The sequence below is a fragment of the Paenibacillus sp. P2(2022) genome (assembly GCF_029522175.1).
Classification (GTDB): Bacteria; Bacillota; Bacilli; order Paenibacillales; family Paenibacillaceae; genus Paenibacillus; species Paenibacillus polymyxa.
This window is the reverse complement of sequence record NZ_JAKWFI010000007.1, coordinates 57,672-115,342: the sequence shown is the minus strand read 5'-3', so window position 1 is coordinate 115,342 and position 57,671 is coordinate 57,672. Positions and strand designations below refer to the sequence as shown.

42 protein-coding genes (2 of these 42 cut by a window edge) are annotated in these 57,671 nt (G+C 46.0%); 24 read left to right on the top strand and 18 right to left on the bottom strand.

Annotated elements, in window-relative coordinates; translation table 11 throughout:
- On the top strand, nucleotides 1–230 hold the 3' portion of the coding sequence (locus tag MMB75_RS20295) for a response regulator (protein ID WP_016820184.1). 700 nt of this gene lie to the left of the window's left edge; 230 of the gene's 930 nt are visible here — the last part of the coding sequence; the start codon falls outside the window, past its left edge; the stop codon is at nucleotides 228–230.
- A gap of 104 nt (nucleotides 231–334) precedes the next feature.
- On the opposite strand, the gene MMB75_RS20290 is transcribed toward MMB75_RS20295, so the two are convergent.
- Nucleotides 335–817 (bottom strand): MarR family transcriptional regulator, encoded by a 483-nt coding sequence (locus tag MMB75_RS20290; protein ID WP_016820183.1) that lies wholly within the window; start codon nucleotides 815–817, stop codon nucleotides 335–337.
- A 102-nt stretch (nucleotides 818–919) separates the two neighbouring features.
- A complete protein-coding gene (locus MMB75_RS20285) occupies nucleotides 920–2,419 on the bottom strand; it encodes a monooxygenase (protein ID WP_045244952.1) in 1,500 nt (499 codons plus the stop codon).
- A gap of 306 nt (nucleotides 2,420–2,725) precedes the next feature.
- Here MMB75_RS20285 and MMB75_RS20280 point away from each other — a divergent pair, with 306 nt between their 5' ends.
- Both MMB75_RS20280 and MMB75_RS20275 read left to right on the top strand, forming a co-directional pair.
- A complete protein-coding gene (locus MMB75_RS20280) occupies nucleotides 2,726–3,223 on the top strand; it encodes a DinB family protein (protein WP_016820181.1) in 498 nt (165 codons plus the stop codon).
- 229 nt (nucleotides 3,224–3,452) lie between these two features.
- Nucleotides 3,453–4,652, top strand: coding sequence for an MFS transporter (locus MMB75_RS20275; protein ID WP_045244951.1), 1,200 nt, complete (start codon nucleotides 3,453–3,455; stop codon nucleotides 4,650–4,652).
- A gap of 23 nt (nucleotides 4,653–4,675) precedes the next feature.
- On the opposite strand, the gene MMB75_RS20270 is transcribed toward MMB75_RS20275, so the two are convergent.
- Nucleotides 4,676–5,497 (bottom strand): endonuclease/exonuclease/phosphatase family protein, encoded by an 822-nt coding sequence (locus MMB75_RS20270; protein ID WP_045244950.1) that lies wholly within the window; start codon nucleotides 5,495–5,497, stop codon nucleotides 4,676–4,678.
- A gap of 5 nt (nucleotides 5,498–5,502) precedes the next feature.
- Nucleotides 5,503–7,167, bottom strand: a complete 1,665-nt coding sequence (locus MMB75_RS20265) for a PTS transporter subunit IIBC (RefSeq protein ID WP_016820178.1) — start codon at nucleotides 7,165–7,167, stop codon at nucleotides 5,503–5,505.
- A 245-nt stretch (nucleotides 7,168–7,412) separates the two neighbouring features.
- Here MMB75_RS20265 and MMB75_RS20260 point away from each other — a divergent pair, with 245 nt between their 5' ends.
- The 9 genes from MMB75_RS20260 (at nucleotide 7,413) to MMB75_RS20220 (ending at nucleotide 20,749) form a co-directional block, all read left to right on the top strand.
- Nucleotides 7,413–8,420, top strand: coding sequence for a LacI family DNA-binding transcriptional regulator (locus tag MMB75_RS20260; RefSeq protein ID WP_017425636.1), 1,008 nt, complete (start codon nucleotides 7,413–7,415; stop codon nucleotides 8,418–8,420).
- A gap of 154 nt (nucleotides 8,421–8,574) precedes the next feature.
- Nucleotides 8,575–10,857 carry a glycoside hydrolase family 65 protein gene (locus MMB75_RS20255; protein WP_045244949.1) on the top strand — a complete coding sequence of 761 codons (2,283 nt, stop codon included), beginning with the start codon at nucleotides 8,575–8,577 and terminating at the stop codon, nucleotides 10,855–10,857.
- Between the two features lie 24 nt (nucleotides 10,858–10,881).
- Complete coding sequence (pgmB, locus tag MMB75_RS20250; protein ID WP_016820175.1) at nucleotides 10,882–11,547, top strand: beta-phosphoglucomutase; 666 nt, start codon at nucleotides 10,882–10,884, stop codon at nucleotides 11,545–11,547.
- 165 nt (nucleotides 11,548–11,712) lie between these two features.
- Nucleotides 11,713–13,191 carry a spore germination protein gene (locus MMB75_RS20245; protein ID WP_016820174.1) on the top strand — a complete coding sequence of 493 codons (1,479 nt, stop codon included), beginning with the start codon at nucleotides 11,713–11,715 and terminating at the stop codon, nucleotides 13,189–13,191.
- A 4-nt stretch (nucleotides 13,192–13,195) separates the two neighbouring features.
- Nucleotides 13,196–14,350: a Ger(x)C family spore germination protein gene (locus MMB75_RS20240; RefSeq protein ID WP_045244948.1), complete on the top strand. Its 1,155-nt coding sequence runs from the start codon at nucleotides 13,196–13,198 to the stop codon at nucleotides 14,348–14,350.
- Nucleotides 14,350–15,468 carry a GerAB/ArcD/ProY family transporter gene (locus MMB75_RS20235; RefSeq protein ID WP_016820172.1) on the top strand — a complete coding sequence of 373 codons (1,119 nt, stop codon included), beginning with the start codon at nucleotides 14,350–14,352 and terminating at the stop codon, nucleotides 15,466–15,468. The genes MMB75_RS20240 and MMB75_RS20235 overlap by 1 nt, the downstream gene beginning before the upstream one ends.
- Nucleotides 15,469–15,676: 208 nt before the next feature.
- Nucleotides 15,677–17,332 (top strand): SWIM zinc finger family protein, encoded by a 1,656-nt coding sequence (locus MMB75_RS20230; RefSeq protein ID WP_045244947.1) that lies wholly within the window; start codon nucleotides 15,677–15,679, stop codon nucleotides 17,330–17,332.
- Nucleotides 17,329–20,292, top strand: a complete 2,964-nt coding sequence (locus MMB75_RS20225; protein WP_045244946.1) for a DEAD/DEAH box helicase — start codon at nucleotides 17,329–17,331, stop codon at nucleotides 20,290–20,292. Before MMB75_RS20230 ends, MMB75_RS20225 begins: the two co-directional genes overlap by 4 nt.
- Before the next feature lie 112 nt (nucleotides 20,293–20,404).
- Nucleotides 20,405–20,749 (top strand): hypothetical protein, encoded by a 345-nt coding sequence (locus tag MMB75_RS20220; protein ID WP_016820169.1) that lies wholly within the window; start codon nucleotides 20,405–20,407, stop codon nucleotides 20,747–20,749.
- Between the two features lie 92 nt (nucleotides 20,750–20,841).
- On the opposite strand, the gene MMB75_RS20215 is transcribed toward MMB75_RS20220, so the two are convergent.
- Nucleotides 20,842–22,935: a pectate lyase family protein gene (locus MMB75_RS20215; RefSeq protein ID WP_031462624.1), complete on the bottom strand. Its 2,094-nt coding sequence runs from the start codon at nucleotides 22,933–22,935 to the stop codon at nucleotides 20,842–20,844.
- A 340-nt stretch (nucleotides 22,936–23,275) separates the two neighbouring features.
- Here MMB75_RS20215 and MMB75_RS20210 point away from each other — a divergent pair, with 340 nt between their 5' ends.
- The 8 genes from MMB75_RS20210 (at nucleotide 23,276) to lacZ (ending at nucleotide 34,681) form a co-directional block, all read left to right on the top strand.
- Nucleotides 23,276–23,797, top strand: coding sequence for a ClbS/DfsB family four-helix bundle protein (locus MMB75_RS20210; protein ID WP_031462623.1), 522 nt, complete (start codon nucleotides 23,276–23,278; stop codon nucleotides 23,795–23,797).
- A gap of 75 nt (nucleotides 23,798–23,872) precedes the next feature.
- Complete coding sequence (gene udk, locus MMB75_RS20205) at nucleotides 23,873–24,508, top strand: uridine kinase (RefSeq protein ID WP_013368919.1); 636 nt, start codon at nucleotides 23,873–23,875, stop codon at nucleotides 24,506–24,508.
- Nucleotides 24,509–24,745: 237 nt separating this feature from the next.
- Complete coding sequence (locus tag MMB75_RS20200; protein WP_016820165.1) at nucleotides 24,746–26,311, top strand: response regulator transcription factor; 1,566 nt, start codon at nucleotides 24,746–24,748, stop codon at nucleotides 26,309–26,311.
- 39 nt (nucleotides 26,312–26,350) lie between these two features.
- Nucleotides 26,351–28,165, top strand: coding sequence for a cache domain-containing sensor histidine kinase (locus tag MMB75_RS20195; RefSeq protein WP_016820163.1), 1,815 nt, complete (start codon nucleotides 26,351–26,353; stop codon nucleotides 28,163–28,165).
- A 311-nt stretch (nucleotides 28,166–28,476) separates the two neighbouring features.
- The gene (locus MMB75_RS20190; protein ID WP_016820162.1) at nucleotides 28,477–29,766 is read left to right on the top strand and encodes an ABC transporter substrate-binding protein; all 1,290 of its coding nucleotides are present in this window, start codon (nucleotides 28,477–28,479) and stop codon (nucleotides 29,764–29,766) included.
- A 101-nt stretch (nucleotides 29,767–29,867) separates the two neighbouring features.
- Nucleotides 29,868–30,764 carry a carbohydrate ABC transporter permease gene (locus MMB75_RS20185; protein WP_016820161.1) on the top strand — a complete coding sequence of 299 codons (897 nt, stop codon included), beginning with the start codon at nucleotides 29,868–29,870 and terminating at the stop codon, nucleotides 30,762–30,764.
- Nucleotides 30,761–31,585, top strand: a complete 825-nt coding sequence (locus tag MMB75_RS20180; protein ID WP_013368914.1) for a carbohydrate ABC transporter permease — start codon at nucleotides 30,761–30,763, stop codon at nucleotides 31,583–31,585. Before MMB75_RS20185 ends, MMB75_RS20180 begins: the two co-directional genes overlap by 4 nt.
- Before the next feature lie 51 nt (nucleotides 31,586–31,636).
- Nucleotides 31,637–34,681 carry a beta-galactosidase, LacZ type gene (gene lacZ / locus MMB75_RS20175; RefSeq protein WP_019685818.1) on the top strand — a complete coding sequence of 1,015 codons (3,045 nt, stop codon included), beginning with the start codon at nucleotides 31,637–31,639 and terminating at the stop codon, nucleotides 34,679–34,681.
- A gap of 117 nt (nucleotides 34,682–34,798) precedes the next feature.
- Here the strand turns inward: lacZ and MMB75_RS20170 are convergent, their stop codons facing one another.
- The 3 genes from MMB75_RS20170 to MMB75_RS20160 all read right to left on the bottom strand — a co-directional run bounded on the left by MMB75_RS20170 (nucleotide 34,799) and on the right by MMB75_RS20160 (nucleotide 37,121).
- Nucleotides 34,799–35,215, bottom strand: a complete 417-nt coding sequence (locus MMB75_RS20170; RefSeq protein WP_226888813.1) for a hypothetical protein — start codon at nucleotides 35,213–35,215, stop codon at nucleotides 34,799–34,801.
- Complete coding sequence (locus tag MMB75_RS20165; protein ID WP_019685816.1) at nucleotides 35,175–36,113, bottom strand: YwqG family protein; 939 nt, start codon at nucleotides 36,111–36,113, stop codon at nucleotides 35,175–35,177. Before MMB75_RS20165 ends, MMB75_RS20170 begins: the two co-directional genes overlap by 41 nt.
- A gap of 114 nt (nucleotides 36,114–36,227) precedes the next feature.
- On the bottom strand, nucleotides 36,228–37,121 hold the full coding sequence (locus MMB75_RS20160; protein WP_016820157.1) for an AraC family transcriptional regulator: 894 nt from the start codon (nucleotides 37,119–37,121) through the stop codon (nucleotides 36,228–36,230).
- Between the two features lie 130 nt (nucleotides 37,122–37,251).
- Here MMB75_RS20160 and MMB75_RS20155 point away from each other — a divergent pair, with 130 nt between their 5' ends.
- A complete protein-coding gene (locus tag MMB75_RS20155) occupies nucleotides 37,252–39,510 on the top strand; it encodes a glycoside hydrolase family 127 protein (protein ID WP_019685815.1) in 2,259 nt (752 codons plus the stop codon).
- A 221-nt stretch (nucleotides 39,511–39,731) separates the two neighbouring features.
- On the opposite strand, the gene MMB75_RS20150 is transcribed toward MMB75_RS20155, so the two are convergent.
- Together MMB75_RS20150 and MMB75_RS20145 are read right to left on the bottom strand one after the other, a co-directional pair.
- Entirely contained in the window at nucleotides 39,732–40,880 is a 1,149-nt protein-coding gene (locus tag MMB75_RS20150) for an RDD family protein (RefSeq protein ID WP_019685814.1), read from the bottom strand.
- Nucleotides 40,864–41,730, bottom strand: a complete 867-nt coding sequence (locus tag MMB75_RS20145) for a LysR family transcriptional regulator (RefSeq protein WP_029515299.1) — start codon at nucleotides 41,728–41,730, stop codon at nucleotides 40,864–40,866. The genes MMB75_RS20150 and MMB75_RS20145 overlap by 17 nt, the downstream gene beginning before the upstream one ends.
- A 134-nt stretch (nucleotides 41,731–41,864) precedes the next feature.
- Here MMB75_RS20145 and MMB75_RS20140 point away from each other — a divergent pair, with 134 nt between their 5' ends.
- Entirely contained in the window at nucleotides 41,865–42,854 is a 990-nt protein-coding gene (locus MMB75_RS20140; protein ID WP_045244944.1) for a zinc-binding dehydrogenase, read from the top strand.
- Nucleotides 42,855–42,939: 85 nt separating this feature from the next.
- On the opposite strand, the gene MMB75_RS20135 is transcribed toward MMB75_RS20140, so the two are convergent.
- From MMB75_RS20135 to MMB75_RS20125, 3 genes are all read right to left on the bottom strand, one after another.
- A complete protein-coding gene (locus tag MMB75_RS20135; protein WP_016820153.1) occupies nucleotides 42,940–44,331 on the bottom strand; it encodes an MATE family efflux transporter in 1,392 nt (463 codons plus the stop codon).
- 277 nt (nucleotides 44,332–44,608) lie between these two features.
- Nucleotides 44,609–45,979 (bottom strand): glycoside-pentoside-hexuronide (GPH):cation symporter, encoded by a 1,371-nt coding sequence (locus MMB75_RS20130; protein WP_016820152.1) that lies wholly within the window; start codon nucleotides 45,977–45,979, stop codon nucleotides 44,609–44,611.
- Nucleotides 45,980–46,006: 27 nt separating this feature from the next.
- A complete protein-coding gene (locus tag MMB75_RS20125; RefSeq protein WP_016820151.1) occupies nucleotides 46,007–47,950 on the bottom strand; it encodes a glycoside hydrolase family 127 protein in 1,944 nt (647 codons plus the stop codon).
- A 193-nt stretch (nucleotides 47,951–48,143) separates the two neighbouring features.
- On the opposite strand from MMB75_RS20125, the gene MMB75_RS20120 reads away from it, so the two are divergent.
- Both MMB75_RS20120 and MMB75_RS20115 read left to right on the top strand, forming a co-directional pair.
- Complete coding sequence (locus MMB75_RS20120; protein ID WP_016820150.1) at nucleotides 48,144–49,022, top strand: helix-turn-helix transcriptional regulator; 879 nt, start codon at nucleotides 48,144–48,146, stop codon at nucleotides 49,020–49,022.
- A 110-nt stretch (nucleotides 49,023–49,132) separates the two neighbouring features.
- Nucleotides 49,133–50,530 (top strand): phytase, encoded by a 1,398-nt coding sequence (locus tag MMB75_RS20115; RefSeq protein WP_277510211.1) that lies wholly within the window; start codon nucleotides 49,133–49,135, stop codon nucleotides 50,528–50,530.
- A gap of 151 nt (nucleotides 50,531–50,681) precedes the next feature.
- Here MMB75_RS20115 and MMB75_RS20110 read toward each other — a convergent pair whose 3' ends face one another.
- The 5 genes from MMB75_RS20110 to MMB75_RS20090 form a co-directional block, all read right to left on the bottom strand.
- Complete coding sequence (locus tag MMB75_RS20110) at nucleotides 50,682–54,422, bottom strand: alpha-L-arabinofuranosidase C-terminal domain-containing protein (RefSeq protein WP_277510207.1); 3,741 nt, start codon at nucleotides 54,420–54,422, stop codon at nucleotides 50,682–50,684.
- 205 nt (nucleotides 54,423–54,627) lie between these two features.
- Nucleotides 54,628–55,620: an SPFH domain-containing protein gene (locus tag MMB75_RS20105; RefSeq protein WP_277510204.1), complete on the bottom strand. Its 993-nt coding sequence runs from the start codon at nucleotides 55,618–55,620 to the stop codon at nucleotides 54,628–54,630.
- Nucleotides 55,621–55,641: 21 nt separating this feature from the next.
- Nucleotides 55,642–56,436, bottom strand: coding sequence for a TPM domain-containing protein (locus MMB75_RS20100; protein ID WP_277510202.1), 795 nt, complete (start codon nucleotides 56,434–56,436; stop codon nucleotides 55,642–55,644).
- Nucleotides 56,433–57,467, bottom strand: coding sequence for a TFIIB-type zinc ribbon-containing protein (locus MMB75_RS20095; protein ID WP_277510198.1), 1,035 nt, complete (start codon nucleotides 57,465–57,467; stop codon nucleotides 56,433–56,435). Before MMB75_RS20095 ends, MMB75_RS20100 begins: the two co-directional genes overlap by 4 nt.
- Before the next feature lie 26 nt (nucleotides 57,468–57,493).
- On the bottom strand, nucleotides 57,494–57,671 hold the 3' end of the coding sequence (locus MMB75_RS20090; protein WP_277510196.1) for a PspA/IM30 family protein. Its footprint extends 482 nt past the window's final position; only the last 178 of its 660 coding nucleotides appear in the window; its start codon lies off the right edge, out of view — the gene reads right to left on this strand; the stop codon is at nucleotides 57,494–57,496.

The window sequence follows — 57,671 nt, the reverse complement described above, 5'->3', positions numbered from 1 at the left end:
TCCGCCGCGCTATTTTCCAGACATTAAGCCATATTGTATCGCTCGGGCTGACCGACTATACCCATCCTAAGTTTGAAAATTATGCATCCAAGTTTTTTGATTTTACAGAAATCCGCAAAAAAATGTTGGAACTGCAAAACAATGTGGAGCCTTCACTATCTCAAGCCCGCATTAATACGAAAAAGTTCGTGCAGGTGCTCTATATGGAAGCAAAACGGCTATTGCATTAAAAGAAAAAGCACCCGCATCTCTCCATGTAGCTATCACATGAAGAATAAACAGGTGCACATTGTCGATGATTTAAATGTCCTTTGGAATTGAGACTCATCTTCTGCTACTCCATAGCTTCCAAGAAACCTACGCCATCGGACAGCAGACGCTTCAAGACATTTAGTTCTTCCGAGCTGTAACGATCTAAAAATTGAAATAACTGATGCTGTGCCTTAGCATGCAGCCGCTCATGTACAAGAAAGAGCTTTTTCCCCAACGGGGTTAGCCGAAAATAAATCTCTTTTTTGTTGTCGTTCAGCTGGGTTCTGCGAATCCAGCCTTCCTTGAGCAGCTTGGTGCTAACTTTCGAAACGGTCCCCTTGCTCAGCTCCATTCGTTCCGCTAAGGTTGTAACATTGATCGGCTCATGCCTCCCAATACAATCCATAACGTGCACATCCGTCATATTGAGCGAAGTCATTCCGTCAAAGTGCTCGCGGATTTCCTCGAGAAAGATCATGCCCTCTCTCTGCTGATGCTGCTCCAGCTGGTGATTCATCTTAATAAGCAAATCATAGACATGCTGAACCGATGTCGCCTTCTCCATACGAACAAGTAGTCACTCCTTTGGCATACTCCTCCTTTCATTATAGCCCACATTTGTTTCGCAGGAAACAATATGGTCATGATCATACCTTTTTCCTTTATATTAACGTGATAATGCATCCTTAATAACACTCAATATATCCGTTTGTTTCACAGAAACAGCCCAAGCGATATACCCATCCGGACGGATGAGAACCGTATGCACATCTCTCCATCCAACGGGCAATTCTTCAGCTATGGCCTCCATATATGAAATATGTGAAAGTGAGATATGGCGAAACTCATTCGATACCTTAGTATCCTGTGCAAGATGGAGAAGTACAAATCGGCCTTCATGAAGAAGATCGTAAGCATACGATGTCACTCCGTTAGGCAACCGCAATTCAAAATCAGCAAACCGTTTCCCGTTCAGCGGATGCTGCGGTATATTGCCAGCCCCTGGATAACATACATCCAGTGCACTAATCTGCTCTGCCATAGACCGATTAATTTCCGGATGGCGGAACCATTCCTCATGTAATTGGCGGTGCGCCAAGACAGCAGGCGTAAAATCCATTAAGCGGGTCTGAACCTCGGTATTCCGTAAAAACTGCGTATTAACCGGATAGCGTTCGTCATGATAGCTATTCAGCAGCGTGTCTGGAGCCCAGCCACGAATCACTCCTGCTAGCTTCCATCCCAGATTCGCAGCCTCTTGCAAGCCAACATTCATTCCCTGTCCGCCTGCCGGGAAGTGGATATGCGCAGCATCACCTGCTAGCAGGATTCTCCCTTTACGATAGGTCTGCGCCTGCCGCGTTGCATTCCCAAATCGAGATAACCAGCGAGGATTGGATACGCCAAGATCCGTACCAAGCAGATCGTACAGCTCTGTGCGCACTTCTTCTAGCGTTACAGGTGCGTCTTTCGGGACATCCATCAATCGAAGTGTAGTCAAAATAACCCGATAAATACCTGGAGACACGGGGGCAATCATCACCCCGCCTCGTTCACTATATTCGGAATGTACGCCATTTTCAGGCGGATTGGCTAACTCTACATCCGCTAATACAGCAGTCAGAGTAGTATCCGTGCCCGGAAAAGCAATCCCCGCTTGTTTCCGCACGATGCTCCCGGCCCCATCCGCTCCTACGACATAGGCAGCAGTCATCACCGATACATTGGCTTGTGGTCCAGACGCGCGTACACTCACCACTTCTACGCCCTGCTCCTGCTCCTGCTCCCGTACAGATACCACTTCCATGCCACGATGGACGACAACTCCCAGCTTGAGCGCATGCTCCTCAATCAACTGCTCTGTAATCACCTGTGGGATAAACAATGTATAATTGGAGGAACTATCAAGCACAGAAAAATCCAAGCGGGTATCCAGCATTGCAAAGTGACCTGTACGTATAGGTCTGCCGTGCTTCATAAACCGCTCCTTCAATCCACGCATATCAAACATCTCAAGTGTCCGTGGATGTAGCGTAAGCGCACGCGACTGGCGAATAGGCTCCTCCAAACGTTCAATTACACATACGCTTACCCTCGCCAATGCCAACTCAGCAGCCAACCACATGCCAACGGGTCCGCCGCCTACAATAATCACTTCGTAATCCATGTTCACACCCCTATCTAAAAACTTTATTCCCACCACCTATTGTTTCAAAGGAAACAATATATATATACGGAAAGCTCCCCTTAACGTTTCCGTATATACTAAACAACACATATAAATGTCGTTTATTGTTTCTCTTGAAACAATACTATTGTAATTTAATTGAGAACAATTATCAACTGCTTTATTAAAATGATTTCTGCCCTTTACTTTAAACCACGTATTCATTTACATTTTGGAAAATATAATTGTATAATCGTAATATAAGACTAAGCTAGAAACAAGCTCTCATAGAAGGGATGATCCTACATGTCGGATGCCAACCAATTATTCGGTCAAGCGCTGGTTAAATCACTGGTCGGGGAACGTGGACATATTCGCGTGGCTCGGGCTTTGCCAGACATTAACGTCGAGCTAGCAGGGAAGAAAAACGCAGAAATGCCCTACAGCATTTATCAACTACTGAAACATATGATTTACTGGCAGCAATTTATGCTGGAGCATTTGGAAGGACGGAAGCCCCAGCTTCCGGGCAATGTCATGGAAAGCTGGCCCGAAGAAACTGGACCGCAAAGCGAAGAGGCATGGCAGGCTGTCATTAATGAATTTTTACAAGGCGTAGATCGGGCTGTGCAAATTGCCGAAACCGCGCAACTGGATGAATCACTGGCTCATTTCCCAGGTGAAACAAAAGCGGGATTGCTGCGAAATATCGCTTCCCACAATTCCTATCATTTGGGTGAAATTGTACTGCTGCGCCGTATTTATGGAGCTTGGCCACCACCAGGAGGCGGCTTCCCTGCTTAAAGGCTACACCACTCCCTTGTCATACGAACAGAGCATAAATTAAACAAAAGAATTCCTCTTATCCGCTGCTCATACCTCCATCAATGCATTGGGATTTGGGTACCGCGAGGAACTCACTTGCGTACTCTATATGGGAACCGACTAACTCGACTTGAAGCCGTTCATCCGTAATCAGGTGTAAACCAAATAACGGTTCCCACGATGCAAACCAAAGAGAGGCTCCGAGGATATGGTAAAACACTTATATTTAAATCGTAATATTGCCTGTATGATCGTGATCAGCCTTATTGCTAACATGAGTGGAAGCATGATCCTTCCACTCTTTGCTATTTATGTAGAGCAATTCGGGATATCTACACTTGGCATGAGCATTTTATTTTCTTTGTTTTATGTGGGAAGATTTCTTGGTGGAGGCATGGCAGGACAAATATATGAAAAGATCGGTGCAAAACGCTTGGGGTTGAGCTTACTCATCGCCGAAATTGTTTGTATGCTTCTGTTCCCGGTTGCAGGAAGCTTCATTGTTTTATCTATACTTAGACTTCTTCAAGGCTTGGTGGCTATAGGGCTAACCGTCTTCGTCAGAGTCACGATCAACCATATGAGCACCGCAGAGAATCGAGGCACGCTCAATGGATATATCAGCAGCAGTGAAGGTGCTGGTATGATTTTAGGCCCTCTTATAAGTGGAGTTATCGTTTCTTATTTTTCTTTATCCTTTCCATTCTATTTCGTTGCTTTTTTTGCCTGTATATCCTTCGTTGCCGTTTCAAGAATGACTTTCGCTAATTCTCTCTTAAAGCCACAGCCACAGCACCCCCCCTTTCAAAAATCGCAGAGAAGAATCAAATTAACGAAACAGTTGTTGCTTTATTCCACCGTTCATTTTCTTGAAATGAGTGCATTTGCTATATTTTTAACATACTTCTCAGTATATGCGACCTACAAGCTCCATTGGAGTCCAGCAGAAATCAGCGTAGCCTTTACAATCATCGGCATATCAACCTTTGTATCAGCACCCTTTATTGGCAAAATATCTGATATACTCAAGGATCGCTTGCTGCTATGTATCATCGGTCTATTGTTGATCATGATGGAAATCATCCTATTTCTGTGGTTCACAGAACCGTGGATCGTATACTTAGGGATGTTCATCGGAGGTATAGGAGGAGCCAGCTATCTGGATTCCTTTTACTCGCAGCTAGGAGATGTTATTCCTGAAGACAATAGAAGCTCATTTATCGGCAACGTCGTATCTTTGTCCGAAGTGGGGGCCATTGTGTCTCCAATCATTGCAGGCGCGCTCATGGACCGTTTTAGCCTCAATACCCCCTTTTATTACAATATGATGTTAGTATTGATTGCGATTGTTATTCAATATGTTATTCGATTAAAATCAAAATCCATAAGAAAAAGGCCACTTGCATAAGCAAATGGCCTCCTTTGTGTTCATCACAGTTCCAACTCGACTGCAACGCCGAAATGATCGGATACAACGGGTCCTGTTTTCCCGTTCAGTACGACCGTTGAAGATTGAACATGTGCGGCCTTATTGGAAAAGATGTAGTCAATACGGAGCGGCTCCGCATTACTTTCCCAGCCAGCAATAGCCTTGATGACCGTGTGTCCTGCATCATGTACTACTGCATTCGGATAGGTGTCTGACCAACCGGATTGCAATACATAGTCATATCCTTCTCCGCGCACTTCAGCCGCGTTGTTGAAATCCCCCATCACAAACATAGGAGCCGGAGCTAAAGGAGCGAGCACTTCGATTGTACGATCCCATAGTCCGCGGAAGGATTCTTCATCATTCCACCAGTTATAATGCCCACTGACAAACCAGGCCTGCACTCCGTCCACCACAGTCTGAATGCCCACAATTTTACGCGAGCGGTAGTTGTCATAGTCCTGTACCGAGGAAACATATTCGTTCACCGTAGCTGTAATCGGTGCTTTGGACAGAATCGCCAAACCCTCGTCATATTTGGCAAAACCCACATGCGCAGGAGCCCACGTCCAGTGATAGGCATCGGACAATAGCCCATTCAGCACATAAGCATAGTTATCACGTTTAATGACAACTTCAGGATCTGCACTATAGTACGCGCCCAAATCGTCCGCTGACAAAGGAGTCTCTTTCATGGACTGATTCACTTCCTGCAAAGCAATGACATCAAACTGCTGTTCATCAATAAAAGCAGCCAATTGCTTCAGCTTATCGTGTTGGTTTTCTTCCATCCAAGCATGTGCATTTAAGGTTAACAATTTCAAGCTAATCACCTATTGAGTATGTCTTGTATATCTGATTTAAGCACATCGGCCTTTGGTCCGTAAACCGCTTGTACTCCATTATCTACTTTAATTAAGCCCAAGGCGCCTAGCGCTTTCCACGTCTTTTCATCCCCGACAGCTTCTGTATCCTTCACCGTCACACGCAGACGGGTCATGCAAGCATCCACCTCGACAATGTTCTGCTCACCCCCAAGTGTCTTGATAATATCCGCAGCCAATTGATTTTGAGTTGAAACCGCTGCCACACCATCCGTTAATGTACTCTCTGCCTCGGAAGTCGCTTGAGGCTCCTCATCCGTATAGTTCCCCAGTCTTCCTGGCGTAGCCATTTTGAATTTACCGATCATAAAATACGCGATAAAGTAGGTTGCTACCGCAAACACAACACAAGTCAGCACGAAGTTGATTATATCCTGTACCAACCCCGCATTTATAGACAATGGCAATCGAGTCAGCAGTTCAATCATACCAAATGAATGTAAACGCAGATGTATGATATCAGCCATTCCGAACGCGATTCCGGTAAGAATAGCATAAACTACATACAACACGGGCGCTACGAACATAAACATGAACTCCAGCGGCTCCGTCACCCCTGTTAAAAAGACGGCTGCTGCTGCAGAGAAAATCATTGACTTGTACTTGCTGCGTTTATCTTTATCTACGCGGCGATACATAGCCACGGCCAGCCCCATAAGGATACCCGCTCCGCCGATCATCTGTCCTACCTTGAAGCGGGCAGGCGTTACGTCTCCCAGCAAGCTGTTGTAGGCTGCCGGATCCGTACCACGAAGCGCACTGAGATCACTAGCCCAAGCCAGCCACAGCGGGTCTTGCCCAGCAACAACGCTTCCTGCTCCAGAACCCGTGAGCACCGTGTAAACGCCACCAAGTTGAGTATAGTTAATAGGAACGGTCAACATATGATGAAGACCAAAAGGAATCAGCAGTCTTTCTAGTGTACCATAGACAAACGGCGCTACAAAAGGAGCCGACTCTCCCGAAGTCGCCAACCAGACGCCAAATTGGTTAATCCCTCCTTGGACAAATGGCCAGACAGCAGACATGATCAAACTAACGATTACAGACCATAAAATCACGACAAACGGGACAAAGCGCTTACCGTTAAAAAAAGCTAGAGCATCGGGGAGCTTGCGATAATTATAGTATTTATTAAACACCACGGCCCCGACAAAGCCGGAGATAATACCGACAAACACACCCATATTGAGTGCAGGAGCCCCCAAAATAGAGGTGAAATAACCACTAACCGGAATCGTTGCACCGAAGAGGGTATGAGTGGTTGCTCCTTCCTGGGTTAGCATCTTCGAGGATACGCCCAAAATCGTTCCTGTTGAAATATTGATGAGAACAAAGGCAATTAGAGCCGCAAAAGCCCCGCCCGCTCGTTCCTTAGCCCAGGAACCACCAATCGCCACGGCAAACAGGATGTGTAAGTTGTTGATAATGCCCCAGCCCAGATTCTCCATGACCCCGCCGACAGTCACCCAGAAATGAATATCGCCAGCCAACATCGCTACTACTTTACCAAGTGAAATCATAATCCCGGCTGCTGGCATGACAGCAACAACCACAAGAAGTGCCTTCCCAAGCTTTTGCCAAAAATCAAATGATAGAAGTTTTTTCATGCTCGTTCAGTCTCCATCCCTTATAGTATGTATAGCATGGGTAGTGCTCAATAAAAAATATTATGCAATCGGTTGCACGATTATTATAATGATATCGCTTTCTATTGGCAATACCCTAGTTATAAATATCTTGGTTAATGATGATAGAAATACTCGAAAAAGCCGCTAATTTGTTGAAATTGGAGCAATATCGTATGATAGAACATAATATTTTCTGCTTGAGATAGCAAAAGGAGACGAAGACGATGGCAGTAACCATCAAAGATGTCGCAAAACGTGCTAAAGTTGCTACTTCCACCGTATCCCGTGTCATTCAAGACAGCCCCAAAATCAGCGAAGCCACCAAGGCACGCGTTCGCAAAGAAATGAAGGCGCTTGGCTATGAACCCAACTATTCCGCTCAAAGCCTGGCTAACCGTGTCACACAGTCGATAGGCATTATTATGCCTGAATCGGACGTGGCGATCTTTCAGAATCCTTTCTTTCCGGAAAGCCTACGCGGGATCAGCGAATGGGTAAACGAGCACAACTATACACTGTCGATTGTCACAGGCAAGACGAGTGATGAATTGCTATCCCGCGTAAAGTTGATGACCCGGACCGGACGCGTTGACGGCTACATTGTCCTGTACTCCAAGCAAAAGGACAGCATCGTGGAGTATCTTCATAAAGAGAAAATCCCCTATACCGTCATCGGCAAGCCTCAGCAGTTTGTCAGTGAAACTACCCATGTAGACAACGATAACTACCAGGCTGCCAAAGATGTGGTCACTTATTTGACGGGGCTGAAGCATGAGCGCATTGCTTATGTTGGCGGTGATCAGGAACACATCGTAAATCTTGAAAGACTCCGAGGCTACCAAGATGCGCTACGAGAGGCTGGCTTGCCTCTACCAAAAGAATACGTGGTTAGGGAGCCCTTTAATCTGGAGGACATGCGCACGTTATTACAGGCTTCCCCGCCACCTACAGCGATGATCGTTAGCGATGACCTTGTAGCCATGGCCGTACAGAAAATGCTTGCTCAGTTAGGCGTATCCATGCCAGAGCAGCTGTCCATGGTGAGCTTTAATAACTTGATGCTGGCTGAGCTGATGAATCCCCCTCTTACTTCCGTGGATATTGATATCTTCAGCCTTGGTTATCAGGCTGCCAAAAGTCTGATCGAAAAAATTAAAGACCCGAAAGAATTGACCAAGCACATCATTGTTCCCCACCGAATTGTAGAGCGCAAATCAAGCCAGACACTATGAATCTCTAAGAAATGAACAAGAACTGATTTTGTGGATATTCATAAAATCAGTTTTTTTGCGTTGACAGGGCAAACGGTTGCACTATATACTGAACTCGCTCATATATTGGTTCCGTTAAAACAACGATCTCATTTTCCGAGAGGGGTACGCAATCATGGTTTACAACCGATTATTTGACGTAGATAGTTGGAAGCTGACAACACACACTCTACATAGCACACACATGCGATTACAGGAAAGCTTAACGTCCATAGGCAACGGTTATATGGGCATGCGCGGCAATTTTGAAGAAACTTATTCAGGGGATCATCATCAAGGGACGTATATCTCCGGTATATGGTTCCCTGACAAAACAAAGGTAGGCTGGTGGAAGAACGGCTATCCTGAATATTTCGGCAAGGTCATCAATGCCATGAATTTCATCGGCATCCGTCTGATTGTAAACCAAGAGGAAGTGGACTTATTTGCGGCACACATCAGCGATTTCGTGCAGGAACTGGACATGAAGCAGGGAATCCTGCGGCGCGCTTGTACTGTGAACGACCAGGTTCGTATCACTACAGAGCGTTTTCTGAGCATTACTACACGTGAATTATGCCTGATTGATTATCAGGTCGAAAATATAAGCGATCAGCCTTTAAGCATTGAGCTTGTTCCTTATTTGGACGGCAATACGAAAAATGAGGACACCAACTATGACGAGGTATTTTGGCTGGAAGAGGCCCGTGAGGTTCAAGAGCAATTCATCAGTCTGTCCACAACGACGATAGATAATCCCTTCGGTATTCCGCGCTTTACCGTAAACGCTACCATGGGTATTGTAACCGAGGGACAGGATGAGCAGACGACGGAAGAGAGCTTTTTGTATGCTGCACGCCACTATCAATATAACGTCTCGCCAGGGGACCGTATCCAACTGCAAAAAATTGTAGCCGTCACCACTTCACGCGATATGGAAAAGGATGCATTGATTCCGCAAGCTGAACGCATTGCCGTGGAAGCTGTGAACAAAGGCTACACCTCTCTAAAGCAAGAGCATATCGACGCTTGGGCCAGACGCTGGGACAAGGCAGATGTCGAAATCGAGGGGGATACGGAGGCCCAACAGGGAATACGCTTTAACATTTTCCAGCTATTCTCTACGTACTACGGTGAAGATGCCCGTCTGAATATCGGACCGAAGGGCTTTACGGGTGAAAAATATGGCGGTGCCACCTATTGGGATACAGAAGCATATGCCGTACCTATGTACCTGGCGCTTGCAGACCCGGACGTAACGCGAAATCTGTTGCTGTACCGTCACCAACAATTGGAAGGTGCCAAGCATAACGCAGCCCAGCAAGGGCTTCGAGGGGCATTGTACCCTATGGTCACTTTTACAGGCGTGGAATGCCATAACGAATGGGAAATTACCTTCGAGGAAATTCATCGTAACGGTGCGATTGCATATGCCATTTACAATTACACCAATTATACGGGTGACTTGACTTATCTGCATGAATACGGAATCGATGTACTGGTCGAAATTAGCCGCTTCTGGGCCGATCGGGTTCATTTTTCCAACAGTCGTCAGCAGTATATGATCCACGGGGTTACTGGGCCGAACGAATACGAAAATAACGTCAATAATAACTGGTATACCAATACGTTGGCTGCATGGGTTCTGAAATATACATTATCGGTCTTGCCTCAAATTTCGACTGAGAAAGCGCAGCGCCTGGCAGTTACAGCTGATGAGCTTGCACATTGGCAAGATATCATCAACAACATGTATTATCCGTATGATGAAGAGCGAGGCGTCTTCGTACAGCACGATACCTTTATGGATAAGGATTTGCAGCCTGTATCCACTTTGCATCCGAGCAATCTGCCACTTAATCAGAAATGGTCATGGGATAAAATCCTGCGTTCCTGCTTCATTAAGCAAGCAGATGTGCTGCAAGGGCTCTATTTCTTTGGAGACCAGTTCACGCTGGAGGAAAAAGCACGCAATTTTGCATTTTACGAGCCAATGACCGTTCATGAATCCAGTCTGTCTCCTTCGATTCATGCCGTGCTGGCCGCTGAACTCAAAATGGAGGATAAGGCAGTCGAAATGTATAAACGGACGGCCCGTCTGGATCTGGATAACTATAATAACGACACCGAAGACGGACTCCATATCACCTCTATGACAGGAAGCTGGCTGGCGATTGTACAGGGATTTGCCGGGATGAGAACCTATAATGAAACACTCAGCTTTTCCCCTTTTCTACCGAAGGACTGGAACAAATATACGTTTAAAATCAACTATCGCGGCCGCTTGCTAAGTATTCTCGTACAGGAGGGTGAAGTAGTCATTACCCTGCTGGACGGAGAACCGCTGACGCTGGAGCTGTATGGACAGCCAACGCACATTACCAGTGGGCAATCGTTAATGGCGAACAGTGCTTCATAAATGGACCAGACAGGGGGAAAGCATATGAAAGCAGTTATTTTTGATCTGGACGGAGTCATTACAGATACGGCTGAATATCATTTTCAGGCATGGGGCAGCTTGGCGGCAGCGCTCAGCATCCCTTTCGATCGGGAATTTAATGAACAGTTAAAAGGAATCAGCCGTACGGAATCACTCGAAAAAATACTAGTGCGTGGTAACCTGTCCGATACGTTATCAGAAGAAGGCAAGCAAGAACTGGCCATGCAAAAAAACACCGAGTATCAGCGGCTTATCTCAGCTTTAACTCCCGCAGACGTTCTTCCCGGTATTAAAGCGCTTCTGAAGGAGCTTCGTGAAGCCCGAATCGGCATCGCGCTCGCCTCTGCGAGCAAAAATGCAGCGTTTATACTGGATCGGCTGGAGCTAGCACACTATTTTGACAGTGTGGTGGATGTTACGTCCATTCGGAATGGCAAGCCTGACCCAGAAATTTTCCTCGCCGGAGCTGCGAATTTGGGCGTTCAGCCTGCCGATTGTATCGGCATAGAAGACGCACAGGCCGGCATTCAGGCGATCAAGGGCGCCGGGATGTTCGCAGTTGGTGTAGGAACGCCTTCGCAAATGCAAGGTGCGGATATCGTGGTAGCCACTACAGCCGAGCTTTCTTTGAGTATGCTGGAGGAACATTTTTACGAGTTCAAAAAATGATCTCATTCTGATTAAGTTCATATGACGTTATGTATGACTAGAGACGAACACCATTAGGTGTTCGTTTTTTTCTTGTACTGTACAAAAGGATTCATGAATATTTATCACTATTTTACACATATTACATGCATATCATGCTTAAGTTTTTTGAAGGGGGAAACGTCATTGGCAAGACCACTCGAGGCGAAATTGGACCATCTAAAAAAGACCCTGGGTCATCTTCCTGATGTCGTCTTCAAAAAAATGAATGTAGGCCAAACGGGAATTCATGTCATTATGATCTATCTCTCCGGTATTGCGGATACAAGTATGATTAACGAACAAATCGTCAAGCCGCTCATTTTAACTGGAGTCCGTGAAAACCACTCCCCAGTTAATCCTGAGAAAATAAAGGAGGAGTTGATACAGCAGACAGCATTTACGATCGATATGACAGAAGGGACAGACCTTGAGACGTGTGTAAGCAAAGTATTATCGGGATATACTTGTCTGCTGATCGAAGGAACGGATGATGTTTTTTTTGCTTCTACAGGCAAATTTCCTTCGCGAAGTGTTGATGAACCCAGCACCGAAACTTTGGTTAGAGGACCAAGGGAAGGTTTTATTGAGGATTTGGAAAGTAACCTGGCAATGGTTAGAAGGCACATCAAAGATATTAGTTTCAGAATAGACAAAATAACCATAGGAAGGAGATCCTCCCGTAAATTAGCAATCTTGTACATATCGGATATCGCAAATCCGGAGCTAGTTCAGGAAGTGAAGCGAAGAGTCGAGACGATTGATGTGGATGATGCTTCTGATACCGGGGTTATTGAGCAATGGATCGAGGAACATCCATGGTCTCCGTTTCCCCAGATTCAAGCCTCTGAACGCTCGGATAAAGCGATAACGGCCTTAATGTCAGGGAGGGTTGTCATTATGCTAGATGGCACCCCTTTTGTCCTAATTGCTCCCATGACCTTCTGGATGCTGGCTCAATCCCCAGAGGATTATTATGAGCGTTTTCCTTTAGGAACATTTTTCCGTATGCTTCGTTTAATGGCTTTGTTCATTGCAACATTCCTGCCTTCGTTGTACGTTGCACTCATTTCTTTCCATCCTGGATTAATCCCGCCTGAGCTGGTCATATCTATCGTTGCCTCAAGGGAAGGGATTCCCTTTCCCGTTTTTGTGGAGGCTTTGATTATGGAAGTGGCATTGGAAATATTACGTGAGGCAAGTCTGCGGCTACCCAAAGGGATAGGACAGGTTATTGGGATTGTAGGCGGCCTGGTTATTGGACAAGCAGCTGTCGAGGCGGCGGTTGTAAGTGCTTTTCTAATTATTGTTGTTGGTCTTACTGCCATTGCGTCCTTTGCAAGCCCGCAGTACAGCGGCAGTATCGGAATCCGGCTTCTTCGTTTTCCCATTATGATGATCGCGGGGGTTTATGGGCTGTATGGAGTAATTTTAGCCTTTATTTGTTTAGGCGTACACATGGTCCAGATCAAAAGCTTTGGAGTTCCTTACATGTCACCCCTAGCCCCTGTTCGGCTAAGAGATCAACAAGACACCTTGGTACGGGTTCCTTTTAAATACCTCAGAAAGCGTCCTATGATGCTAAAAACACAGGACGAAACACATTCTAACCGGAAAAGGAAGTAAACCTATGATTTCTTACGCCTTTCTGTTTCGTCGCACCCTCTGGGTGCAAAAATGCTTTGCCGCATGGATCGTGTGTGCTCTCCTCACCGGTTGTTGGGATAGCAGAGAGATCGATAACTTGAGTATTATTCAAGGTGTCGCCATTGATATGGATCAGCAGAATATGCTGGAACTTACCTATCAGCACTTAATCGCGCAGAAATCCAGAAAAAATATGTACAGCAACGTAACAACCTTTAACAAAGATTCCATCCAGTCTGCTTCCAGGGAACAGGCCAAGCAGGTATCCCGTGCTCCTTTATATAGTTTTATTCGCCTGATTTTGATTAGTGACCAAGCTATACAAAAAAGAAGAATCGACCAGTTGTTAGATACATTTACTCGCTCCTATAAACCAAGTCGAAAATCACTTGTTATGATCATAAAAGGCGATGCGAAAGAAGCGCTCAATAAGATCGGTAAACATCAAGAGATCCCTTCTATTGACCTTGAAGCAATGGCTAAAAACAGCAATTTAAATTCAAAAATACCTTATAGAATAACATTAGGGGAAATTTCTACGCATATCTCACAAGGAGCTGACTTCCTCGTTCAAGGCATAAAAACCAATGGAGGCAACCACTTCTCTGGCGCAGCTCTGATCAGCGGCAAAACGAAGAAATTTGCTTATTGGCTGGACGAAGAGGATGTCATCGGAATCAACTGGATGCTGGGAAAAACGAAGGGCTCAATTATTAGAATTGAGAGCTCAAAGTCAAATCAATCCGTGGTGTTTGAAGTTGAGGATGTCCACACTAAACTTATTCCTCACCTCAACGGGCAGGACCTCTCATTCACAGTTCGTATTAAAGCAGATATTAAACTAAACGAAAGCACGGTTAATTCTGAAGACTTCCTGAAGGAATCATTCATTCAAACCGCTAAACAAGAGGCGCAGGATGAAATCAAATATAACGTATCCCAATCGCTAAACACACTCCAGAAAGAAATGAGAGCAGATGTGGTCGGTTTTGGCACAAAAGTAAAAGTGAACTATCCCGCTTACTGGGATCGGGTAAAGGATAATTGGCAAGATACTTTCAGTCAAATACCGATCGATGTTAAGGCTAAAGTACAGATCGAGCGAACTGGTGCTTATACAAAAGGAGAGGGTGAATAATGTCTAATATACCTTCCATGAAACATGAAAAAATATCCACAATACAAGCCTTATTTACCGTCACTTCGACCGTGTATGCTGTGGGTATTGTCAGTTTACCAAGAACCATTGCAGAGAAGACGCAAACGCCCGACGTGTGGCAGGGACTTTTGCTGGCAACTCTGCTTGGAATCGTCGTCATTTTTATCCAGGTTAAATTGTGCCATAGATTTCCGGGGAAGACGTTCTATGAATTCAATCCTGTGATTGCAGGTAAATTCATCGGCCTTCTGATCAATATCGCATTTATTGTATTTTGCATGATGATCTGCTCTTTTGTATGTAGAATGATGGCGGAATTCCTCAAAGGTCTTGCACTGGAGAGGACCCCGATAAGCATGATTCTCTTGCCATTTCTTCTGCTTATCGGGTATCTGACCTGGGGCGGTCTCCATGCAATGGTTCGATTGATTGAGCTTTTTTTCCCTTTAACTTTTGTTGTTTTTTTATTGTTGATCGTTCTTAATGTCAACCATTTTAATCTTGATCATTTGCGGCCTGTTTTCCATAAAGGATGGCGTCCGATCTTTGAATCACTTAAAGTTATACCTTTCTCTACAATGGGTTTTGAATCCATTCTTATATTAACTAATGTGATGACGCACCCACAAAAAGCATGGAAGGCCGGGTGGATCGGCTACTCGATTGCAATGGGTTTGTATATTTTAATGGTAACGATGGTCGTTGGCTGTATGTCCGTTGAAGAAGTTTCCCGACTGCAATGGCCTGTCGTTTCTTTTGCACAGCAAATTGAATTCCCCGGCGCGTTTCTGGAACGATTTGAAATATTATTTATCATTTTGTGGACGATCAAAATTTTCATGACCGCCTCAAATTATTATTTCTATATTGTGGCTGGGATCAGCCAGCTCACCCAAAAGTGGAACAGGTATATCTGTTATCTCCCGTTAATTATGTTATTTTGCCTGAGCATGTATCCCCAAAATTTTATTGAAATAGGCAACTTCGATAAAATAATAGGTTACTTTGGAATAGTGGTATGCGCGGCAGTACCCTTGGTGCTTCTCGTCATCTCTATGGTCTTCCATCGAACAGAGAAGCCAAATGGGAAGAAGTAGGGGATACTTCCTCCTCGTTCTTGCCAATGAATGCCCCCCTTATGCTAAAGCGTAAGGGGTTTTTCACTTTTTACCCCAGCGGTTATTCTTCGGAATTTTCCAACTGCCCCCTCCACTCAATTACATTCGTGAACTGATATAATGGAAGAGTTAAGCTACTATTAGATCAATATCAGATCAACTATTCTCTCTTAGGAGACTATTGCATATGAAACCAACCTATCTTATGGATGATATACACTGGCAGCAGCTTATTCAAAACGTGGCTGACCATTTTAATGATGTGACGATCAAACGAGGTTTTCAGTACTTTAAGCAGGGAAAGGTCAAAGAATTCGCAATGCCTGATGCTGACCATATCGCGGCTGTCGTGGATGGGAATGAACTCTACGAAGTGGATCTCCACTTGAGTGCTTTTGCTGCCAGCAGATGTACATGCCCTGTTCGCACCAACTGCAAGCATATGATCGCCGTATTGCTGAATTACGCGAATGAACAGGAACGTTCCGTGCATGCATTAGTGAACGCTCATTCGGCAGGATTCACACGGCTGACTACACAAGCAGACACCCGTACCACATCTGCTTTCCGGTCGAACCCTTCGCCGGATCACAAGGAAGCAACAAGAGATGCTCTCCGTAAAAAAGCAAGCAACCTACCGGACATGCCCGTTTCCGAATGGCATGATCTGTTCGATCAGTGTATCGCCCTTAATCATGTGCACACTCAAAATTCCCAATATGTGCAAAGTGCTTTAGCTTCGATCTATGCTGTGAAGCCGCCGCTCTCACCCGGTATGCAGCAGCTATATGGACTGCATGCCCATCTGCGTATACTGGAGAAGCTGGTACCTCAGGCCCCCATGACGGGTTACCCCACTCATACCTATATGGGCTACTACACCCAAATCGCCGCAGATGAGCTGAAAGAGGCGATCGAACGTGATTTTGAGCGTCCACTGGAGCTGACTGATGAACCGATGCACGAAGCCCGTATGGCAGAAACTTTAGCTTATTTGCGCCAGAAAATGCTGACAGAGTCGCGGAACGGTACTTATTTTTCAGACGCATATTATCAGTTCTGGCTATACTGGGTGCATCCTGCAAGGCGGGACTCTAGCATATATACGGAAGAATTACAGCATTTACATGCAGCTGAAGAGGAGCGTAGTGCTACGTTGGCACGCCTTCCGTGGATGCTGGCTCGGAGCTGGATGTATGTTTACCAAGCGCAGGATCATAAAGCCTGGGAACTGCTAGAGGAGGCGGAACGAGCTTTTCCACTAAAAATCTCCTCCAGCCAGTTGCTATTGTTCTTACATGCATTGCGACAGGCCGCAGATTGGGTACGTCTCAAGGATGGACTGCGACATATCGGCCCCCTTCTTCACAGTCATCGAGATGATCATTTACAGGATTATATGCATGATTGGGAGCTGGTTTTGCAGCACCTTCCAGAAGCAGAACAGGACATGTGGGACACGCTGATGGGTATGCTTCCATTTGCCGGGGGGATGTATGAAGAGGCCCTGCTTGCTCATGGAAAATGGCGGCAATGGATCGACTATCAGCTAAGCATACGTAGTGAACCTTTGAGTTTTCGGGTGAGCGTGCTGCAACCCATCGAAAAGAATGCGCCTGAGTTGCTGCTGCCCTTTTACCATCAAGCGGTAGAACGTTATGTGCTGGAAAAAAACAGATCTAGCTATAAAGCGGCAGTTAAGCTGTTAAAGCGATTGTTCAAGCTGTACAAAAAATTGAAGCAAGAAACACGCTGGGAGCTGTTCTTCATGACCTTTACCAGCCGTCACAGCCGCCTGCGGGCGCTACAGGAGGAATTGCGGAAAGGGAAATTGTTATCATGAGCCAATATACCGAAACGATTACGGTGTACATCCAATTAACTACCTATGGAGACGCGCTAATTTATGGCGATTCCTCCATGAACTATAGCATTTCCGGTCAAATGTTGAAGCAACGTTTGTTTGCTTGGCATGAGGCTTCATTTTATGGCACCGAGCTAGAGATTCAGCATGTTCAAGACACAGATATTATCGTGCTGCCCTCGGAGCAAGTGATTCCTTTTCTGGCAGAGCAGGAGCTTCTACAGCATATCGAATGGATCTGGGACGAGGCCAATGCCCCGTGGCTTCGGCTGATCCCTCCATTGGCTCACTGTATTGAAGCGAAAGCCTATGTGCCCAGCTTCACATCGTTTCAAGCGGGGAAGCTGCAATGGGAATGGGATGCAGAAGCATTGGAAAACATCCAACCGGCAGAACTTGCTTTACTCGACAGATTGGATCAGAACGAGCGCGATGGACTGGTAGCGGCGTTCTCGGCCGCTGTTTTTCAGCGCTGGTACGGCACCGAAGCGGAAGCCGCTGACTTGCGAAGAGAATATCCGATTCTCTTCGCTCCCCAACGCCAGGTCGCAGCAGGCCTGGATGCTCAGGCATGGCTGATCGCCATTGGCTGGAAGGCCGATACGGCGCCGTTCCGCCCGCTTCTGCAACTGCTGGAGCCAGAGCTGGAGGACGACGAGCCGTCCTGGCAGCTCAAGCTTGTGTTGCAGGACAAGCAGGACCCGGCCTTGCTGGTGCCTGTACAGCTCGCCGCTGATGGCTATGCATCCGGATCATGGCCTGATGCATGGACGGCGCATGTGCGTGAGCGCTCAGGCGGGTGGCTGGAACGCTTGACCGCCATTTTGCCCGCAGGGCAGCGTGCCGGAAGCCGCGATGACATACTGAGCCGCCCGCTCTCTGACGAAGCCGCGTGGCAATTCCTGACGACCGACAGCCAGCGTCTGCTGGAAAGCGGTTGGCAGGTACTGCTGCCGGCCTGGTGGGAGGCAGCCACCCGCAAGAAGCCGAAACTGCGGGCCAAGGTACGCCCAGGCGAAGGGGCGGGAGAGCGCACGAAGGGCAGCTCGCTGTTCGGACTGGACTCCATTGTCCAGTTCGATTGGCGTGTGGCCATCGGCGATGCCGATTTGAGCGAGTCGGAGTTCGCCGAGCTTGTGGCTCGCAACGAGCGCTTGGTGCGCTTCCGCGGCCAATGGATCGCGCTCGACCCTGCGCTGCTGGCGCAAATCCGCCGTGCCATGGCCGGGATCGACAGCACTCAGGGATTGTCCTTTCAGGACATCCTGCAGCTGCATCTGCTCGGCAACACCGACGAGCCTGAAGGCGACGCCTCGGGCGAGCAGCCGGAGGACCCGGCACGCTTCCGACTGGAAGTAGAGCTGAACGCTCATCTACTGAAGCTGATCAGCCAGCTCGGACGGCAATCGGAATGGCCCGCTTTGGACGTACCCGATGGGCTGCAAGCCGAGCTGCGGACGTATCAGCAGGACGGGTATGCATGGCTTGCCTTTTTGCGACGCTTCGGATTGGGCGCGTGCCTAGCCGATGATATGGGACTCGGCAAAACGGTGCAGTTTATCACTTATTTACTGCACCTACAGGACATTGCCGCCGAGACAGGTGTGCGCTCCAGTTCGCTGCTGATTTGCCCGACTTCAGTGCTGGGCAACTGGCAGAAGGAGCTCAGCCGCTTCGCTCCCTCCTTGAAGGTCATGCTGCACTATGGAAGCAAGCGAGAACAAGGAGACTTGTTCCGCGAAAAAGTCGAGCAAGCTGATGTCATCCTGACCTCCTTCGCTACGGCAACTCTGGACCAAGAGCTGCTGCAGAGCATGACTTGGGATTCGATCTGCCTGGATGAAGCGCAAAACATTAAAAATGCTCAAACCAAGCAATCCACAGCTGTGCGCAGCTTCCCTGCACGTCATCGTATCGCGTTGACAGGAACACCTATTGAAAATCGGCTGTCCGAGCTATGGTCCATTTATGATTTCATCAATCCAGGTTATCTGGGCAGCTCACGCGCCTTTAGCAATCGCTTCATGAATGCTATTGAAAAAGAACATAATGAGCAGCGCACGTTGGATTTGCAAAAGCTGGTTCAGCCCTTCATGCTACGTCGCAAAAAGAAGGACCCTGCGATACAGCTTGATTTGCCTGACAAGAACGAGATGAAAACGTATATTCACCTCACCTCCGAGCAGGGCGCGCTCTATGATCAGATTGTTAAAGAACTGATGGAACGGATGCAGAAGCTGGAGGGGATTGAGCGCAAAGGAGCCATTTTATCAGCCCTGACCCAGTTGAAGCAGCTTTGTGACCACCCTGCTCTCTTAACTAAGGAGGCGCTCCTGGATGCAGTAGCTTCTGGTTATAGTCAGCACGATCTTGAAGCGGTTATTAGCCGTTCATCCAAGCTGGAGCGCATTCTGGCTATGGTCAAGGAGCTGCGGGAAGAGGGCGAGCGCTGTCTTATTTTTACGCAGTATATTGGTATGGGTCAGATGCTTCAGCAGGTACTCGCTCAGGAACTTCAAGAACCCGTGCTCTATCTGAACGGTAGTACATCCAAAACTGCGCGTGACCGAATGATTGATCAATTCCAATCACATACGCTTCCCCCTGACGAGCAGCCGTCCGTGTTTATTTTATCGCTCAAGGCCGGAGGGGTGGGCCTCAATCTGACAGCTGCCAACCATGTCTTTCACTTTGATCGCTGGTGGAATCCAGCTGTGGAAAATCAAGCTACAGACCGAGCCTACCGGATGGGACAAACCAAAGATGTACAGGTTCACAAATTTATCTCGTTGGGTACGCTGGAGGAACGTATTGATGAAATGCTGGAGAGCAAGCAGCAGCTCAGTGACCAAATTATCACCAGCACCGAGGGCTGGATTACTGAGCTGTCTACAGACGCGTTAAAAGACCTCTTCACGCTACGGCGCGATTGGGCATAATGAGGTGCTAAGTTCGTTATACGCCTATTTTAAGGAAGAGTAGTTTATAGCACGGTCCAACACTCCTTTGTGTGCATTTAATATCTCATCACAACAAAGGAGTTGATTTTTAGTGGCCATTCGTCCTCCACAAACGCTGAAATCTACGGGCAGAAAGGTTCCTGTTACGAGATATCGCAATGTGAGTCCAACACAAACCCTTCGTAGATTTACAGTTATCTGGGCTAATAATGATGGTGTACCTTTTAACACGTCTGGATTTTTTGCAACACTCCGGCGTTTAGATGGAACCTTTGTGCAAGCTGCAGGCTTCGACCGCTTTGGTACTGCCCGATTCAACAGAGTCCGCACACCTACGAACCAGCCTTATATTCTGCGTACTTTTAGAGATGATGGAGTATTATTCCGCGTTAGATCCGTACCTGCTGGCGTGTCCTCATTTGTCGTTATTGGTTAAATTCGTACCGAACGCAGCCTAAACGTGTTTAACAAAAAAAGCAGTCAGAACAGAGCGCATCTGTCCTGACTGCTTTTTTTCAAACTACCTACCTACTCGGAATCTTCTTCCACTTGTACGTCTTTCGTAGCGGCTGTATTGTACACCGTTTTGAGCCAGTTCTCACTCGACCAGTTCAGCTTGCCTGCGCCCGCTCCATCCTTGGCCTGCAATTGAGCAACCAGGTTGGCAGGGTCTTCGGCTGTATAGCTGTATGGCAACGTTGTGAACCCATTCCAAGAGAAGGTCTTAGCCTTCGCTGGATAAGGAGCTAATGGGCTATTCGCAGCGTCACTGCCGCCTCTGAACACGGCACCGTTGTCCGAAAAGATAACATCCTCGGCTTTGATTTTACCTGTATAATCCGCTTTGTTAGGGTCTTTTTGATTGTTACGTACCGGAGAAAACACATCAATTAAATACGATTTTTCTAGCAGCACTGCGCCGTTTTCTGTTGAAATCGCACCATTACCCACGACGTCAAAATGATATCCTTTGGCAGCGATCGCTTTGGCCATGTCGGACGTAATTCTTTTTTTGGCTCTGGCCAATCCAGCATCATCCATAACGATGTTATATGCATGCGCATTACCACCACGCAAACGTGGCATACGGTCCTGAATATCCAGATAATAATTATGATGCAGCGTCACTTCCAAATCCGCATTGTCGCCTGCCATTTCCGTGGCACCCACCAGATGCGCTTTCTTTTGTCCTGCTGCAATATCAATGATATCTTCTTTACTCATGCCTACTGCACTGCTTCTCAAATAAGCGTACATAGGATAGGAGGACTTATCTGCTTCCATGGCATTGACTTGTTGGGTTACCCAGCTGTTGGAACTGCGGTCATCTCCTTTGAACAAGGACCAGGAAATCGTAACTCCGTTACTTCCCTTTTTCACATCTACCAGGCCATCATAGGCTTTGTTAAATGTACAATGGTCGATCCATACCTTGGAGCTTGCACCTTCGATTGTAATATAATCCCAGTCATTTTTGTCATAGTTTCCTTTGGTTGCTTCATCCCATTCCCAAAGTTCATCAAATTCAAGGTTACGGAAAATCAAATTAGAGCTTCGTTTGATGACAAAACCGGCATGCTTGATTTTCGCACCATTGGCCGAGAAGATTGTAACTCCATTCATATTCTCGATATAGACTTTGCTCACCCCTGTCTTTTTCAGAACAGGATGTGTTTGTACAGGATTGTTGGCACTAAATGGCATTGCCTTCGCAGCGCTAGGAATTTCATTCCAGCCAAGGTCCAGATCATTCATAATCTCAATCACTTTAACCTTGCTGCCTTTTTTCAATGCTTCGTTGAGATCTACAGCATTGTACACCTTTTTGTAATTGGCATCGGTATCGGCAATGTTCCCACCACCTGTATTACCATACGAAAAGCCAGTCAAATTATAATTATTTTTGGAGGTTACACCAGGCTCCACCCCAGGAGTCGGTTGTTCTGTACCCGGTGTCGGCTTCACAGGTGGTGTACTTGTACCCCCTTCTGAAGAAGCACCGGATACAATCACATTATCGAACTGAGCAACTGTTTTAGACGTTACCAGACCCATGGCTCCAGCTGTGAGGCTGGTGTCTGTTGCGGACAGCTCCAGCTGATCATTAACATACATTTTGATTTCCGGACCAGATAGCTCCAGCTTCACTCTGTACCATGTATGGGTGTCCAGTTTGTATTTTTTATTGGTAGCCAGTGTCTTCATGGAGCCTTTGACTTTTTTGCGAATCTCAAGAGCACCGCCCTTTTTGTTGTACAACGATGCTGCATAGAAGTTGTTAGAATCCGTGTATCTACCTGCCACATATACTCGATTAGAGCCATAAAAATCATTTACATATACATCTGCTTGCACACTATAATTTGTCCATGAGGTATTGCCTTTTACGGAATGGCTTTCGCTTCGACTAGATTGTTGGTATGTAGAACCATTCCCGTCCTTGACCACAGACCAGTTCCCCGAATCTGTGGACCAGCCTTGAGCTTCTCCTTGTTCAAAATCGTCACTTACCTGTACATTCTCATCAGCCTGTGCATGGCCTAATAGCGGTAATGATAAAGACAGTGCCAACGTACTGCTTAACATTACACTTGCACATTTTTTTAACAGACTCGATTTCATATCACAAGTCCCTTCTCAATTGGATTTATGAATACTAAAACAAACGGTATATAACGTATTGATGGAGGAAATCATATCCATACACCAATGAGGGCCCCTAATCGCTATACTCCAATAATTATAGGCACTTAAATAAATATTAAAATATGTCTAATTACTTATCTTTTGTCTTAATTTTTCTATTAATTTTTCGTTCTTTTTCGCGAACACACCAAATGGTGTTTCATAAAATCACAAAAAACGAGATTTTTTTATTTTTGAATAAGACATACGGTTGTCATATTGAGAATGGTACATATAAAGGGTGAGTATCACCAATATCATGTAAAGGAGCGATTAGATGTCTAGCTACGACTACGCTTCCAAATCACAGTTAAAAGAAGCCATTCATACCGCCTACTTACGGTTTGATGGCGAGTTCCAGGGCATCGACGAAAGCCACAAAGATACTCGAATCGACGAAGTAGATAAAACACCCGCCGAAATGATTGCCTACCAGCTCGGATGGCTTCATCTCGTCATGAGTTGGGACAAAGACGAACGGGAGGGAAAAACCGCTATCATGCCCGCTCCGAATTACAAGTGGAATAGACTAGGCGAACTATACCAATCATTCTACAAGACATATTCCCACTACTCTCTGTATGAATTACGCGATATGTTCAAGTTGGCTGAGCAAACGTGGCTGGATTGGGTGGACACACTCAGTCATGAAGAACTCTTCACCCAGGGCGTTCACAAGTGGACAGGCACCAATCCGAACTGGCCTATGGCGAGATGGATTCATATCAATTCCGTAGCACCGTTCAAAACATTCAGAGCCAAGATACGAAAATGGAAGAAATACAACGTGCAACATTGATGAAAAAAAGCGTGCATTGTGCTACAATACTTGAGTTGTATCGGGATACATTTAGGGAAGGGTAAGTGAAACGCCATGCTAATTATTGGTATTGCCGGCGGTACAGGTTCCGGTAAATCGACGGTCGCACGCGCCGTCGTTGAGCGTCTGGGATCTAATAAAGTGACTTTCATATCTCAGGATAACTACTATAAAGACCATTCACATCTGAGTTATGACGAACGTGCTTTGGTCAACTATGATCATCCGTTTGCCTTTGACAACGACTTGCTGATTGAGCATCTTCAATGTCTAAAAAAAGGACAAGCGACTCAAGCGCCCGTGTATGACTTTACGGTTCATGCTCGTTCCACGGACGAGACGGTAGAGCTTCTGCCGAATCATATCGTTATGTTGGAAGGTCTGCACGTGCTGTCAGACGAAAAACTCCGCAGCCTGCTTGATATTAAGGTATTTGTGGATACGGATCCAGATGTGCGCATTCTCCGTCGGGTTCTTCGCGATATTGAGGAACGCGGTCGCACCATCCATTCGATCCATGATCACTATTTGACGACGGTTAAGCCGATGCACGAGGCATTTATTGAGCCTTCCAAAAAATACGCCGACCTGATCCTGCCTGAGGGAGGACATAACGAGGTTGGTATTCAACTGCTGTCTATTTTGACTGAAAAATATTTGGCAGGAGATCGGACATGGGGTACTGTATAAAGTAATCCCGGTTGTTCAGGCTGTCGAGATTTCCTCGGCAGCCCTTTTTGTCTTTTATATGCCATTTGAACTAAATTTCCTTTTGGAATCACCGTGTTGTTTATGTTAGCATGTAAAGGTTAAATGCTTTAGATTTTAGTTAAAGTTGGAAGCGTTATCAACTATATCCGTCAGATGATTAGGCCCTCGCCTTAATGGCGTCTTTTTTGAATAGATATAATTATGGAGAGTGCTGTCATGAATGAGCTATGCAACATTTTAATTGTAGATGATGAAATATTGGTACGGCAAGGGATCAAACATCATTTGTCGTGGGAACAATACGGATTTCGAATTGTAGGTGAGGCATCCAATGGGAAAGAAGCACTGGAGCTGATCGAAGCCTTGCGTCCTCATATTGTCATTACGGATATCGTAATGCCGATCATGGATGGCGAGGAGCTGACACGCATCGTCAGACAGAACTATCCAGATATCGAGGTGATTGTGCTCAGCAGCTACGGCGAGTTTAATTACGTACGCTCCACCTTTCAGCAAGGTGTGGCTGACTATATTTTGAAGCCCAAGCTGGACACAGATGAGCTGCTTCAGGTGCTCCAGCGAACGGCCCGCAAAATTCCATCCATTCAGTATCAGGAAGATGCCGGGAATAATCAAATCACGATGGATCATGTGATCGAAAAATTGATCTCTGGCTATAGCATAGATTATGACGTTGAGCTGGTGAAGCAAGCATTTCCTTACGCCCGTTTTGCGCTCATAGGTATAGAACAGTCGGTACAGCAAGATAAGGGACGCTCTACCAATCCCTCGGCTTCGGACCTATTTTCCAAGCTTACAGACCGAGTAGCCTCTGCCTGTGAACACATCGTTCTGCGACAGCTGCCATCGGATGGGTATGCGGCCGTTTTTTTAGCCAATCTGGGGCCACGGGAATTAGATGCCTGGATGGCTGCGGTTAGGGAAGTTGCTCAAGAGACAAAGCAGCTCGATCCACAGACAGGCTGGGCGGTCAGTCATCTATTTGATGATTTTAATCAGATTAGCAGTGTCTATCAGGATGAACTGCCCAAATTACTAAGCTACCGCTTTTATTTCCCAGAGACAGCGCTGCTGATCGAAGATGAACTCCCTCAGCCTGTTCAGGTGAATCGTTCGTTTAACTTAAAACAGTTTACGGAAGAGATGAAGCGTGAGCATTTTGATACAGCTTTTCAGGATTTGAGGTCCTATGTAGCCGCCATGTCCGGCAACTACACATCGACCGCTTTTGAATTCAAATCGCTGCTCGGAAATATCGTGTTCAACATTACAATTTTGCTCGGGAATCAGGGGTATGATATGAAGGAACTGGATGCGGCGAAATATTCGTATTTCAAAACAATTAATGATGCCCCTCATGTACATGAAGCCGTACGGTTGCTGGAGACTTTTTTAGAGGAAGCGAACCGACAGATCCTGGCTAAGACGCAGCAAGGAAGTAGTGCAAGCATGAAAAAATTGCTGGAGTATATTGAGGAACATCATGCTGAAACACTCAATTTGACGACCCTTGGGCAATATTTCCATTTTAACCCCTCTTATTTGTCCAGTTATTTCACGGCACACCATACAGAGGGATTTAGCGAGTACCTGAACAAAATTCGGGTTGAAAAAGCTGCTGAACTACTGCGATCGGGGACGCTGCCCATTTCAGATATTAGCAGTACAGTAGGCTATTCGGACCCCAGCTATTTTACTAAAGTGTTCAAAAAAGTGAAGGGCTACTCGCCCAGCCAGTACCGCCGGGAGCATCTCCATTAGAGAGCAAGCGCATATCTGCCAGCAGAAAAGAGATCGAATATGAAAAGATATATCCACAAGATCAAATATCAAGGTCTGTTCTTCAAAATCTTTATTGTTATGGTGGTCAGCATCACTGCGGTATCGTTGCTGACCTCTTTGGTGACGATTCGAATGTCTGAACGACTATTCGCTGAGACATTCAGTATTACCAATGCCAAGGTGCTTAGCCAGATTCAATCCAGCTTTGAATCCTTCAATGACTCTATCGTGAATGCTGTAACCCACGCTTCGGAAAATGGAACCGTCAAAAACTATTTGACTAGCGGCCAATCTGACTCGATTAACTCGGCAAGGATTTACTTCGGTATGGCACAGCAAATGAAGCAAATTAAATCGAACGTCGATGCTTATGATGTCGGTGTCGCTGTAACAGGTCTGAACGGACGGAGCTTTTACTCCGATTCCTCCTATTGGCCTGTAACTGCGGAGCAGCTTAAGAGCAGTGCTATTACGGCCCGAAGTGTAGCACGCCCGGCACAGCTTATGTATCAAATGGATACGGAGTTGTTTCATCAACAAATGACTAGCACCATGCAAAAACCCACACCCTATATCATCGCCTCTAAACCATTTATGGAGCGAACCAGTGGCACCTTGTACGGAATGATCTACATTGCCATTCGGGAGCCAGAATTTCGGCGTTTTTATAACAATTTCACGAGTAACGGTAATGATGTGCTGATCTTGGACAAAACAGGACTGATTGTATCGAGCAACCGTCAGGACCTAGTCGGACAACGCTCCAGTGAGCTGCTGGGCTATGCCACCAAAATCAATGAACAGGGACTAAACTATATTAATGCGGATGTAATGAATAAAGAAAGTATCGTTCTTTCCAACTATATCCCTTCATTTGATTTTTATCTGGTGAACATGATCGATAGGCAAACCGCAGTTGGGCAAATTATTGACGTTAAATCTGTTGTCTGGATCTGTATCGCCATTGTACTGATTGCTTTGGTGATTGTTTTTCTCATTTCACGTCGCCTGATTCGTTCTCTGACTCGGCTGGTCAAGCAAATGTCGACTATACGCGAGAAAAATTTTGATAATTATATCCCGGTCACGGGTAGCTACGAGGTCAGACAGTTAAGTCATGCTTACAACTACATGCTTGATGAACTAAATGATTATATTCGTAAGCTTTTAGAAACCCAAAAAGGCCAACGAAATGCAGAGCTTGCTGCACTACAGCGGCAGATCAATCCACATTTTCTGTACAATACATTGGCTTCAATCAAAATGCTAGTGCTCAAAGGAAACAAGGAAACCGCCGCCGAGACGATCAATGCACTCATTTCCTTGCTGCAAAATACAATCAGCAATGTGAGCGAAACGATCACCATCGAGCAAGAAATGGCCAACATGCAAAATTATGTATTCATTAATCATGTGCGTTATGGGCAACGGGTACAGGTAAATTATTTTGTATCACCTGATTGTCTGGAGTATCATGTGCCCAAGCTGATCATTCAGCCTTTTATCGAAAACTCTTTTTTCCATGCGTTTAATGAGAAAAATACAGGGCACATCTATATATTGGTGTCGAAAACAGAGGATACATTGATCTGTGAAGTAGTCGACGATGGAGACGGTATGGATTTGGACGGAAATACAGCGCAGGACGGACTGCCGAATCCCAAGAGCAAACGCCAACTATTTACAGGCATCGGCATTCAGAATGTACACAATCGCATTACCCTTTTGTATGGAGAAGAATATGGTGTGACCATCTCCAGCAAGAAGGGCGAGGGCACCAAAGTAAGAATGACACTGCCTCTAATTGTAAAACCCGCTCCTCCTACCCCATAAATATGGAGCGAGAACAGAGTGGGCCGAATGGTGCTTACAAGCAACAGCGATGGGAAGCACCATCGGCTGCGCAGTGGCGCTTCGTGAATATCTTTAGTCCCTCCTATAAAAAGTACCTAAACCTAAAGAAAACACAAATGTAAGCGGTACCTTTTTGGATAAATCATAATAATAAGACCAATCTGTATAAAGATATTCCTAACTGCCAGTAAAGCAAGGATGATAAACTAAATTCATAAACAAGGTAACCGCTTTCAAAAAAAGTTCTACATGGTTAGCAACATATAAAAAAAGAGTAGGGGTTGAACAAAATGAAAAAAATGTCTTTCCTTCTGCTGATTGCAAGCTTGATCTTGTTATCCGCATGCTCCAGCAATTCTGAGAAAGCAGCTACGACCACAGATTCAGGCAAGAAAGAAATTACAGTCTGGGCTTGGGACCCGAACTTCAACATCGCAGCCCTGAAGCTGGCAAAAGATCGCTATGTTGCCAAACATCCAGATGTAACCGTAAACATTGTCGAATATGCTCAAAACGATATCGTTCAAAAAATGAATGCCGGCCTCAACTCCGGTTCTACTAAAGGATTGCCAAACGTGGTTCTAATTGAGGATTACCGGGCACAGAACTTCCTGCAAGCCTATCCCGATTCTTTCCATGATATGACTAATTCGATCAAAGCATCCGACTTCGCTGATTATAAAATCGGGCCGACCAGCTACAACGGCAAGCAATACGGAGTTCCTTTCGACTCTGGCGTTATGGGATTGTATGTAAGAACGGATTATCTGGAACAAGCTGGCTACAAGGTGGCAGACTTGACCAATATTGATTGGGACAAATTCATTGAAATCGGTAAAGCTGTAAAACAAAAAACAGGCAAAGATATGCTGACTCAAGATCCGAATGACCTCGGTCTGATCCGTGGCATGATCCAAACAGCGGGTTCCTGGTACCTGAAAGAAGACGGTAAAACACCAAACCTGGCTGGTAATCCAGCTCTGAAAGAAGCGCTCTTGACGTACAAAGCCTTGTTCGACGCCAACATTGTTAAAATGAATGCCGACTGGAGTCAATTCTTGGCCGCATTCAACAGCGGTGCAGTTGCTTCTGTACCTACAGGTAACTGGATTACACCTTCAATTAAGGCAGAAGCTTCGCAATCCGGTAAATGGGCTGTTGTACCTTTCCCTAAACTGAAAAATATACCTGAATCCGTGAATGCTTCCAGCCTCGGCGGCAGCTCCTGGTATGTCCTCAACTCGGACGGTCAAGATACCGCTGCTGATTTCCTGAAAGAAACATTTGGTTCAGATACAGAGCTGTATCAAGATATGCTGAGCAAAATCGGAATTGTTGGTTCATTGAACGCAGCTTCCAGCGGTAAAGCTTATGACGTGGAAGATGCTTACTTCGGTGGCGACAAAGTATACAAGAAATTTGCTGATTGGACTAAACAAGTTCCAAAAGTCAATTATGGCCTGCACACTTATGCAATTGAGGACATCATGACTGTTGAAATTCAAAACTACCTGAACGGAAAAGATGTAGATGCAGTTCTGAAGGACGCTCAAGGACAAGCGGAAGCACAGCTTAAATAAGTCAGTCCATCTAGCCAAGGCTAAACAATAAAACGATAAGCACTTAAAACCTTGGGCTTGCGAGTTCAAGGTTTTATTGCTGCATAGGGAGTTGACATGGTATGAAGACAGCCGCGCCCAAAATGACTACAACACGTCTTAAAGCAGGTATGACAGGATGGTTGTTCATATCCATCGCAGTGATCATGATTGCCGCCTTTTATTTCTATCCGATGATTCAGGCGCTAATCTTATCCTTTAAGACGGGTACTGGGTCTAATCTGAGCTTTAACGGCATTGATAACTATAAGCGTCTGTTCACTGACAAAATGTTCATTACCGCTGTGAAGAATACGTTTATCTACTTAATTTTCCAGGTACCTTTAATGGTCATTCTGGCTCTGTTTATTTCCGTATTGTTGAATGATAAAAACCTGAAATTCAAAGGCTTTTTCCGCACCGCCATCTTCTTGCCGTGTATCACATCCCTTGTAGCCTATTCGGTTGTTTTCAAGTATCTGTTCTCGGCTGACGGTTTGGTAAACTCCTTGTTGCTGAACCTGCACGTGATTGGCACGCCAATCCAATGGATTACAGATCCTTTCTGGGCCAAAGTAACGATTATTATCGCGATCACATGGCGCTGGACAGGGTACAACATGATCTTTTACCTGTCGGGTCTTCAAAACATTGACAGTTCCATCTACGAAGCGGCCCGTATTGACGGAGCTTCCCCGATCCGGCAGTTTTTCAGCATTACCGTTCCACTGCTTAAGCCGATTATCCTGTTCACCTCGATTACATCGACGATTGGTACACTTCAGCTCTTCGATGAAATCATGAATATTACCAAAGGTGGACCAGGTAACGCGACATCTTCTATTTCGCAATATATTTATAATCTGTCCTTCAAGTATTCATCCGACTTTGGTTATGCGGCGACCGTATCTTATTCCATCGTCATTATGATCATTATCTTGTCGATTATCCAGTTTAAAGTGGCAGGTGAGAAAAAATGATGAAAACAAAAAGAGCATTTACGTACGCCTTTCTGATTCTTGTGTCATTCATTTCGATTTTCCCGTTCCTGTGGATGCTATCCAGCTCCACGAACCTGTCAGTCGATGTGACCAAAGGCAAGCTTCTGCCTGGCTCCCACCTGATGGATAACATGCACAATCTGCTCGAACAAGTAGACATCGTTACTGCGCTCAGTAACTCTGCAAAGGTTTCCATCTCAACGACGTTGCTGGCTATGCTCATTGCATCACTGGCTGGTTATGGCTTTGAAATTTACAGAAGTAAAGCGAAAGACGTTGTCTTCAATATCCTGCTGATGTCGATGATGATTCCGTTTGCGGCGATTATGATCCCGCTTTACCGGATGTTCGGCAGCATTTCTAATGTGATACCGTGGATCGGCATTGATACGCTCTCTTCTGTCGTTATTCCAACCGTAACTACGGCGTTCCTGATCTTCTTTTTCCGTCAAAGCACCAAGATGTTTCCCAAGGATCTGCTGGAAGCTGGCCGGATGGATGGATTATCCGAGCTGGGTCTGTTCTTCCGGGTGTATATGCCTACGATGAAAACAACCTATGCCGCTGCCGCAATTATCACGTTCATGTCCAGCTGGAACAACTACCTCTGGCCTCTGATTGTACTGCAAACGCCAGAAAATCAAACCATCCCGCTGTTGATCTCGAACCTCGGCTCCAGCTATGCACCGGACTACGGCGTTATTATGATTGCCATTGTCCTGTCCACATTGCCGACTGCACTGGTATTCTTCCTGATGCAGAAGCACTTTGTCGCAGGTATGGTCGGCTCGGTAAAATAATAGATTTCTGTATACGGTCTTCATTCAATTTAAAAATAAGGAGTGTTCGCCTTGACCATTCATACCCCTAGTCTGGACTGGCTCACCGATGTAACCAAATTCGCCGTAAATCGCTTGCCTGCCTATTCCGATCATAAATATTACACCACGCTTCAGGAAGCAGAACACCAGGCCGATATGGTCTGGCGTCACAGCCTGAATGGGAGTTGGAAGTTCAACTATGCGACGAATCCAGCCACTCGCCCAGCAGAATTCTATGCCCCTGACTTTGAATATGGCGGCTGGAGCGATATTCAGGTACCAGGTCATATTCAGACGCAAGGCTTCGGCCAAATGCAGTACGCCAATACGATGTACCCGTGGGACGGACATTCGGACGTTCGTCCACCTCATATTCCACAAGACCACAATCCGGTCGGTAGCTATATCAAAAGCTTTGTTTTGCCTGAAAATATGGCTTCTGACGCGCAGCCTGTGTTCATTTCTTTTCAAGGTGTTGAGTCGGCTTTCTATGTATGGCTGAACGGACAATTTGTCGGTTACAGCGAGGACAGCTTTACACCGTCTGATTTTGAACTGACACCCTACCTGCAAGCTGGCGAAAACAAGCTGGCGGTAGAGGTATATCAAAGAAGTACGGGAGCTTGGCTGGAGGATCAGGATTTTTGGCGTTTTTCCGGCATTTTCAGAGACGTATATTTGTACACGATCCCTACTGTTCACGTACGCGACCTGCATGCCAAGGCGGACCTGGATGCTACCTACACGCAGGGCCTGCTGGAATTGAAACTGACTTTGGAGCAACCAGCAACAGCCCATACAACTGTCGATGTGAAGGATGCCACCGGACATATAGTAGCTTCTTTGAAAGCTGACTTTACAGATGGCATCGCCTCGCTGTCAGCAACTTTGGAGCAAGTAGAGCGCTGGAGCGCGGAAAGGCCTTATTTGTACACGTTGTTCATTCAAATTTATGATGCCGATGGAACACTCGTCGAGGTGATCCCACAAAAGGTTGGTTTCCGCAAATTCGAGATGGTGAACAAGGTCATGCATCTGAATGGCAAGCGCATTGTGTTCAAGGGCGTGAACCGTCATGAATTTAACGCTCGTACCGGGCGTGCAATTTCCCGTGAAGATATGCTGTGGGATATTCGGACACTCAAGCAGAACAATATGAACGCTGTACGTACCTCTCATTATCCGAATCAGACACTGTGGTATGAGCTGTGCGATGAGTACGGGATATACGTGATTGACGAAATGAACCTGGAAACACACGGTTCCTGGCAAAAACTCGGCGCGGTCGAGCCTTCGTGGAATATTCCGGCCAATCTGCCTGAATGGCAGGATATCGTTATGGATCGCGCTATTTCCATGCTGGAACGGGACAAAAACCATGCATCCATTCTGATCTGGTCCTGCGGAAATGAGTCGTATGCAGGCGAAGTGCTACGCAATGTCGCTAATTATTTCCGGTCCACCGATCCGAGCCGTCTGGTACACTACGAAGGCGTGTTTCACAATCGTACGTATGATGATACCAGCGATATGGAGAGCCGGATGTACGCCAAGCCCGCTGATATCGAGCAATACTTGAATGACAATCCACAAAAGCCGTATATCAGTTGCGAATACATGCATGCTATGGGCAATTCTGTGGGCGGCATGCACAAGTATACCGAGTTGGAGAACAAATACGAGCTGTATCAGGGCGGTTTTATTTGGGATTACATCGACCAAGCGGTCATGAAAAAAGATCGTTACGGACGCGAGTACCTCGCGATCGGCGGCGACTTTGACGACCGTCCAACAGACTATGGCTTCTGTACGGACGGAATTGTCTATGCGGACCGGAAGGTTTCACCGAAGATGCAGGAGGTCAAATTCCTGTACCAAAATTTGAAGCTCATCCCGGATACCAAAGGTGTGACCATTCGCAATGAAAACCTGTTCGAGGGAACAGGGGACTATGAACTGGTATACAGCCTGTTGCATGAAGGTCAAGAGATCACGCGAAATGTGAGTCATGTGGATGTGGCGGCTCAGACCGAAGCCTATATTCCATTGACGTTCCCAAGCACAGACGGGAAGCCTGGGGAATATGTCATTCACACGGCGCTTGTATTGAAGGAAGCGACGCTCTGGGCTGAGGCTGGGCATGAAGTAGCCTTCGGACAGCATATTTTCATTGTGGAAAATCCAAATCCGCTGAAAGCTCCTACAGGTGGAGCCCTACGAGTGGTGCATGGCGATGTAAATATTGGCGTTCACGGTACAGATTTCAGCATCATGTTCTCCAAAGGAGCAGGCAGCCTGACTTCACTTCGCTACGCGGGACGTGAGATGATCGCTACGCCTCCTGCCCCGTTGTTCTGGCGGGCGACCACAGACAATGATCGGGGTACCGCACTCGGTTTTGAAGCTGGTGGCTGGTTCGCTGCAAGTCTGACGCGTAAATGTGTGGACATCGAGGTCACGGAAGAGCAGGCAGACCGTGTGACCATTACGTTCCGCTACACGCTGAGCATTCATGCCGACGTACAGGTAACGGTAGCCTATACCGTCTTGGCGGATGGCAGTCTGAACGTAAAATCCACCTATGAAGGTGTATCGGGACTGCCTAACCTGCCGATCTTTGCCCTTTCGTTCAAGGTTCCAGCGGACTACCGCCATCTGGACTGGTATGCGATGGGACCAGAGGAGAATTACATCGACCGGGCCTTCGGTGCTAGACTTGGCGTATTCCGCAACGAAGCTGCGGATAACGTGTCCGGGTATGTCGTGCCACAGGAATCCGGCAATCGTACAGGCGTGCGCCGTGTCGATATTACTGACGATTCCCAGCGGGGCATCCGCATTACCGCACCTGCCACCGCGCCGGTGGAATGCAATATATCGCCGTATACAGCGTTCGAGCTGGAAAGTGCATACCATGTGTATGAGTTACCAAACGTGTATTACACCGTTGTCACCGTAGCTGGCAAGCAAATGGGCGTAGGCGGCGACGACAGCTGGGGTGCTCCAGTACATGAAGAATATCAAATCCCAGCCGATCAAAAGCTGGAATTCGAGTTTACCGTGCAGCGGGTATAAATACACTCCCCGCATAGGCAAGTATATATAACAAAAGCCCTTCCGCTGCTTCCCTCATGGAAAGCCGGAAGGGCTTTTGTATTTACGTAATTGTAGAATAGGCGGCGGACGCCCTATCTATTTCAAAACAACTTCAATATCACGTCCAGGATCACTGTACTTGTAGATGCCAGGATTTAGTTCCAATCTTCCGTCTAATTTAATATCTTTATAACGATCAACATTAACGCCTGTGGATACCATACCCTTCGCAATGATCTCAGGTACTACTTCTTTGCCGTTAATTCGCATCGTTGTTTGGCTGACACCTTTGAAGCCAGGGGAACCGGATTTCGATTCGACAATCAAATCTTTTCCCTCTGTATAGTATGCAAAATCAATTTGATAACCGTCCGCTTTAAGGCCAGCGAACTGTTTCTCTTCTTTAGGTTTATGAAGTGTGACCCAATTTTTAGACGTATCACGTTTCTCAATGACAGCATCGGCGCCCCGGCTAGCTCGTAGCCAGATTGACATACGTTCGCGTGAAATCAAGGTTTTTCAAATCCCTTTGATCTATAAAAAACTCCAAATACCCTGCGTCCCACCAGCACATACCGACCTCATTCAAGGATGATACAGAGAGCAAAACATGCCAATTTTCCGAAGCTTGATCGTGCTTTTCCCGATTCGCCTGGTATTCTTGCAGCTGAGGCAGCACTTCAGATCGTAACTGCTCCGCATACTCCGTACTTCCCCTATGCATAGCTTGCTCGGCTTCCTGGTGGATCTGACTCTCACTCTTATGCCAGTTAAATAGAAGACCCTCCAGCCCGTTTCGGCGTAGATAAGCATCCCGACGAGTATTCCCGGCAAAAGACTGATGCTGTCCCCACACCGTGTCGCTATGTTCATATAGAAGCTCATAAAGCTCTTCGTACTGATCTAAAAGGATATCTCCCAGCTCACCCTCCGATGGCAGCGTCAAGATCGGCTGAAAAGAAATTGCATACGAGGTGAAATCCCTGTTCTCGGCACATACTTCAACCTTCCCATTCGGCGGCAAAGTTTTCTTCAAAGCGCTGCTGTCACCGTTATAGTAAAAGACTTTATGGTCAATATCATAAGCTGGCTCATCCAGCCCAAGAAAAAAGTATAATATGCCCTGATGAGGCAATCCCTCGAATGGTGAAAAAGGCAACTCGCTTAGATTGATCTGAGCAATAAACGTATAATATTCTCCGTCTGAATCACACGGCCACTCGATTGAGGGGGGCAAATCCGGGTAGCCAGCAATTCGACTATTGCCAACACGCTCGTAATTTTCTTTATGATCTAGATGAAATTGTATAGCAGCTTGAGCTTCTTGATTGATCTCTTTTTTTAATTCTTCACCAAGTGAATGCTCTTCGAGTATTCGAGTCAGTTCTTCCTTTAATGGTGGTTGTAGCATCTCACTCGCCCCTTTTAACAAAGTATTATGTATTGCACTCTCATTCAATCTCTCTTAAATCAGATTATCAAATTATAGTCTGATAAGCCATGCCTGCTGTAAAGCGGAAATGGACTAGACATTGTTCATAAATGTTTTGTGATAGGCATTCCGGTATTGCGAGGGAGTCATATGGACTCGCTTTTTGAACAATCGCATAAAATACTTCTCATCCGTGTATCCCGCTTCCTCCGCAACCTGCTTAATGCTCATATCTGTACGGGAAATTAGTTCCTTCGCTTTGTTGATTCGAATACTGTGAATGAACTCCAAGGGGCGCATGCCCGTATTTTGCTTGAATAAACGAGATATATAATCCTTGTTGTAATTGAACTTCCGAGCCAGATCGGTCACGGTCAGCGGTTCCTCAGCATGAATTCGAGTCCACTCGATAATCTTGTTCATACTCACGTTCCCCTGTGAATGGACAGGATTGGAGATCAAGCGACTGAGGGCCAGTTCAGATATCTCAATCAGCAGTGAGGTGAACAAATAGTTAGCACTGTGATATGTAAGATAATGTGAGTTGGCGACATGCAAAATTTGATTGACAATAATATGAATCCGATCTCCATTATCTGCCTGTACACTTTGCGGTAAATAGATATCGCGCATTACGCCATGACGCTGCAAAAGCCCGTCCATAGCACTTGTTTCCTGCTTCATTTCCTCACTAGATAATACATTCGGGGTCGCAGGCACATCGAAGTGAAACCAATAAAATTTAACCCCCGGCAATGATTCCCGGTATCCTCGGTGCGTACGACCAGGGTACAGCAATAGAATATCTCCTTCCCCTATTTCAAAATCCTCCTGTTCCTCCCGTATATATACCGTTTCTTGGACACCCAGGATCAACTCAAAGTTCTCAATGGAACGGCTCATATGCTTCCATGGCACCTCGGAAACAAACTCGCCTGCCGAGATTAGTTGGATCGGAGTATCTACATTCACTTTCAGATAGGTCATGTTATCGCCTCTTTAGATTCATGTTCGGATTTGTCCACCCATTGTATGGTTAAGCTACTGACATACCGCGGTTGCAATGCTAATGTAGTGGAGAAATATACACTTCCATCTTAGCTAAGGAGCGATGATTTTGAAAGCACAAGCTTTTGACTTGCATAAAGTAAGTATTGATTCCGGCCCACTTTACCACGCTATGGAACTGAATACGACCTATCTGCTGGGTTTGGAACCCGACCGTTTATTGTCACGTTTTCGTGAATATGCGGGCTTGGAACCCAAAGCGGCTCATTATGAAGGCTGGGAAGCACGCGGCATCAGTGGACATACACTTGGGCACTACCTGTCTGGCTGTGCACTAATGTTTGCCTCTACAGGCGATAAAAGATTGCTGGAACGAGTAAACTATGTGATCGACGAGTTGGAGATATGCCAAAACAGTCATGGAAACGGATACATTTCCGGTATCCCGCGCGGGAAAGAGATTTTTGAAGAGGTCAAATCCGGAGATATTCGTTCCCAGGGCTTTGATCTTAACGGAGGTTGGGTACCGCTATATACGATGCACAAGCTCTTCGCAGGCTTGCGTGATGCCCACCTACTCGCTCATCATCCCAAAGCATTAGCGATGGAAATCAAACTCGGCGACTGGCTGGAGGATGTATTCCAAGGACTGAGCGATGAACAGGTGCAACAGGTGCTCCATTGCGAGTTTGGCGGCATGAACGAGGTGCTGACCGATCTGGCGGAACATTCTGGAGAGACACGCTTTCTGAATCTGGCGGAACGCTTTTATCATGGAGAAGTGCTGAATGATCTGGCAGACAGCCGCGATACGCTGGCAGGACGACATGCTAATACGCAAATTCCTAAAATCATTGGTGCAGCACGGCAGTTCGAAGTGACAGGCAAACCTCTATATGCGGACCTCTCCCGCTTTTTCTGGGATCGGGTGGTTCACAAGCATTCCTACGTAATCGGCGGCAATAGCTATAATGAACATTTTGGTGAACCTGGCAAGCTGAATGATCGTTTGGGTGAGGGCACCTGTGAAACCTGCAACACCTACAATATGCTGAAATTAACAAGACATATGTTCGAATGGGACGCATACGCAGCTTATGCCGACTACTATGAACGGGCAATGTTTAATCATATTCTGGCTTCACAGCAGCCTGTAGATGGACGTGTTTGCTATTTTGTATCGCTGGAAATGGGTGGACACAAGTCCTTCAATTCTCAATATGAGGATTTTACATGCTGTGTCGGGTCCGGTATGGAGAGTCACTCTATGTACGGCACCGCGATTTATTTTCACACAGCAAATACAATCTATGTTAACCAATATGTCCCTTCTACTGTGACGTGGGGGGAAATGGATGTACAGCTCCAACAAGAAACTCTCTTTCCGCAAAATGGGCGAGGAACGCTGCGTGTCATAAGCAAGGAGCCCAAGTTCTTCACGATCAAGCTAAGATGCCCACACTGGGCGGAGCAGGGCATGATGATTAAGATCAACGGGGAAGAGTATGCCGCAGAGGCATGTCCTACCAGCTATATTGTAATTGAACGGGAATGGAACGATGGAGATACGGTCGAGTACGATATTCCTATGACAGTAAGAGTTGAGGAAATGCCAGATAATCCGCGACGAATTGCCTTCATGTACGGTCCACTTGTGCTGGCTGGAGATCTGGGTCCTGTTGAACAGGAGTCCAACGAGGAACGTCTGCTGGCATCTGTTCTGATCGGATCGGCTGATTCCTTGGCAACCAAGCTGACTGCTGACAGGATCGAGCCGAATACATTCCATCTAAGCGACCTGGGTTATATCGGAGAGTTGAAGCTTCGTCCGTTTTATCAGATATATGATCGTTCTTATACCGTTTATTGGGATCTCTTTTCCAAGGAGGAGTGGACATCAACAGAGGCAGAATACCGTACCGCGTTAGCGTACCAGCTGGAACTGGAACGACGTACAGTGGATGTTGTGCAGCCTGCCGAAATGCAGCCTGAACGGGATCATGCCTTTACTGGCGAACATGTAGGCTTGGGGTCCATCTATAACCGCAAATATCGCGATACATGGCCTGGGGGCTGGTTCTCTTTTGTCATGAAGGTGCTCCCTGATGAGCCTGTCCAATTAGCAGTGACCTATCTGAAGGACTCCGACCGCTCTCATCGTGACTTTGACATCATCGCAGATGGTCAGAATTTGGGAGAAGGCAAGCTGGAATCCGAGGAAATGAATAAATTCGAGACGTTTGCCTATGAGTTGCCTCTGTCTGTGACGAGCCACAAAAATGAAGTGACAATTCAATTCAAAGCCCATCCACAAGGCAAGGTGGCGAAAGTGGCTGGATTACGAGTGATCAGACATTCTATTGTATGACCAAATGATCTATATAAATCTACGATAACGCCACTACGCAGGCGGATAGTGTTTCCCAACTCCACCGCTTTGCTTGTCCAGCACTATTCTGCCTGCTCCGTTTTTTGATGTTCATCTTTTAAATTCAGCTTAAATACAAAAAAAACAGATGCTCCTATGAGCTATCTGCTTTTTTTGTTTACCCTAATAACTTCGAATATAGTGGCTGCTTCATGTTCACGTTACATCATGTTCATTTCACGGAAACTGTCTCTAATCTTGCGCAGCTCTTGCTGGGCTCGACCGTACCGGGAAGCGTAGGTCCAAGCAAGCACTTGATGATAATGCGAAGGCGTTTCAATCGTGGTCACATTATACATGATCGGAATCCCGTCTACTTCTCCTTTTAGGGTGAATTCAATGGCTGGGTATCCATTCACCACCCTGTCGGAGGCCAGCCCCAATTCGGGGTCCGTAATTTCTGACACCAAATGGTCTTCAATAATCCCTTTATATTCTTGAAGGGTCATACTGCTGTCAAAGTCGCTTTTCGGTTCAGACAATACAATCAAATATCTATCGGTAAATTCATTTTTAATGGAAATATCCGCTTCCTCATTAATCATATTATCTCGTGACCAATTCCACGGAGCCGTAATCGCAAACTGGTTATCCTTACTGATAAATACCTCTGGCTTCACGATTTGAGTAATGAGCGTAGAAATTAAGGATACAGCAAAGACAATCGAAGCGATCGTCATCAGGATGATTGCTCCTGCAATAATTCCGTTTTTCTTTCTGCCTACCTTCCCCAAATCCCGTACCTTAACTACATATGTATTGGCGACCATATCTCCAATTCGTTGTTTCCGAGGTGTCACCAGCACACAGATGCCGGCGGGCAGCCCCCAGAAAAGCAGCGGATTCGTATCCACCAGATATATGAGCGTACGGATCAACGATTTAATCATGCCTGGTGGCCTTCCTTCTCCATTCACAACCTGAATACGAAGTACAAACTTGCCCAGCGTATAGCCTGTAAGTCCTTCCAGTAACAGATAATAGCAGAAAGAGCCAATCAAGAAGAGAATCACTACCATGCCCAGATTTGGAGTTTCCGTTTCAGATAGTTTCTTCGCTGCGAAATAAACCAGCCCTCCATACCCAAAGACGATAAGAATGAAGTCAATCATCCAGGCGGCCCATCTTCTGAAAAAGATAGAGGCTCCGTATGTCTCTGATAATACCGCCATCCTATCTGGTTCTCGTCGTTGATAGCCGCCATTCCTCACAAATTCTCCCGGTGCTACTGTAGATGGATTTTTCGATAAATGATGTTCTTCCAAATGATACACCCCTGATGTCAATTTAATCCTAGTTAAGTATAGCATCCTTTTTCATCCAGTGGAGCAAGCCTGACAGCGCACTGGAGTAAGCCGAATCCCGCCGATGAACAAACCACACCTCTAATTTGCTATATGTTTCGGGTAAACGATGCGAAGCAATCCTTCCTGCCTCCTTCGCCTTTACAATTGACGAGTGTGGAAGCATGGACACCCCCAGGCCAGAGGCTACACCACCCACAATGACTTCCAATGTCCCAAATTCCATAGTCTGATACGCATCTACACCTGCTTCGCTCAGAAAGCTTTCCGCTCTTGCCCGATGTGTGCAGCCTATATCGAAGAACAGCATAGGCTTGGCGAGCAACTTGCTCATATCACTTTCTCCCGGTTCCGAAATAAGCACCAACTCCTCTTCGAAAGCCGCCATATGCTCTATATTGGGATCATCGACAGGGCCATAGACGAATGCCCCATCTAACTCGTAATTCAATACCTTTTGTACAAGAGCATGCGTCCCCCCGGTCATAAGCGACAGATGCACATCAGGGTATTGAGCGTGATATCCCGTCAATAATGAGGTTAGATGCGTAACCGCAGTCGTCTCAATCGAGCCCAGTCGCAACGGTCCCGCAGGCTGAGCCGAATATTGAGTAGACTTCTCTGCCTCGTCGAGCAAGGTCAGTATGGATTCTGCATACTCCAGCAGATTCTCTCCTGCCGACGTTAGCGTCATTCCGCGGTTAGATCTGCGAAATAGCGGTACGTTCAATTGTGCCTCAAGCTGCTGAATCCGCGAGGTCACATTGGACTGTACATAGTTCAACACTTGTGCAGCCCTTGTGATACTGCCCTCGCGAGCAACCGCCCGAAAAATTTTCAAATCACTGCTTTCCATATATACATCACCTGGTTGGTATGATCATTTATGATACTGACGTTCGATTTTGTTCATTTTACCGGATGCTTGCCGCTCTGTACAATTCAAAGTACATGCAAATGCATCTAAAATCGACTACAGGAGGCTTTAAAATGAAAGCTGTAATACATACCGGCAAAAGCGGCCTTGAGGGCCTGATGTATAAGGACGTTACGGACAGACATCCGGGGCACGGCGAAGTGAAGGTCAGACTCAAAGCCGCGGGCTTGAACCATCGGGATCTGTTCCTCATGGCGGATCGAACCAACAACGATGCTCCACTCATTCTCGGATCGGATGGAGCAGGCGTGATCGAAGCTGTAGGCGCTGGCGTTCCAAACTCGCTGGTTGGCACTGAAGTAATCATCAATCCTTGTATCGGATGGGAAAAGGCGCACCTCGTTCCCTTGGTTCCTGCCATTCTGGGTGGTCCTTCAGATGGAACATTGGCCGAATCGGTTATCATTCCCGTTCAAAATGCAGTCCGCAAGCCAGCTTACCTGTCTTGGGAAGAAGCTGGGGTACTGCCTCTGTCTGCCTTGACCGCTTACCGCGCTCTCTTCACTAGAGGCCAATTTCAGCAAGGGGATCATGTGCTCATCCCCGGTATTGGCGGCGGGGTAGCCACGTATGCCATGCTCATGGCTTTAGCAGCAGGCGCACGGCTCAGCGTCACATCACGTAGCGAAGCCAAAAAACAAGCTGCCCTCACCCATGGTGCTCATCATGCATTCGACAGTGATAGCGATTGGAAAGAAAGTATGAACGGAGACACCGTGGATCTGATCCTTGACAGCATCGGACCCGCTACATTCGACAATTATTTGGATGTCATCAAACCGGATGGTCGAATCGTTACATTTGGCGCAAGCTCAGGAGATCACATAGAGATTCCGCTTCGCTCCATATTTTTCCCACAGATTAGCATCATCGGTACCTCTATGGGGAGCAGCGAGGAATTCGCAGATATGCTCCAATTCATGGAGCGTCATTCCCTTCATCCCATTATAGACGGCGTCTTCCCTCTACAAGATACGGCGCAAGCCTTTTACCGTATGCAGCAGGGAGCGCAGGTAGGCAATATAGGGATCAGCATGGAGTAATACGCACCTAACCATATGCGTCTAGAAAAAAATCCACTACTATAAAGGGCCTCATCCGAGGTCAATTTTATAGTAGTGGACCTATTCAGTCGATCAAACGATGCTGAACCCATTTGTTGCCGCGGAAGCGCCAGAGGAAAACGATCCCCCGCACCCCCCATTCAATATCCATGGCCAGCCAAACACCCACAATTCCCCAATTGAACACAATACCCAAAACATATCCGAGCACTACCCGACATAGCCACATGGACAGCATTGAGGTGAGGGACGTAAATTTGGAGTCACCTGCCGCCCTAAGCGCAGAAGGTGTGATAAAGGCGATGGACCAGAGCGGAATCTGGGCCAACGTATTAATCAGCATGACCATAAAAATGTCATCTACAATTTCAGCAGGCGGATGAAACAGCCCTACCATCGGCTTAAACAAAGGCATTAGGATCAGCCCCATTACAATAAACGAAGCGGACGACAGCCAAATAAACGATTTGGTAAACTTGCGGGCATCGTGTACATTTCGCCGTCCCATGCATTGACCGACCACGGTCACAATTGTAAGAGCCAGAGCATTTGCAGGAATTTGGAACACATTAGCTAGGGATGAGCAAATGGCATTCGTCGCCAATGCATTGGTCCCCAGGTTCACAATGAAAATTTGGGTTAAAATTTTACCCCCATTAAAAAACATCTGTTCCGCCGCAAAAGGAAGACCAATAAACAGAATCTTTTTAAGCATAGCCAGATTAAAATAAAGCATATCCCTAAGCTGGACACGCAAGTCATCATCTACCCTGACCAAATAAATCAACGCGCAGGCAGCCCCTGCATATCTGGACACATTGACTGCAATCGTCATGCCCAGTACACCCATATCCAACAAGTTAATAAATACGACATTCAGCAGTACGTACGAAAAGTTCATGATAAGCGAAAGAGCCAGCGATGCCCTCGTCTTGCCGATCCCTCTCAGCGCTCCACATACCGCTTCAACAATCGCAATCCCTACAAAGGACATACAGCTTCCCAGCAGGTACACCTTGCCGTTAGCCAATACATCAGGCGAGGCGGAGCCAAACAGCACACTTAAAATTGGATTGTACAACACGATCATAAACAGACTGATGCATAAGGCCAGCAAGGAAACGGAGGATATGGTACCGGAGGTTGCTTTAGAGACCATAAGGTCATTACCGCTCCCCTTATACTGCGCCACGACAACCGTTCCCCCGGTAGACACAGCCACAAACACATTAATTAGAAAAATATTTAATGAATCAATCATATTTACGGCACTGACCGCCGCCATTCCTGACGAGCTAATCATAGCCGTGTTCACCAAATTAAGACCTACGATAAAAGCCTGATCAATCAGAAGCGGGATAAACAGGGCGATAATCTGCCGATAATCAATGGACTCTCCTGAAAAATGTCTATTTAGAAAGCCATGCGTTCTCATCCTTACACTCAGTTGACTCATATTATCACATTCTTTTTTATCAAATTGAAAAAAACCCTTCAGCAGAAGAGTCTTTCATGGCGAAAAAATGTATAAAGTTGCAAGGCTAGATGTCTCTGGCTCTTGATTCTGTACACTTTTCTCTACATAGAAGTATCACTCTAAAAGAAAATCCTGTCAATGGTTTTGCTCACATTTGAATAGAAAAAACCGAAAAAACCTGCTCAGCTTAATGAACAGGTTTTTAAGCAGTATGACCATGCTATGAAACGTTATTAACCTCTTGTTATAAGAATGATTATGATCTTCCCGCAATTAAATCTTGTTGAATAGAAGCTTCATTCTTCTCGAATTTCTTATAGAAAAACATAGGAATGATTCCGATTAAGAAGACGATAAACGGTAGCCAGATAAAGCTGAACTGAATGCCAGACAAAGCAGTCGGGGTCTGAACCTTTCCAGCAATATAGCCTGTGCTACCCATAACCCATGCTGGCAATAATCCGCCAATTCCGCTCCCCGCTTTAATACAGAATGCGCTTCCAATAGAAGTCAGGAATCCACTTGCCCGAATTCCATTTTTCCATTCCCCGTAATCTACTGTATCGGACAACATTGCAAATGGCATCGAGCACGCAAAGCCTGATCCTAAGGCACCTATGATCCAACCAGCAATAATAAGGGTTAAGTTTGTACTTCCCATTAAAATCACGACTTGACCTAGTGCAGCTAATATCAATCCGATAATCATGATCGTATTTTTACTTAATTTTCTGGCGAAAAACGGAATCAGAACCATCGAGATCAATTGCAAAGAGGTCAATCCATTGATTAAAGGCACCAAGTCCTTACTATCCAGATTGTATTGCAGATAAAAAATGAGCGTGGCAGAACGAATATTCAAGCCGATCCAGTAACACAGGTTAGCAGCTACAACGAGCATCCAGGGCCAGTTTCGCTTGATAGCTGTAAAGCTTTTAGCAATCGGGACAGCTTTCGTTTTCACTGCCGCATTTTCACGCAAATCGGCAAACGCTATGAAAAACATAATAATCGCCATGATTCCAAATAAAACGAGTGTTAAAGAAAAGCCTTTTTGATCATTTCCCTGTCCAAAGAAGGCTACGAGGGGTAATGTGAACGTCGTGGCGATGAAGAAGCCCACGTTTCCCCCGACCATACGGAAAGAGTTCAAGACCACACGTTCATTGGAATTGGTGCTCAGGTTAGGCAGAATAGACGTAATCGGCGTACTGATTCCCGTATACAGGATACCCGCTATGATATAAGTGATAGCCGCGTATGCAATTTTCCCCGATTCACTCCAATTGGGTGTCGTAAACGTAAGGACCATGAACACGGCAAACGGAACAGCTAGCCATAGAAAATAAGGTCTGCTCTGACCGTATTTGGACTTGGTCCGGTCAATCAGGATGCCCCAGATCGGGGCATCAATGGCATCAATAAAACGGGTGATAAATAGTAATGTTCCGGCAATCCCGATAGAAAGACCGAATACATCTGTATAAAAATATAACAGATAGCTGGAGATGACACAGTATAGTAGATTGCCAGCCGTATCCGTTAATGAATAGCTGATTTTACGATGAAAAGGAACGGTACTGGTTGCTTTTTCAGGTGGTTCCGTACTCACAATTCTCGTACTCATGATCTTTCCTCTCCCCATGCGAATGAATTATGATTCATAAACCCATACACGCATTTCCCCTTTGGCCCGATTACACCAGGCGTAGTAAGGAATAGCGGTAATTTGTTGAGGAACAAGTTCAGGGGGCTCCGAGCTGTATAATGCATTCGAACTTTTTACCCGATATCCCTCTATGGTCAGCTTTACAATGCCACCTAGCAGATTTTCGCTAAACTCTTCTGTAATAGGACTATCCTTTGGTAATCTTAGCCCTGCCAGGTTCGCCCCATTATCCGCTTCTTCCAGACAGTACACGACTGGACCGCGTTGGAGAGCAATTTGCTGCTGGTTCATGGAGACAAGCGGGTTGCTCCGAATGCGCTCGACTGGCATAGCCAAATGCAATGTGACCACATCGCCGTCCTTCCAAGTACGCTGAATCTCGACATAGCCCTTTTCCAGATGGTCTATGGAGATAGCTTCCCCATTTACCTTGACCTGTGCCTGCTTGCACCACCCTGGAATTCGCAGTGCCCACTTAAATGCAGTTGGCTCTGTTACATGGATCGAAAGAGCAAGATCCGCATCCCACGGATAATGATGAGTTTGTATAATTTCAACCTCTTGACCAGATAAAGTCATGTTCACCTTGCTGGCAATATACAGATGCGTATACAATGTGTCCTCGGTCTGGGTGTACATATTGTCCTCCACCGATGCAATCATTCGCGCCAAATTGGGCGGACAGCAGGCGCAGAAGAACCATTTTTGCCGTTCTGTTTTTACATGCTCCTGATCCTTTCTCGATTTTTGAAAAGGATTGACTTCCAGCGGATTCACGTAGAAAAACCGTTTCCCATCCAGATCCATTCCGCTGATCGTTCCGTTGTATAACGCGCGCTCCAGAACATCGGCATATTTCCGGTCCGGCGCTAAGCGCAGCATGCGGTTAGCCCAGAAGGCCAGCCCTACAGAGGCGCAAGTTTCGCAGTACATGCTGTCATTGGGAAGATCATGATGGCAAGTGAATGCTTCCGCATTCACCGTAGACCCGATTCCGGCGGTAATGTACATTTTGTGGTTCGTGACATTATCCCACAGCGTTTCACATGCTTGTAAAAGGGAAGCATCTCCCGTTTTTGCGGCCAGATCCGCCATCGCAATATACAAATACACTGCTCTTACCGCATGGCCGACGGCCTCTTTTTGCTCCCGCACAGGTTGGTGTGCCTGCTGATATTCAAAGCCAAGGCCAAAATTAATGTTGTTATCATCATTCCAGGTGGGCTCTGTTTGAATATGCTTTCTCTTTTCTTGCTCCTCCACAAAATAAATTGGATGCTGTCCCCGCTGTTCGATAAAATATTGCGCTAATTTAAGATATTGATCCTTAGCCGTTACGTCGTATAATTTGATCAAGGCCAGTTCAATTTCTTCATGGCCCGGATAGCCTTTCCGTTTCCCTTCTTCTGTACCAAAAGTCTGCTGAATCAGGTCTACGTATTTCTCCATAATGTGAAGAAATTTCGTCTTACCTGTCGTTTCATAATAAGCAACAGCCGCTTCTATAAAGTGCCCGGCACAATACAGCTCATGATTATCTCTTAGATTCGTCCAGCGATTATCGGGTTCCTTGAGCAGATAATACGTATTCAGATATCCATCCTCAGCTTGAGCTCTTCCCAACAGATCAATGACTTCATCGGCCCGCTTTTCAAGCGCAGAATTTGGATGATCCCTTAAGCTAAAAGCGACCGTCTCCAGCCATTTGGCAAGATCACTGTCTTGGAAAACGGTTCCATAATACTCCCCACTGGATTCACCGGCCGCAATTCTAAAGTTCTCAATCGCATGACTGGGTTCTGTATCTGGTAATTCATCATTTAGTGCTTTCCACTGATAAGGAATGACCTCTTCCGCCACAACCTGCTTATACTTTTTCCAAAATGAATCATCGACGATGACATGCTTCACTGGCTTTGCCGTTTTCATTGAATAAACATCCCTTCCTGGAAATAGAACGCTTTCATTTTTGAAAAAATAAGGATAAAGTAATGATAATATCGAACAGGCTAACCTGAGCGCCCCTTGCTACAGTCCTTATTTTATCAACCTGAATTTATAAAAAAAATCGCGATCTTTAACTAAAACTTATACGATTTCACACACAAAGGAGCTGACTTCTATGAGCAAAACAGACTTTCTATCTTTCCTTGTCCCTCCATTGCCCTATTTCATAGAGGGAAATTTTACTACATATCAAAAAGGGGACTGGCATCCGAATCGCTATAACTTGGGTTATTTTGACGTAATTATCATTAAAGAAGGACTACTGCACATCGGTGAGGAAGATGAATCGTGGAAGATAACTGAAAATCATGCTCTCATTCTTGAGCCGGACAAGCACCATTTCCCCATAGAGGCATGTACAGAACAAACCTCCTTTTACTGGTTTCATTTTCAAACCAACAGTATGTGGTGTGCCCAATCCTCGCCGAATTTTATTATCCCTAGCACCCCCATTCCTGAACTGCATTTTCACTCAGAACATACCACCATCCATCTACCCAAATATCAGAAATTAATTAATCCCCATGAGCTGTTCTCCAAATTGGACTATTTACTAGCCTCTACTCTAAAAACCCGAAAGCTGGCTCTATGGGAGACTCAACAAACATTTGTGAATATTTTTCAGAGTTTGGAATATGATGAGAATTATAAAAGCAGTTCCTCCAAGTTAGCTGAACAGATCGAAATTTTCTTAAAACAAAACTACAGAAATGCGATTACTAATAAAGACCTGGAGGCGCATTTTCACGTACATCAAAATTATCTTGCTAGATGCATGAAGGCCACCTTTCAGCGTACACCACTTGAGTATTTAATGGACTACCGTCTGGATCAGGGACGCAGTCTTTTGCTGCAAACCGACTGGTCCATCCAACAAATTACGGAGGAAACAGGATTCTCCCAAGCCAGCTATTTTTCAAAGTGCTTCAAGGAAAGATTCGGAATGTCGCCGAAAAACTACAGACAGCAATACTGGAAACCAGCCACCAATTGAATGTTTACGTCTCTTTTACATTTCTTTTACATTTCGATTGTATTCTTTTGATATTGTCGCTTTATACTGAGTCGGTTATATCATTTTCACATCAGAAAAGGGGCATACATATGAAGTCAACTAAACTAGCATTATTAACCATGTTAACAGGGATTCTGGTATCACCAGACCTGATCCATGCGGCAGACACTCAACCATCTGGGTATGCACCACTACGAACACAAGCAGATAAATTGGGGGCAACTATTACATGGGATAGTGATGACCATTCAGTGTTGGTCAAGCTGAAAAATGGCATTGTGGGAACTTTTACAGTCGGTGAGAAGCAATATCGTCTAGCCGGCCAAACCGGAAAAGCAGACCGTGAAATTAAAATAATCAATGGAAATGTATATCTTCCTACAAAAGTGATTACTGCGCTTGAAGCAGAAAATAGCAAATATGCAGATCCTAAAGACGCAGTTCCCACCTATAAAGTGACCCCTTCTGTCGAAACAGAAGCCGTGGAGGATGGAGAAGATGCAGCTGATGACCCTGCGATCTGGCTCAATCCGGTTGATCCGGATAAAAGCAGAATTCTAGCTACCAATAAAGGCGGCGGAATTTTAGTCTATGATCTGGATGGCAAGCAACTGCAGAACATCAAAGTCGGAAAAATGAACAACGTGGATCTTCGTTACGGTTTTACACTGGGCGGTAAAAAGATCGATATTGCAGGCGCAACCAATCGAACCAACAATACGATCGATATCTTTGCCATTGATGGTGAATCAGGAACATTGACCAACGTGGTTGGCAAACCTATTAAAGCAACCATGAAAGAAGTATATGGATTTAGTTTATACCATAGCCTCAAGACAGATAAGTTTTACGCGCTCGTTTTGGGCAAAGAGGGAGAATTCGAGCAATATGAGTTGACTGACAATGGTAACGGCAAAATTGCCGGCAAGCTTGTCCGTCAGTTTAAGCTGGCTACGCAATCCGAGGGCATGGTCGCCGATGATGAATATGGTACGCTGTACATTGCTGAAGAGGATTACGCCATTTGGAAATATAGCGCCGAGCCAGACGGTTCATCCAAGCCGCTGCAACGTGTTGATATTGCAGATGGACGCAGACTTCACGATGACATAGAGGGACTCACATTATATTATGGCAAGGACGGCAAGGGGTACCTGATGGCCTCCAGTCAAGGCAACAGCAGCTATGCGATCTATGAACGACAAGGCGACAATGCCTATATTAGCAACTTCACGATCGGCGACAGCCCTACCGTAGATGGTACGTCTGTCACAGACGGTATTGATGTTCTTGGCTATGGATTAGGCAAGAATTTCCCTCATGGTATCTTCGTTGCACAAGATGACGAAAATCTCCAAAACGGCAAGAAGTTAAATCAGAACTTTAAAATGGTACCTTGGGAACGAATTGCTACAAGTGCTCCTACCCCGCTAACAATAGACGATGGCACCAATCCGCGTGAATTGGTAAACAGAAGCACGAAGTAATGCCCGTCAGGGAAATCGAGACAACAACGTTCTGACTTGATCCATAGAAAAAAGGGGTGTCCTAAAAGCCATAAAACGGCTACTTGGGACACCCCTTTTTGTTTTTAAGCGGCAAAAGGTTCCAACATCCTTACCTTAACTATCTCGTACCCTACGCTTTAAGATCCAGTACCAGTACATTTACCGAATTAGCCGGTAATTGTAAGAGGACAGAATCCGTATGAAGTGTGAGCTGATGTTCGGTAGGCACTACCTTTTCATCATTTTTCTTATTCACGTTAGGTACATGAACAAGCGAGGAATCGCCGGTTAGTGTAATCAGCTTGGCGCTGGACTCAACATTCAAATCTTGTAGATTCAGCTGCGTTGCCTTATCTACGTTGTCGGCATTCACAAGCTTCACATATACATGTTCAGCATCTCGGGTCACCGAATGAAACACGTCCCTGTTATAAGCCTCCAGCTTGTAATCCAGCACTTTGCTGGTTGTCTTGCCGTCCGTGTAGGAGCAAATCAGGTTGCTGCCCGTTTCTCCCCCATAGTTCACCGTGATGGTGTAGTCGGTATTATCGGCCAGTTCTTCATAGCTGGCTGCTCTCAAGTTGCCCGCAGCTGTACTGGAAGAGTAGTCACCCATGGTATAGCCTTCTATGCCTTGCTTGTAAACCTTCACGCCGGTAGCATTGCCGCCATAGCCAATCGCGTATTCGATGACGTTCTTTTTCTCAGCGGTAATATCCGTGAGACCTGCACCCACATAAAAACCGTCCGTGCCGGAAATGCGGGAAGCAACGACCTCTACCTTATAGTTGTTCCAGCTGTCGTTCAAGATGTACAGGCCGTTCAGACCGCTATCTTGGGCTTTGAGGACAAGCCCCTTGCCTTCCTCCACCGTATATCCCACGGAGCCAGGAATAACTTTCCAGGCTGAATTCAATGCCTTGGTAAAATCTTGATCCAGCAGCACACTGCCGTCCTTATTCGAAGTAACAGTCACACGCTTAACCACAACCTCGGCGTTACCTGTCGCGATCTCAATTCCACCCTGAGGAATGAGGTCAATTGGCTGGCCGTTTTTGTAAGTAGAGAACGAAGTGGCCAATACTTTATTGCCCAAATATTTGGCATACATTTGCTGCACATAATAGTTGGGTGTAAACCATACAGTTTCGTCATCGAACCAGATACAATCCGGTGTCCATCTGTACGTTCCGTCCGTCAGGACTTTGTTAAACAGCGGCGCATAGGCAGCCAACCGGACGACATCAGCATTATTTTCGAAGCCCGTCATCACTGCTGCTTCTGCGACTGCGCCTGCCAATGTATTTTTATCTGTTGAGGCATACTCCCCAACAAACACCTTCGACGTTTCTTTCCAGTTGACACTGCCATCAGCGTTATAAGCTCTATAGTAATAATTATAGCGGTCCACATTATTCAACAGATACTCATTAGAACGGTAATAGTGTTCATCGGCAATGGTGTCCATATAGTCTTTTTGCTTTTCATACCAGGTTACAGTTTCTTCCGTCACCTGGTTACCGTCCGCAAAAGCAACCTTGGCAGAGCCCTCCATATTACCGCTCAGGAACTTCCAGCCCTGTTGATAGGCATCGTCGTCTGCTTGAGCGCCAACCGTGGAGATAATGTGCAGCTCATATCCTGGGTAGTTTTTCTCCATGTACTCATCAATCGATGTCTTGAACACTTCAAAGTTAGCGAAGAACTCTGTGCCCCAGTTTTCGTTCCCCACGCCCAGATAACGCAGATCGAACGGTGCTTCATGGCCCATTTTTTTACGCATGGCGGCCCATTCATTGTGTTCAAAATCAACGCTGATCGCAAAGTCGATCAGATCCGTAAAATTCTTGATATAGTATTCTCTTAATGCGCCGCCAGCCGGATGAGCATAATCTGAACGGGCTTGGCAGAGCACACCGCAGGCCATAACTGGAAGCGGAGCTGCATTGAGGTCTTCTGCCAACTGGAAGTATTCCATATAACCAAGACCCATGGTCATCATATAGCCCCATACATTAAAGTTTTCCTTGCGCAGCTCGATATCCCCAATGGATTCCTTCCAGTCATATACGTTTTCCCATATAAACGATCCTTCGGAAATACATCCCCCTGGAAAACGCAAAAACTTCGGATGCATGCCGACCAGTGCGTTCACCAGATCTTTTCTCAATCGGTAGTTCGGATTACCCTGATAGTTGGCGTGTGCCGATGGGGAGTGCTCTTCCTCTCCCGCCCCCCATACATCTTGTGGGAATAAGGAAACCATATCAATGGAAATGTCGCCTTCAAATGTAAGCGCCAGCTGTCCCAGAATCGTAGCTGTACCTGTCAGCACCAGCTTGGAGTTGACGCCATATTTTTTCCATGTGTTTCCACCTTCCACCTGTACGGTTACCGAATCACTGATAGCCTTCTCCTTCGAGTCTTGAAGTTGCAGTGTGATTGTACCCGCAGATTCGGCCTTTGCCCAGATGGTAAACTCATACTTGGCACCTTCTTGGATGGACATGGCACAATTCTGGTTAGAATCGGAAAAGCCCTTGTTTCGAATCGTTGCCCCATCCGCTACTGTTACGTAATAAGAGTTCACATCCTTGTCTTTTGCGCCCAAAAACTCATTTAATCCACCGCTATGTTGTGGAGCCATCTTGTCCGTATCACCAGACCAGGCGAACAATGGATTGCGGTTCCGTCCTGTAGAGCAGCCGCATTCACCAGAAGCATGGGAATACGTATCAAACTCAAAGGATTCGAAGGAGCGATTTTGTACAAGTTCTGCATATATCCCGCCATCTGCCGCGTTATTGATATCTTCGTAGAACAAGCCGTACATCACTTCGCTGACATCCACAACTTCTTTATTCCCATGAATGGTCAGCGTGTATGGAGGCAACTGTTCTGGAAGAACGGATACTTCAAAGCTTTCTTCTATCCTGCTTGAACCTCTGGTCAAGAGAGCCGTAACGGTGACTCCCTGTGCGGAAGTAATCGCCTGAACCTGCCCATGGTCAGAGAGTATGCTAGGCTGGCTGGATTTCCAGGTCACTTCTACTCTTCCACCCATCAGAACCGTTGGCAGAGCTATGTCTTTGGTTATAATTGTCGTCGGAAATGATAAATACTTATCTCGAGCAAGCTTCACGATCTCTTCATCTGTCAATGAATCGCACATGACCTCAATAATTTCATCCGCCGTCAAACCTGCTTTATAAATTCGGAAGTCCGAAACCGAGCCAGCAAAGTCTACATCGGCTGCATGTTGGGAACGACCGATAAAATTGTTGCTATAGTTGGTCGTATCTGCAAACGTTTCGAACCATTTGCGCAGCTTGGCATAGTTACCACTGGAGGTTTGGCTAATGGAACCGTCTGCTGCCACTTCACCATTAACATATACCACCGGTCCCGCACTGCTTAATGTACCGCCTTTTGTGCCGATGACAGACAGGGCTATGTGCATCCACTCATCCCTGACAAAGCCCCTTCCTGGGTCTACGGACAAATCCACCTCAGTGAAAAGAGTTCCGCGCAGATTCCGTGTCATAAACATATAAGGCCCAGTATGCGCTTTACCAAAGTCAAAAACACGTTCCCACATATCCGTGAATCTGCCGAAGTTTACCCAAGCCGTCACTGTAACACCGGTGTTATCGCTTACATCTTTGAACAGATCGGAAGGGAGCTGAATATAAGATGTTCCGTTGGGTCCTCCCTCAAGTGCCAAAGCCGCTCTTCCGGTAGCATGGGAGATCGTAGGTGCTGCTGTGCCTGAAGCAATCCCATCATTACCTTGTCCGGAGCTATCCTTGCCGACGTTCTCTGCATCATCAAACTTGTACCGCGCAATGATTTGATCTTGGAATTTGGTCATCTTTGTGGCTCCTATACCTATAGTTTATTAATGTAATACCTAATTAGTTAATATAAATGCGTACTATATAGCTATAGTACCTTATCCTGTGTACTTTTTTCAATCCAATAAATCAGATTTATAAAGAAAATGCTTGAACAAACTACAATAAAAAAGCAGTTATCACAGAGAATACTCTGCAACAACTGCTGTTTGGTTTACAAAGCTATCCGTTCAATTTATGTCCACAATTCGGACAAAAGTTAGCTCCCTCGTTTTTTGTACCACAATTCGGACAAAAATTTGGCCTTTTACTGTCGCCAGAAGGAGTGGGGGCATCGGGTGCAGGCTGAGTCTCAGCCTGAGGCTGTTGACTTGGGTTCAAATTTTTCATCATTTCATTGGCTATATTCATGCCCATCATCATACTCGCCATATCCGACGCAGCACCGCCGCCTTTTACATTCCCCGATGCCATACCGTCAGTCATCGTCACTTGTTGGTACTTTTGCAGATTACCGATCATTTCATGAGAAGCTGTCTTCGTAATCATATCCTGAATTTCTTGAGGATAATTGAAGCTCATCACATGAAAGCCTGTAATCGTCATACCGTTGTCCATCACTTGCATATCCAGGTCTTCTTGAATGCCCTTCGAAATATCAGAAGCATTTGCCTGTAGATTAAACATGTCCTTGCCTTCTCTGCTGATCCACTTCATCAATAACTGATCCAACACCGAAGTAATGCGTATTTTAACGTCCTCTACAAGATAACTGTCCTTTACCCCGGCAATCTTATCAATAAGCGTAACATAATCGTTTACTTTAAAATTAAACGTACCGTTGGCCCGAATCGGCATCCCGCCTGGCAATTGGGGAGTCGGGATCAAAACCGGGTTTTGTGTTCCCCATTTGACCGTAAACTCCTTCGTATTAACGAACAAGACCTCCACCCGCATGCCGCTATTAAAACCGAACTTGAACCCTTTTAATGTCGATAGAAATGGAATAATATCCGAGTCCATGTTATATGACCCTTCATTCTCAAAGATACCCTCGATCTTGCCATTATTGACAAAAATCGCATCCTGACCGGAGCGGATGATTAATTTACTGCCTTTTTTAATTTCACGATTGCTCCACTTCCAAAAGATCATGTCATCCCTAAATTCTTCCCATTCTACTACATTTGCAAATTGATTTCTGAAGAATCCCATGTGCTGTATCCATCCCTTCCGTTAAAATGATCCTCTGCTGCCGCTATGCGAATGACCGCCGCTGGTGGTTCCGCCCCCTCCGCCTGATGAGCTGCTGCTACTGCTCTTTTCAATCTTCCGCTTCGTTGTCGTGGTGTGAGTGTACAGATCTTGATGTGCAAGAACCCCTGACGTGCTTGCATCCTCGTAGGTCTGCCGATTTACCGTAACCCGACCGCCGGAACTCGAAACCATCTTACCTACAATAATAGACGCCAATCCCAGCGCAATCGCCAAGTGAAGCCAGCCTTTGAAAAATATACTGTCCGGATTCACCCCTGGGCGGATAGCCAAATATTTGTGCGCGCCGAGAATATACTTTTGAAAGGCAAGTCCATAGTTGCCATTCGTCAGATCCGGGGTAATTTCATGGCGGATTTTAGTAAGCCTGTCGTCATCCAGATACCGTTCTGCCTTATAAAATCCGGCCAAGTACACCTCTCTATTCCTCATATCCATCGTTAAAATGACTGCATTTCCATGAGATCTGTCATACCCCGGACCATGATCATCATAAAAATCCTGTGTCATTTTCATAACATCCATATTGTCGGGATTGTTGGTCGTATAAATAATAATGTCCGTCTCTCTCTCGGCACCGTATTGATTAGCCATAGAGTTCAACACATCATACTCTTCCTGATTAAGTAGACCCGCCTCGTCAAAAATCAATGGCTTCATCTCTGTCGTTGCTGCTTCGCCCTTCATTTCCATAGGAACCGCTAGAAAAACAGCAAAGAACATTAAAACAGCCACAATGGTTCTATATTTTTTCAATAGAATTCTCCCCCCATTATTAGCCAAGTTATGAACCTTAATGAAAAGAGAGTTATGCCGAAAATGCCTGCAAACCAAGCTGTCACTTTGAACTTGCTAATCGGAGGCTTACCAACTACCTTGCCCGTCTGACCGTTCATCGCAAACGTATGCTCCAATTGATTGTAGTCATAGTGGATGACCCATACTGGGAGCAGGACATAATCCGCTTGTTTTAATGTAGTATCAATTTGCTTTTCCGTGTAACTCACAGACGTATACTCTGACACCGTGGACTGAATATAAGCATCAATATATTCCTTCACTTTGTCTTTCACGCGCGGGAAAAGCTCCTCTTCGTTATAACTATACTTTTCCGCAATATAGCCCGCTAAATATGGCGTTTTAAAAGGTTTGAGCTGATCATAAGGAAAAGGCTCCAATTTATCCATCAGCTCGTCATTCATTTTCTCCGCAGCATCAATCGGAACCTTCACGTAATTCAAACGGACTTTCCGATATACATCAAAATGCTTCGTTTCTGTATATTCGTAATCTCCGCTCGTATAGGTTCTCACTTGGTTACCTTCACCTTGAACCTCAATTTGATTATGTAATTCATATAACCAGAAGGGGACATACATACCGGTTATTCCCTTGATTCGATCGGCTATCATAAATCGGTTCGGTGTCAGTCGGCCATTCTTGCACCATTTTTTGAACGCAGCTATGGCTTCTTCCTTGCTGATCGAAAAAGGAATAACCTGCGCCGGAGCCAGCTTCCCGGTCAGTCGATCACCCAGTACCACGGCAGAACCACAAAAGCTGCACACCGTTGCACTCGTCTCCACTTCGGTCATAATTACTGCTCCACAGTTATTACAATGATACTCATGGGCCTCATCTTCTGAAAAAACACGATTGGTCAGAGGATCAGGAATCGTATCGATGTTGTCCTCTCTTCCGCAGCTATGGCAAGATAACATTCCTGTCTCACTGTCAAAGACCATGCCGCTGCCGCAGTTGGGGCATTTGTATTCGATAACCGGCATCTGCTCACCTCTTCATGTAGAAACTATTATGATTCTTTGGAATTGATTTTCTGCTTGATTGCAGCCAGCTCATCTTCTGCATTGGTACTCTTCTCATATTGTGCGAATAACGCATCCAGGTCGTCCTTCGTCTCTCCCCGGAGTTCAGCTATCGCCATCGCTTCATCATATGCCTTGTTTGCCTTCTCTTCCAAGGCCTCAAAG

Coding starts and splice junctions, on each gene's coding strand:
- MMB75_RS20145 (WP_029515299.1), bottom strand. CDS start 41,730: ATGGAAAGCAGTGATTTGAAAATTTTTCGGGCGGTTGCTCGCGAGGGC.
- MMB75_RS20200 (WP_016820165.1), top strand. CDS start 24,746: ATGAATGAGCTATGCAACATTTTAATTGTAGATGATGAAATATTGGTA.
- MMB75_RS20150 (WP_019685814.1), bottom strand. CDS start 40,880: ATGCTATACTTAACTAGGATTAAATTGACATCAGGGGTGTATCATTTG.
- MMB75_RS20290 (WP_016820183.1), bottom strand. CDS start 817: ATGGAGAAGGCGACATCGGTTCAGCATGTCTATGATTTGCTTATTAAG.
- MMB75_RS20275 (WP_045244951.1), top strand. CDS start 3,453: ATGGTAAAACACTTATATTTAAATCGTAATATTGCCTGTATGATCGTG.
- MMB75_RS20215 (WP_031462624.1), bottom strand. CDS start 22,935: ATGAAATCGAGTCTGTTAAAAAAATGTGCAAGTGTAATGTTAAGCAGT.
- MMB75_RS20265 (WP_016820178.1), bottom strand. CDS start 7,167: ATGAAAAAACTTCTATCATTTGATTTTTGGCAAAAGCTTGGGAAGGCA.
- MMB75_RS20280 (WP_016820181.1), top strand. CDS start 2,726: ATGTCGGATGCCAACCAATTATTCGGTCAAGCGCTGGTTAAATCACTG.
- MMB75_RS20235 (WP_016820172.1), top strand. CDS start 14,350: ATGTCTAATATACCTTCCATGAAACATGAAAAAATATCCACAATACAA.
- MMB75_RS20105 (WP_277510204.1), bottom strand. CDS start 55,620: ATGGGATTCTTCAGAAATCAATTTGCAAATGTAGTAGAATGGGAAGAA.
- MMB75_RS20130 (WP_016820152.1), bottom strand. CDS start 45,979: ATGAGTACGAGAATTGTGAGTACGGAACCACCTGAAAAAGCAACCAGT.
- MMB75_RS20180 (WP_013368914.1), top strand. CDS start 30,761: ATGATGAAAACAAAAAGAGCATTTACGTACGCCTTTCTGATTCTTGTG.
- MMB75_RS20240 (WP_045244948.1), top strand. CDS start 13,196: ATGATTTCTTACGCCTTTCTGTTTCGTCGCACCCTCTGGGTGCAAAAA.
- MMB75_RS20230 (WP_045244947.1), top strand. CDS start 15,677: ATGAAACCAACCTATCTTATGGATGATATACACTGGCAGCAGCTTATT.
- MMB75_RS20185 (WP_016820161.1), top strand. CDS start 29,868: ATGAAGACAGCCGCGCCCAAAATGACTACAACACGTCTTAAAGCAGGT.
- MMB75_RS20110 (WP_277510207.1), bottom strand. CDS start 54,422: ATGACCAAATTCCAAGATCAAATCATTGCGCGGTACAAGTTTGATGAT.
- MMB75_RS20115 (WP_277510211.1), top strand. CDS start 49,133: ATGAAGTCAACTAAACTAGCATTATTAACCATGTTAACAGGGATTCTG.
- MMB75_RS20190 (WP_016820162.1), top strand. CDS start 28,477: ATGAAAAAAATGTCTTTCCTTCTGCTGATTGCAAGCTTGATCTTGTTA.
- MMB75_RS20285 (WP_045244952.1), bottom strand. CDS start 2,419: ATGGATTACGAAGTGATTATTGTAGGCGGCGGACCCGTTGGCATGTGG.
- MMB75_RS20255 (WP_045244949.1), top strand. CDS start 8,575: ATGGTTTACAACCGATTATTTGACGTAGATAGTTGGAAGCTGACAACA.
- MMB75_RS20165 (WP_019685816.1), bottom strand. CDS start 36,113: ATGCTACAACCACCATTAAAGGAAGAACTGACTCGAATACTCGAAGAG.
- MMB75_RS20125 (WP_016820151.1), bottom strand. CDS start 47,950: ATGAAAACGGCAAAGCCAGTGAAGCATGTCATCGTCGATGATTCATTT.
- udk (WP_013368919.1), top strand. CDS start 23,873: ATGCTAATTATTGGTATTGCCGGCGGTACAGGTTCCGGTAAATCGACG.
- MMB75_RS20095 (WP_277510198.1), bottom strand. CDS start 57,467: ATGCCGGTTATCGAATACAAATGCCCCAACTGCGGCAGCGGCATGGTC.
- MMB75_RS20225 (WP_045244946.1), top strand. CDS start 17,329: ATGAGCCAATATACCGAAACGATTACGGTGTACATCCAATTAACTACC.
- MMB75_RS20160 (WP_016820157.1), bottom strand. CDS start 37,121: ATGACCTATCTGAAAGTGAATGTAGATACTCCGATCCAACTAATCTCG.
- pgmB (WP_016820175.1), top strand. CDS start 10,882: ATGAAAGCAGTTATTTTTGATCTGGACGGAGTCATTACAGATACGGCT.
- MMB75_RS20140 (WP_045244944.1), top strand. CDS start 41,865: ATGAAAGCTGTAATACATACCGGCAAAAGCGGCCTTGAGGGCCTGATG.
- MMB75_RS20120 (WP_016820150.1), top strand. CDS start 48,144: ATGAGCAAAACAGACTTTCTATCTTTCCTTGTCCCTCCATTGCCCTAT.
- MMB75_RS20195 (WP_016820163.1), top strand. CDS start 26,351: ATGAAAAGATATATCCACAAGATCAAATATCAAGGTCTGTTCTTCAAA.
- MMB75_RS20260 (WP_017425636.1), top strand. CDS start 7,413: ATGGCAGTAACCATCAAAGATGTCGCAAAACGTGCTAAAGTTGCTACT.
- MMB75_RS20135 (WP_016820153.1), bottom strand. CDS start 44,331: ATGAGTCAACTGAGTGTAAGGATGAGAACGCATGGCTTTCTAAATAGA.
- MMB75_RS20210 (WP_031462623.1), top strand. CDS start 23,276: ATGTCTAGCTACGACTACGCTTCCAAATCACAGTTAAAAGAAGCCATT.